Annotated in this window: 52 protein-coding genes and 1 pseudogene; 28 read left to right on the top strand and 25 right to left on the bottom strand. The window is 67.1% G+C overall.

Going from position 1 to position 50159, the window contains the following annotated elements; genetic code table 11:
• Positions 1–145: 145 nt before the first annotated feature.
• Positions 146–1351, bottom strand: coding sequence for a thiolase family protein (locus tag HPC46_RS25830; protein WP_179475044.1), 1206 nt, complete (start codon positions 1349–1351; stop codon positions 146–148).
• A 97-nt stretch (positions 1352–1448) separates the two neighbouring features.
• Here HPC46_RS25830 and HPC46_RS25825 point away from each other — a divergent pair, with 97 nt between their 5' ends.
• From HPC46_RS25825 to HPC46_RS25810, 4 genes are all read left to right on the top strand, one after another.
• Positions 1449–2315, top strand: a complete 867-nt coding sequence (locus HPC46_RS25825; protein WP_179475038.1) for an SDR family NAD(P)-dependent oxidoreductase — start codon at positions 1449–1451, stop codon at positions 2313–2315.
• Positions 2312–3379: an NAD(P)H-dependent amine dehydrogenase family protein gene (locus HPC46_RS25820; protein ID WP_179475037.1), complete on the top strand. Its 1068-nt coding sequence runs from the start codon at positions 2312–2314 to the stop codon at positions 3377–3379. Before HPC46_RS25825 ends, HPC46_RS25820 begins: the two co-directional genes overlap by 4 nt.
• Complete coding sequence (locus tag HPC46_RS25815) at positions 3376–4005, top strand: TetR/AcrR family transcriptional regulator (protein WP_325096772.1); 630 nt, start codon at positions 3376–3378, stop codon at positions 4003–4005. The genes HPC46_RS25820 and HPC46_RS25815 overlap by 4 nt, the downstream gene beginning before the upstream one ends.
• A 91-nt stretch (positions 4006–4096) precedes the next feature.
• Complete coding sequence (locus HPC46_RS25810; RefSeq protein ID WP_179475035.1) at positions 4097–5578, top strand: hypothetical protein; 1482 nt, start codon at positions 4097–4099, stop codon at positions 5576–5578.
• 10 nt (positions 5579–5588) lie between these two features.
• Here the strand turns inward: HPC46_RS25810 and HPC46_RS25805 are convergent, their stop codons facing one another.
• From HPC46_RS25805 to HPC46_RS25780, 6 genes are read right to left on the bottom strand one after another with little or no spacing between them, the layout of a single operon-like run.
• On the bottom strand, positions 5589–6215 hold the full coding sequence (locus HPC46_RS25805) for an SAM-dependent methyltransferase (protein ID WP_179475034.1): 627 nt from the start codon (positions 6213–6215) through the stop codon (positions 5589–5591).
• On the bottom strand, positions 6212–6979 hold the full coding sequence (locus tag HPC46_RS25800) for a PIG-L deacetylase family protein (protein WP_179475033.1): 768 nt from the start codon (positions 6977–6979) through the stop codon (positions 6212–6214). Before HPC46_RS25800 ends, HPC46_RS25805 begins: the two co-directional genes overlap by 4 nt.
• The gene (locus HPC46_RS25795) at positions 6976–7905 is read right to left on the bottom strand and encodes an acyl-CoA dehydrogenase family protein (protein WP_179475032.1); all 930 of its coding nucleotides are present in this window, start codon (positions 7903–7905) and stop codon (positions 6976–6978) included. Before HPC46_RS25795 ends, HPC46_RS25800 begins: the two co-directional genes overlap by 4 nt.
• Positions 7902–8615 carry a glycosyltransferase family 2 protein gene (locus HPC46_RS25790; RefSeq protein WP_325096771.1) on the bottom strand — a complete coding sequence of 238 codons (714 nt, stop codon included), beginning with the start codon at positions 8613–8615 and terminating at the stop codon, positions 7902–7904. Before HPC46_RS25790 ends, HPC46_RS25795 begins: the two co-directional genes overlap by 4 nt.
• A gap of 53 nt (positions 8616–8668) precedes the next feature.
• Positions 8669–9415 carry an SDR family NAD(P)-dependent oxidoreductase gene (locus HPC46_RS25785; RefSeq protein ID WP_179475031.1) on the bottom strand — a complete coding sequence of 249 codons (747 nt, stop codon included), beginning with the start codon at positions 9413–9415 and terminating at the stop codon, positions 8669–8671.
• Positions 9416–9441: 26 nt separating this feature from the next.
• Positions 9442–10164, bottom strand: a complete 723-nt coding sequence (locus tag HPC46_RS25780; protein ID WP_179475030.1) for an SDR family NAD(P)-dependent oxidoreductase — start codon at positions 10162–10164, stop codon at positions 9442–9444.
• A 161-nt stretch (positions 10165–10325) separates the two neighbouring features.
• On the opposite strand from HPC46_RS25780, the gene HPC46_RS25775 reads away from it, so the two are divergent.
• Positions 10326–11318 carry a sigma-70 family RNA polymerase sigma factor gene (locus HPC46_RS25775; protein ID WP_179475029.1) on the top strand — a complete coding sequence of 331 codons (993 nt, stop codon included), beginning with the start codon at positions 10326–10328 and terminating at the stop codon, positions 11316–11318.
• Positions 11319–11325: 7 nt separating this feature from the next.
• On the opposite strand, the gene HPC46_RS25770 is transcribed toward HPC46_RS25775, so the two are convergent.
• Entirely contained in the window at positions 11326–12036 is a 711-nt protein-coding gene (locus HPC46_RS25770) for a GAF and ANTAR domain-containing protein (protein WP_179475028.1), read from the bottom strand.
• 37 nt (positions 12037–12073) lie between these two features.
• Positions 12074–12571, bottom strand: coding sequence for a DUF1990 domain-containing protein (locus HPC46_RS25765; RefSeq protein ID WP_179475027.1), 498 nt, complete (start codon positions 12569–12571; stop codon positions 12074–12076).
• 125 nt (positions 12572–12696) lie between these two features.
• Here HPC46_RS25765 and HPC46_RS25760 point away from each other — a divergent pair, with 125 nt between their 5' ends.
• From HPC46_RS25760 to pdxT, 11 genes are all read left to right on the top strand, one after another.
• Entirely contained in the window at positions 12697–13332 is a 636-nt protein-coding gene (locus HPC46_RS25760) for a PaaI family thioesterase (RefSeq protein WP_179475042.1), read from the top strand.
• Positions 13329–13742 carry a TIGR02611 family protein gene (locus HPC46_RS25755; RefSeq protein ID WP_179475026.1) on the top strand — a complete coding sequence of 138 codons (414 nt, stop codon included), beginning with the start codon at positions 13329–13331 and terminating at the stop codon, positions 13740–13742. Before HPC46_RS25760 ends, HPC46_RS25755 begins: the two co-directional genes overlap by 4 nt.
• A gap of 62 nt (positions 13743–13804) precedes the next feature.
• Positions 13805–15865: a threonine--tRNA ligase gene (gene thrS / locus HPC46_RS25750; protein ID WP_179475025.1), complete on the top strand. Its 2061-nt coding sequence runs from the start codon at positions 13805–13807 to the stop codon at positions 15863–15865.
• A complete protein-coding gene (locus tag HPC46_RS25745; protein ID WP_179475024.1) occupies positions 15858–16409 on the top strand; it encodes an ATP adenylyltransferase in 552 nt (183 codons plus the stop codon). Before thrS ends, HPC46_RS25745 begins: the two co-directional genes overlap by 8 nt.
• Positions 16406–17086, top strand: coding sequence for a phosphatidylinositol phosphate synthase (gene pgsA, locus HPC46_RS25740; protein ID WP_179475023.1), 681 nt, complete (start codon positions 16406–16408; stop codon positions 17084–17086). Before HPC46_RS25745 ends, pgsA begins: the two co-directional genes overlap by 4 nt.
• On the top strand, positions 17083–18063 hold the full coding sequence (locus HPC46_RS25735; RefSeq protein WP_179475022.1) for a phosphatidylinositol mannoside acyltransferase: 981 nt from the start codon (positions 17083–17085) through the stop codon (positions 18061–18063). Before pgsA ends, HPC46_RS25735 begins: the two co-directional genes overlap by 4 nt.
• Positions 18063–19187 (top strand): glycosyltransferase family 4 protein, encoded by a 1125-nt coding sequence (locus tag HPC46_RS25730; RefSeq protein WP_179475021.1) that lies wholly within the window; start codon positions 18063–18065, stop codon positions 19185–19187. Before HPC46_RS25735 ends, HPC46_RS25730 begins: the two co-directional genes overlap by 1 nt.
• Entirely contained in the window at positions 19187–20224 is a 1038-nt protein-coding gene (locus HPC46_RS25725) for an NUDIX hydrolase (protein WP_179475020.1), read from the top strand. The genes HPC46_RS25730 and HPC46_RS25725 overlap by 1 nt, the downstream gene beginning before the upstream one ends.
• 82 nt (positions 20225–20306) lie before the next feature.
• Entirely contained in the window at positions 20307–21233 is a 927-nt protein-coding gene (pdxS, locus tag HPC46_RS25720; protein ID WP_179475019.1) for a pyridoxal 5'-phosphate synthase lyase subunit PdxS, read from the top strand.
• Positions 21234–21236: 3 nt separating this feature from the next.
• Positions 21237–22079, top strand: coding sequence for an acyl-CoA thioesterase II (tesB, locus tag HPC46_RS25715; protein WP_179475018.1), 843 nt, complete (start codon positions 21237–21239; stop codon positions 22077–22079).
• Positions 22076–22687 (top strand): pyridoxal 5'-phosphate synthase glutaminase subunit PdxT, encoded by a 612-nt coding sequence (gene pdxT / locus HPC46_RS25710; RefSeq protein WP_179475017.1) that lies wholly within the window; start codon positions 22076–22078, stop codon positions 22685–22687. Before tesB ends, pdxT begins: the two co-directional genes overlap by 4 nt.
• Before the next feature lie 226 nt (positions 22688–22913).
• Here pdxT and HPC46_RS25705 read toward each other — a convergent pair whose 3' ends face one another.
• The 3 genes from HPC46_RS25705 to HPC46_RS25695 form a co-directional block, all read right to left on the bottom strand.
• Positions 22914–23825: an NAD(P)-dependent oxidoreductase gene (locus tag HPC46_RS25705; RefSeq protein WP_179475016.1), complete on the bottom strand. Its 912-nt coding sequence runs from the start codon at positions 23823–23825 to the stop codon at positions 22914–22916.
• On the bottom strand, positions 23822–24202 hold the full coding sequence (locus tag HPC46_RS25700; protein WP_179475015.1) for a carboxymuconolactone decarboxylase family protein: 381 nt from the start codon (positions 24200–24202) through the stop codon (positions 23822–23824). The genes HPC46_RS25705 and HPC46_RS25700 overlap by 4 nt, the downstream gene beginning before the upstream one ends.
• Positions 24203–24287: 85 nt before the next feature.
• Positions 24288–26015 carry a CocE/NonD family hydrolase gene (locus HPC46_RS25695; protein ID WP_179475014.1) on the bottom strand — a complete coding sequence of 576 codons (1728 nt, stop codon included), beginning with the start codon at positions 26013–26015 and terminating at the stop codon, positions 24288–24290.
• A gap of 74 nt (positions 26016–26089) precedes the next feature.
• Between HPC46_RS25695 and HPC46_RS25690 the strand changes: the two genes are divergently transcribed.
• Together HPC46_RS25690 and HPC46_RS25685 are read left to right on the top strand one after the other, a co-directional pair.
• A complete protein-coding gene (locus HPC46_RS25690) occupies positions 26090–26677 on the top strand; it encodes a TetR/AcrR family transcriptional regulator (protein ID WP_179475041.1) in 588 nt (195 codons plus the stop codon).
• 152 nt (positions 26678–26829) lie between these two features.
• A complete protein-coding gene (locus HPC46_RS25685) occupies positions 26830–27585 on the top strand; it encodes a YebC/PmpR family DNA-binding transcriptional regulator (RefSeq protein WP_179475013.1) in 756 nt (251 codons plus the stop codon).
• A 2-nt stretch (positions 27586–27587) separates the two neighbouring features.
• Here the strand turns inward: HPC46_RS25685 and HPC46_RS25680 are convergent, their stop codons facing one another.
• Positions 27588–29576: a molybdopterin-containing oxidoreductase family protein gene (locus HPC46_RS25680; RefSeq protein WP_179475012.1), complete on the bottom strand. Its 1989-nt coding sequence runs from the start codon at positions 29574–29576 to the stop codon at positions 27588–27590.
• Positions 29577–29618: 42 nt separating this feature from the next.
• On the opposite strand from HPC46_RS25680, the gene HPC46_RS25675 reads away from it, so the two are divergent.
• Complete coding sequence (locus HPC46_RS25675) at positions 29619–29939, top strand: hypothetical protein (protein WP_179475011.1); 321 nt, start codon at positions 29619–29621, stop codon at positions 29937–29939.
• A 3-nt stretch (positions 29940–29942) separates the two neighbouring features.
• Here HPC46_RS25675 and HPC46_RS25670 read toward each other — a convergent pair whose 3' ends face one another.
• The 3 genes from HPC46_RS25670 to HPC46_RS25660 all read right to left on the bottom strand — a co-directional run bounded on the left by HPC46_RS25670 (position 29943) and on the right by HPC46_RS25660 (position 31327).
• Positions 29943–30200 carry a hypothetical protein gene (locus tag HPC46_RS25670; protein WP_179475010.1) on the bottom strand — a complete coding sequence of 86 codons (258 nt, stop codon included), beginning with the start codon at positions 30198–30200 and terminating at the stop codon, positions 29943–29945.
• 87 nt (positions 30201–30287) lie between these two features.
• On the bottom strand, positions 30288–30881 hold the full coding sequence (locus HPC46_RS35795; protein ID WP_179475009.1) for a TetR/AcrR family transcriptional regulator: 594 nt from the start codon (positions 30879–30881) through the stop codon (positions 30288–30290).
• Entirely contained in the window at positions 30878–31327 is a 450-nt protein-coding gene (locus tag HPC46_RS25660; protein ID WP_179475008.1) for a cupin domain-containing protein, read from the bottom strand. Before HPC46_RS25660 ends, HPC46_RS35795 begins: the two co-directional genes overlap by 4 nt.
• A 94-nt stretch (positions 31328–31421) precedes the next feature.
• On the opposite strand from HPC46_RS25660, the gene ruvC reads away from it, so the two are divergent.
• The 4 genes from ruvC to HPC46_RS25640 are packed head-to-tail and all read left to right on the top strand — an operon-like array spanning position 31422 to position 34025.
• Positions 31422–31979: a crossover junction endodeoxyribonuclease RuvC gene (gene ruvC / locus HPC46_RS25655; protein ID WP_179475007.1), complete on the top strand. Its 558-nt coding sequence runs from the start codon at positions 31422–31424 to the stop codon at positions 31977–31979.
• Entirely contained in the window at positions 31976–32566 is a 591-nt protein-coding gene (ruvA, locus tag HPC46_RS25650; RefSeq protein ID WP_179475006.1) for a Holliday junction branch migration protein RuvA, read from the top strand. Before ruvC ends, ruvA begins: the two co-directional genes overlap by 4 nt.
• Positions 32563–33630 carry a Holliday junction branch migration DNA helicase RuvB gene (gene ruvB / locus HPC46_RS25645; RefSeq protein ID WP_005146027.1) on the top strand — a complete coding sequence of 356 codons (1068 nt, stop codon included), beginning with the start codon at positions 32563–32565 and terminating at the stop codon, positions 33628–33630. Before ruvA ends, ruvB begins: the two co-directional genes overlap by 4 nt.
• 11 nt (positions 33631–33641) lie before the next feature.
• Entirely contained in the window at positions 33642–34025 is a 384-nt protein-coding gene (locus HPC46_RS25640) for a DUF1304 domain-containing protein (protein ID WP_179475005.1), read from the top strand.
• Here HPC46_RS25640 and HPC46_RS25635 read toward each other — a convergent pair.
• The 3 genes from HPC46_RS25635 to HPC46_RS25625 all read right to left on the bottom strand — a co-directional run bounded on the left by HPC46_RS25635 (position 34018) and on the right by HPC46_RS25625 (position 36661).
• Positions 34018–34878 carry a phytanoyl-CoA dioxygenase family protein gene (locus HPC46_RS25635; protein WP_179475004.1) on the bottom strand — a complete coding sequence of 287 codons (861 nt, stop codon included), beginning with the start codon at positions 34876–34878 and terminating at the stop codon, positions 34018–34020. The two genes, HPC46_RS25640 and HPC46_RS25635, sit on opposite strands and share 8 nt — an antisense overlap.
• Positions 34856–35482, bottom strand: a complete 627-nt coding sequence (locus HPC46_RS25630; RefSeq protein WP_325096770.1) for a TetR/AcrR family transcriptional regulator — start codon at positions 35480–35482, stop codon at positions 34856–34858. The genes HPC46_RS25635 and HPC46_RS25630 overlap by 23 nt, the downstream gene beginning before the upstream one ends.
• Before the next feature lie 69 nt (positions 35483–35551).
• A complete protein-coding gene (locus HPC46_RS25625; protein ID WP_179475003.1) occupies positions 35552–36661 on the bottom strand; it encodes a GGDEF domain-containing protein in 1110 nt (369 codons plus the stop codon).
• A 102-nt stretch (positions 36662–36763) separates the two neighbouring features.
• On the opposite strand from HPC46_RS25625, the gene HPC46_RS25620 reads away from it, so the two are divergent.
• Positions 36764–37681 (top strand): alpha/beta fold hydrolase, encoded by a 918-nt coding sequence (locus HPC46_RS25620; protein ID WP_179475039.1) that lies wholly within the window; start codon positions 36764–36766, stop codon positions 37679–37681.
• Here HPC46_RS25620 and car read toward each other — a convergent pair.
• Positions 37678–41175 carry a carboxylic acid reductase gene (gene car / locus HPC46_RS25615; RefSeq protein WP_179475002.1) on the bottom strand — a complete coding sequence of 1166 codons (3498 nt, stop codon included), beginning with the start codon at positions 41173–41175 and terminating at the stop codon, positions 37678–37680. The genes HPC46_RS25620 and car overlap by 4 nt on opposite strands.
• 212 nt (positions 41176–41387) lie before the next feature.
• Between car and HPC46_RS25610 the strand changes: the two genes are divergently transcribed.
• Positions 41388–42062, top strand: a complete 675-nt coding sequence (locus HPC46_RS25610) for a hypothetical protein (protein ID WP_179475001.1) — start codon at positions 41388–41390, stop codon at positions 42060–42062.
• 37 nt (positions 42063–42099) lie between these two features.
• Here the strand turns inward: HPC46_RS25610 and HPC46_RS25605 are convergent, their stop codons facing one another.
• Entirely contained in the window at positions 42100–43092 is a 993-nt protein-coding gene (locus HPC46_RS25605; RefSeq protein ID WP_179475000.1) for a hypothetical protein, read from the bottom strand.
• A complete protein-coding gene (locus HPC46_RS25600; protein ID WP_179474999.1) occupies positions 43085–44266 on the bottom strand; it encodes an NDMA-dependent alcohol dehydrogenase in 1182 nt (393 codons plus the stop codon). The genes HPC46_RS25605 and HPC46_RS25600 overlap by 8 nt, the downstream gene beginning before the upstream one ends.
• A gap of 99 nt (positions 44267–44365) precedes the next feature.
• Between HPC46_RS25600 and HPC46_RS25595 the strand changes: the two genes are divergently transcribed.
• Positions 44366–45097: a FadR/GntR family transcriptional regulator gene (locus HPC46_RS25595; RefSeq protein ID WP_179474998.1), complete on the top strand. Its 732-nt coding sequence runs from the start codon at positions 44366–44368 to the stop codon at positions 45095–45097.
• A gap of 82 nt (positions 45098–45179) precedes the next feature.
• Here HPC46_RS25595 and HPC46_RS25590 read toward each other — a convergent pair whose 3' ends face one another.
• The 3 genes from HPC46_RS25590 to HPC46_RS25580 form a co-directional block, all read right to left on the bottom strand.
• The gene (locus HPC46_RS25590) at positions 45180–46613 is read right to left on the bottom strand and encodes a gamma-aminobutyraldehyde dehydrogenase (RefSeq protein ID WP_179474997.1); all 1434 of its coding nucleotides are present in this window, start codon (positions 46611–46613) and stop codon (positions 45180–45182) included.
• Positions 46610–47953 carry a 4-aminobutyrate--2-oxoglutarate transaminase gene (gabT, locus tag HPC46_RS25585; protein WP_179474996.1) on the bottom strand — a complete coding sequence of 448 codons (1344 nt, stop codon included), beginning with the start codon at positions 47951–47953 and terminating at the stop codon, positions 46610–46612. Before gabT ends, HPC46_RS25590 begins: the two co-directional genes overlap by 4 nt.
• Positions 47954–48105: 152 nt before the next feature.
• Positions 48106–48786, bottom strand: a complete 681-nt coding sequence (locus HPC46_RS25580) for a nitroreductase family protein (protein ID WP_179474995.1) — start codon at positions 48784–48786, stop codon at positions 48106–48108.
• A gap of 131 nt (positions 48787–48917) precedes the next feature.
• Here HPC46_RS25580 and yajC point away from each other — a divergent pair, with 131 nt between their 5' ends.
• Both yajC and HPC46_RS25570 read left to right on the top strand, forming a co-directional pair.
• The gene (gene yajC / locus HPC46_RS25575; RefSeq protein ID WP_005146041.1) at positions 48918–49253 is read left to right on the top strand and encodes a preprotein translocase subunit YajC; all 336 of its coding nucleotides are present in this window, start codon (positions 48918–48920) and stop codon (positions 49251–49253) included.
• A gap of 106 nt (positions 49254–49359) precedes the next feature.
• Positions 49360–50052: pseudogene (locus HPC46_RS25570) on the top strand (protein translocase subunit SecD); the annotation flags it as partial.
• Positions 50053–50159: the final 107 nt, after the last annotated feature.

Genomic DNA, 50159 nt, shown 5'->3' with positions numbered 1-50159 from the left:
CAGCAAATCCCGAGCCGATCAGAGCTCACCGACCGAACAGGAGGCCACCCCCGCGGCACTGACCGCCTGAACCATCACATCGAAGAATCACACGACGACGTCGTACACCACGCCCCTGGACTTGACCTGGTGAAATCGCCCATGACTAGTCGCCTTCCAGAACGAGGGTGGTCTGTTCGCTCAAGATGCCGCCGTTGCCCGAGACGAACGCGCGATTGCAGTCGGCTATTTGGGTAGCCCCCGAACGGCCCATGATCTGGCGGGTGGCATCGCAGATGTGGTGCATCCCGCCCGCGGTCCCGGCCTGCCCGTAACCGAGTTGCCCGCCCGCGGTATTCATCGGGAAGTCGCCGCGGAAGGTCAGGTCGTGCTCGGTGACGAACTGCAGGCCCTTGCCCTTCTCGCAGAAGCCCGCGTCTTCGAGGCTGAGCAGCACGGTGATGGTGTAGCAGTCGTAAATCGACACCATGTCCATCTCGGCCGGGGTCAGCCCGGCCATCGAAAACGCCGACGCCGCAGCCTTGATCATCGGTGTCTGCAACAGCTCGTGGGCATAGGTGGGCGTCTTGTAGGGCACCCGCTCGCCGAATCCCTTGACCCACACCGGCCGATTGGTGCTGCGCCGGGCCAGCTCGCCGTTGGTCACCAGGACGGCCGCACCGCCCATCACCGGCATGACGATCTCCAGCATGTGCAGCGGCGCGGCGATCACGGGGCTGTTGATCACGTCGTCGACGGTGATCGGTGTGTCCTTGAAGATCGCTCCCGGTGTGTGATTCGCGTTGACCCGCTGGTCGACGCTGATCTTGGCCATGGCGCGCTCGTCGTACCCGTACGTGGCGCCGTACAGCGTCGCCACCTGGCCGTAGGGCCCGTTCTGCCCGAGATTGCCGTAGGGAATCTCGAATTCGGCCTGTGGGGAGCCATATCGATTGCTCGAGGCGCCGAAGTACATCAGCTCACTGACATCCAGCGGCTTCTGCGCGCTGACCGGCGTCATCGGCGTCGCGGGGATCACACATAGCACGGCGTTGCACAGCCCCAGTTCGATGGCCGCGGCGGCGCGCCACACCATCGCCACCGCGCTGGCCCCGCCGAGGTCGACCATTTCGGCGAAATTGGCTTTGATGCCCAGATATTCGATGACCGTCGAGGGCACGAAGATCTGCGACTCCTGCAGATGCGTGGTGCAGATGCCGTCCACATCGGCGGCTGAGAGGCCCGCGTCGGCCAGGGTGGCCGCGGCCAGCCGTGCCCACTGCTCGAGGGTGAACTCGAGCGGCCCCGTCGGTCGCTTGGTCGAGGGGAGTTCGGTGTAGCCGACGATCGCGGCCTCTCCGCGCAGACCCATTCCGCTGCCCTTCGTCGAATCATTGCCCAAGAACATTGAGCATGTAATCATATTGAGCGCTTAATGAAAATCTGGCCGTAGGGAGAGGTAGCTCACAGTGGCACTACCGCTGGACGGCAAGGTCGCCGTCGTCACCGGCACCAGCCGCGGCGTGGGACTCGGTATCGCACACGAACTGCTGCGTGCCGGGGCCACCGTCATCGGCTGCTCGCGAGGACCGTTGGACGCGATCCCGGGAGCGGCCGACAACCCGGAGTGGTTGGCCCGCTCGTCGCAACGGGTCTGCGATCAGGGCGACTACCGGGCCATCGACGCGTTCGTCGACGCCGTGGTGGCCGACTACGGCCGCATCGACATCCTGGTGAACAACGCCGGCGGCACGGTACCCGCACCGCACGTCGAGGACATCCCGGAGCTCGTGTCGCGGATCCAGGGCGCACCGGCGGCCGCCGACGACTACGAACGCACAGTGTTGTTCCACGCCTTCGCCATTCAGATGAATCTGATCAGCCCGATGTGGTTCGCCATCCGGGCGTACCGGCAGATGCGCGAACAGGACGGTACCGGCTCGATCGTCAACATCTCCAGTGGCGCAGGACATCCCGCCGGATCGCCGACGCTGGTGTCGTACGGCGCGGCCAAGTCCGGCCTGAACCATCTGACCCGGTCACTGGCCGAGGAATGGGGACCGAAGGTGCGGGTGAACTGCCTGGCGCTGGGGCCGACGATGACCGACAACTTCAAATCGTTCGTGTTGCCCAAAGACGACCCGACGGGGGAGCGGTACTTTCATGCCGTACCCATGCACCGCGCCGGGGAACCTGCCGAAGTCGGCCGGGCAGTGGTGTTCTTGTGCGGTGGGACAGCCGATTTCATCAACGGCACCACCATCGAGATCGACGGCGGCATGATGCCCGGCGTGCTGTACGAGGCGGGCCTCAAGACGATCACGGATCTGCTGTGAAGCGCGTCATCCAATTCGCCACGGGCAACGTCGGCAAGCACGCGCTGCCGATGATCATCGAGCGACCCGACCTACAGCTCGTCGGGCTCCACGCGCACGGCGCCGACAAGGTGGGCCGCGACGCCGCACAGGTGTGCGGGCGCTCCGAGCCCACCGGCGTGATCGCCACCAACGACATCGACGCGCTGGTGGCCCTCGGCGCCGACTGCGTCGTCTACACCTCGCAGGCCGAGATGCGCCCGAGGGAGGCGATCGAGGAGATCTGCCGATTCCTGCGGGCCGGCACCAACGTCGTCGGCACCTCGATGGTCTGGCTGGTCGCCCCGCACCACGCCGACGCGTGGATCCGGGAACCGCTGGCCGCCGCCTGCGCCGAGGGCGGCTCCTCGCTCTACATCAACGGCGTCGACCCCGGCTACTCCGGTGACAGCCTGGTGTACACCGCGCTGACGCTGGCCGGGCGGGCCACCGCGATCACCGTGTCAGAGATCTGCGATTACGGTAGCTACGACGACGCCGAATTCACCGGTGTCAGTTTCGGTTTCGGAACCGCGCCGGATCACACCCCGATCATGTTCGCGCCGGGCGTACTGTCCTCGCTGTGGGGCGGGCAGGTCCGCTCACTGGCCGAGGTACTCGGGGTGACCCTCGACGAGGTGCGCGAGCGGCACGAAAGCTGGGTCACCCCCGAGCCGATCGACTGCACGATGATGAGCGTGGCGCCCGGCCAGGTGGCCGCGGTTCGCTTCGCGGTCGAGGGTATCCGCGACGGCCGGCCGGTCATCACCATGGAACACGTCAACCGGCTGACCCCGGTCACCGCGCCGGACTGGCCCTATCCGCCGGACGGACGCCTCGGCGTGCACCGGGTGGTCGTGCACGGCAACCCCGGGGTGGAGATCAACACCCACCTGGGTTTGGACGGTGTCGACCACAACGACGGCGGCGTCATCTCCACCGCGGCGCGCGCCGTCAACGCCATCGACGCGGTGTGCGCCGCGCCACCGGGCCTGCTGTCGGTCAAGGACCTGCCTGCCGCGCACGCGGACGGGGTGATGTGGTGACACCCAAGATCGCCCCACGACGGCCTCCCGGCGGGAGCCAATTGCGCGCCGACCGCACCCGCGAGGCCGTGCTCGACGAAACCGTGCGCTGTGTGGTCGAGGAGGGGTTCGCCGCGGCCAGCGCCAAACACATCGCCGAACGGGCCGGGGTCACCTGGGGGGTGGTGCAGTACCACTTCGGCGATCGCGACGGCCTGCTGATGGCCGTGGTCGACCGCGGTTTCACCGAGATGCTCGAACTGCTACGCAACCTGCCACCGCCGTCGCCCGCGCAAACCCGGCGCAAACGGGTCGAATTGGTGGTCCGCGCCGCGTGGGAGGCGTTCTCCAGCCCGACCTCGCGCGCCTCGCTGGAGATCCTCATCGGGACCCGGGCCATGCGTGACAAACGCGCCACCCGACATCTCGTCGAATTACAAAGGGCTATCACCGATTTGAGCGGCGACATCGCCCAAGGCCTGGACAGCCCGCACGCCGCCGCCATCGGCGACCTGATCTGGGCCACCATGCGCGGTCTGGTGATCACCCAACTGGTCATGGCGGGCCCGCTGCGCAACACCCGCGAGCTGACGGCACTGGTCGACGTGATCTGCTCATACCTGGATCGACATGGGCAAACACAATGAGCACCAAGCAAAGTCACAGTTAGGTCATAGGCATGCGCCGAATCGGCGCGCCTGAGTGACATTCGCCGCGAGCCGTGGTGATCATGGCTGAATGACCGAACCACTGGGTATCTCCGTGGGCGCAACCAGCCTGGTTGCCACTCGCGCCGGAGCCGCGCCGGTCATCTGGCCCGCCGAATTGACGCTCGGTGACCAGGTGTGGACCGGTTTCGTCGAGCGCGTCGGTGATCCGATGCCGCTGGTCGGCGACGACGGCGTGACTTACCGCGCCGAGCAGCTGCTCGCGCTGGCACTGTCCGCACTGGCCGACGCCGAGGGAACCGGTCTTGCGGCGGTGGCAGGCATTGCCGTTCCGGCGCACTGGGGTCCCGGCCGGCGCGACGCACTGCGTGACGCCATGTGGGCGCTGCCCACGCTGGCCGGCGCCGCGGCACCCCCGCTGCTGGTCTCCGATGCGATCGCCGCGCTGCGGGCGCTACAGCATGATCCGGGGCTGCCGCGCCACGGCGTGATCGTGGTGTGCGCGATCGACGCCGACGACAGCTCGGTGACGCTGGCCGATGCCGGCGCCGACTACCGCCAGATCGGCGAGACCGTGCACCGTCCGGGGCTACCGGCTGACTTCGCGTCGTTCATCGACGACGCACTGAACCAGGCCAGGATCTCCCGGGACAATGTCAGTGCCGTCGCCGCGATCGGTGACGGCGAAGCGATAGCGGTTGTCGCGCAGCAAGTCTCCGAGCATCTGCAGCAGCCGATCAGCGTGTCGGCGCATCCGCAGCTCGACGCGGCGCTCGGTGCCGGCCTGGCTGCCGCACGGCAACTCGCGGCCGATGCCCCAACCGGATTGGCGCCGGCGCCGCTGATCGCCGACGTCGGGCCGCAGTCGGCGACGATGGCCGCAGCGCTGGCCTGGTCCAGCGAAGAGACCCCCGATGAGCCAGTCTCGCAAGGTCAGTCGTACGCCTATGGCGATTACGACTATCGCGGCTACGACGATTACCAGGCCGACGACGACGATCTCGCCATCGTCGGCGGCGACTCGCCGCAACGACGTGGGTCGGGCCTGACCCGCAGCGTGCCCTTGCTGCTCGGCGGTGCCGCGGCGGTGGCTGCCGTTGCCGTCGGTGGCTTCGCCTACACCCTCACCGGCGCCAGCACGCCGGAGACACCGAGTACACAGACGGTCAAACCGGTACCCGCCACCGTGGTCAACTCGGCGGAGCCCCCCGCGGCGCCGCCACCGGCGGCGCCGACCGAAACCGTCACGATGACCAACCCGCCGATCAGCACGGTCACCGAACAGGTGCAGGCTCCGCCCACCCAAACCACGGTCGTCACCGTGGAAACGACGACGACAACACCGCCCACCACCACGACCACGACCACCACGACCACCACGACGACGACCACAACGACGACGCCGCCGACGACCACGACGACCACCCCGCCGACGACGACCACCGACTGGGACACCACGACGACCAGCACCCGACGGCCGTTGATACCCGGGCTGCCCCCACCGCCGCGGATTCCCGGGTTGCCGCCGGCACCGAATCTCAACCTCGGCTGAGCGCCGGGGGTCATTCTCGGCAGGCGCCGGGCACTTCGGTGCGCGCCGCCACGGACTGCGCGGACCCGATGCGGAATGCATCGATGACGACGTCGTCGTCGCGATAGCCGCCGAGATGGTGCAGTCCGGCGGTGGCGCCGATGACCGCGTTGGCTTCATCACCCGTGAGCGGATAGTCCGCGACCGGATGCCGCCAATGCGCGGCGAGCACCGTGGTTTCCGAACGCAGGCGTGGTAGTTCCCGGTCGAGGATCGCTCGCAGCGTCGAGGCGTCGAAGTAGTAGGCGATCTCCGAGATCAGCACCAGGTCGAAATCAGCTGCCGGCCATGACATATCGAACGACCGGTGTAACAGGGTAACGGCATTGCGGCGGCCGCACCGCAGAAGCCGGGCATCCGCGTGCCCCAGCGCCGCCGCGGCGATGTCGGTGGCCGTCACGTGATTGCAGCGAGCGCTCAGCTGCTCGGTGAGCACACCGATCGAGCACCCCGGCTCAAAGGCGTGCCGGTAGCGTTCTTGCGGCAGCAGCGCCATGGTGATGGCGTACTTGCGCCGTTCGTACCATCGCGACCCGAGTTGCCATGGATCGGTCGACGTGGCGTAGAGGTCATCAAAGTACTTCTCGGGCAGACTCATCGGAACACCACCTCGCCGACCTGACGAAGCCGCGAGACGACAAACGACGGCAAGATCGCTTCCCGGTTGACACCGTCAGGGTGGAGCTGGCTGCGGAAGGCCCGGATGGCCCGCTGCTTGCGAGAAGCCGCACCGGGCTCCGACGCGACGCGCGCCGCACGCTCCCAGGGAACGTCGACGTCATCCGGGCGTGCCCAGTGCCACATCCAAATCGGATATTCCAGCAGCACCGCACCGGTGCGGCCGGTGGCGGTTGCTGCGGCGCGTCCGACGGCCTCATGGTCGGGGTGACCGTCCCCGCGCCAGGGGGCAGCGCACCAGATTCCCGCGACGCGGTCTGCCAGGATATCGGTCAACATGTCAGCCAGCCGGGATTCATGTGCGGCCAAACCGCCATCTGGAAGCCCGAGGAAAGCCGGCCGAGGAAGGCCTAATATTTCTGCTGCACAACGGGATTCAGCACGCCGCGCCTCTGTGAGGCGGTCCTGTTCGGGGCCCGAGAGGTCCGGCCATGCCATGCCCCCGTCGCTCGCGATGACTGTGTGTACGTCGATGCCGGTGGCAGCCAACTCGCTCGCCGCCGCGCCGAAGCCCAGCGTCTCGTCGTCGGGATGCGCTGCGACCACGACCATTCCAGGGCAGGGGCCAAGTCCGAGCGGCGGAAACGGGGGCTGCCACCGATGCCACTCTTCGACAGGCGTCCCGCCGCCTGCGATCGGTGCGGCGGCGAACCGGGCGCAGTTGCCGGGCGCGGCGTGGCTCATCGAGCCACCAGGGCGCCCAACGCCGCCAAGTCCTTCTCGGCGTGGCTTTGCCGGACGTACATGCTCAGATCGGCGACGCGGCCGGCGTGCGCCGCATCGAGAGCCAGCGGGCCGGGGCCCAGCGCCCGCGCGGTCCGGCCGATCGCCTCGTCGACAGCCACTTCGACCACGGCGCGCAACCGGCGAGCCGCGACCTCGCCGCAGCCGCTGGGCGGAGCGGTGTCCACCTGGGCTGCGGTGCTGACAAGCAATGCCTGCGCCGCGGCTAGCGCGGCGTCCAGAGCACCGAGATGCGCTGCGGCATAGGGATTGCCGGGCTCGGTCGCTTCGGCCACTGCGCGGTAGAGCGGTGCCGCCACGGCCCGGGCGGCGCCCAGCCAGCAGGCCGCGACGCCGGCCGCGCCGTGCCAAAAGCCAGGCCGGGTGAGGTAGTCGTCGGGGCCGCCGACGGGAATGGCCGGCGCGGCAGTGAATCGCACCGACCGGGTGTCCGAACCGGCCATACCGGCGTTGCGCCAATTACTCGGAAGCGGCTCAACACCTGGGCCGTGCAGGTCGACCGCGTACAGGCCGCGGCTGCCCGTCACGGTGCGCGCGGTCACCAACGCGTCCGCACACAGCCCGGCGCCCGAGCACCAGGCCTTGGTTCCACTGAGGGTGACGAGGTCACCGCGGTCATGGACCTCGACGGACGCGTCGGGGGACTCGGCCGCCCACACACCCCACAACCGACCCGGGACCACCGGCGGCCCACCGAGTTCGGCCAGAATGGCAACCGCATCGGTGTGCGCCTCCGCGAGCCGGCCCGCGACCACGTCGATCTCGCAGAGGCTGGCCAGCTTGTCCCAGCGCACCAGAGTCTGGCCAGAACCAGGTAGGGGCAGGTCCAGCTCACCGGCGTCCAGCCAGCGTTGGACGAGGGTCATGCCGTCTCGCGTTCCGGCCGGGCCAGCACGCCGCGCAGATGGGCGGCGAATCCCGTTGGGGCCCGCCCGATCTGGCGCGCCGACGTCACCACCGATAGGCGGGTGTCGCGACGGATACGGTAGCCGGCGACTTCAAACCGGCGGACCAGGTCGACGTCCTCGTCGCTCGTCAGTGCCTCGAATCCCCCCACGTCCCAATACGCATCGGCTGCGAAGCCCATGTTCGCGCCGTGAATGTGGTCGTGGCCGCGGTCGGAGTGGATCTTGGCGCGATACGCCCGGCGGTAACGGCGGACCGCCGCGGCGGGGATCTGCCGCCAGTTCGCGATCCGCACGACACCGAGCACCATGTCGGCCGCCGCCGTGAGTTGCCGCACCAACCAGTTCGGGTCGACGCGGCTGTCCGCGTCGGTGGTGGCATACCAGGTGTGCGGCCCGGCCAGGCCCTGGGTGCGCGCGTAGGAGAATCCGGCGGCCCGCGCCTCACCGACGCTGTGGGCGTCGATCTCCACGAACTGCACTGTGGGACCCCAGCGGTCCGCAAGTGCGCTGCTGCCGTCGTCACAGCTGTCCAGCACCACGACAACGGTCACCGGGACATCGGCCCGCGCAGCAGCAGCCGAGATGGCCGTGAGGCATTCCGGCAGCGCGGACTTCTCGTTGTGGGCGGGGACGACGATCACCGCGCGATCGAAAGCAGCAGCAGTCACGCCAGCGGATAGCCGGTACGCGAGGTTTTCACACTTCTGGTGCCTGCACCGGCTCAGGTCAGCGGGGTGAGGCCGGCCCCGGTCAGCACGTAGCCGGCAGCGGACCGGGCGGGGTCGGCCGTCACCACGTCGATCATCGCCTGGCCCGCGATCTCCGGGGTGATCACCGGTTCGAGCTGCTGAACGAACGCCTCCTCGGTCAGTCCGCCCTGGCGTGCGTAGGCCCGAATGCCCGCTTGTCCCACGTCACCTGCCGGTGTCATCCGCGGCAGCACAGTCGTGAACGTGATGCCCAGATCGGACCGGTCGGATTCCATCTGTGCGTATTGAGCGATGAATCGTTGAGTGGCTTTGGACCCGGCATAGCCTCCGCTGAGCGGGGATCCGTTCAGCGCCGCTCCGCTGCTGACGATGACGACCCTGCTTCCCCGCGGCAGCGGCGTGCGCAGAATTTCCCGTGCCCAGGTGAAGGCGATCTTCACGTCAGTGTCCCAGTTGACCGAGAACGTCTCCGAGGATTGGTCCACCAGCTCGCGCATCACGGGGGTGGCTCCCGCGACGATGATCACGGCATGCGGCTCATGTTCGACGAGTACGCGACGCGCCACGGCGGCGTCGGCGGCGTCGGCGGCGGCTCCGCGCACATTGGGATGTCTGTTCGTCAGCTCGGCCAGTGCTGCTCCGGTTCGGGCAAGCGCGACCACGTCGGCACCTGATTCGGCGAAGGCGGTGGCGATGCCACGCCCCAACCCGCGGCTGGCTCCCACCACCGCCACCTTGAGTTCTGGCAGTTGCGTCATGTTGATCCGTTCCGTCCGTGGTTTCTTCACTGCCCGACCGGCGAGCCGGCGAGGGCGGCGTACTGCTCTTCGAGTGCCTTGGCGGCTCCGACTCGCCACTGCTGCGCCAGTGACTGCGACATGGGGTCGGGAAAGATCTCGTCGCTCCCGATCTCGATTCCGTCGAGGATCGCGCCCGCCACGAATTCCGCTGTGGCCTTGGGGATGTCGAAGCCCCGCGTCATGTCCGTGTCCACGGGGCCGGTCAAAACCGCCTGCACGCGTACGCCTTTCGGGGCGAGCAGCGCCCGTAACGACTGGGTCAGATTGAAGGTTGCGGCTTTGGAGATGGAGTAGGCCGGGATGAGAGGCAGCGGCGCAAGTGCGTTCAGCGACGAGTTGTTCACGATGGTCCCGCGTGATGCGAGTAGCTTCGGCAGGAATGCGTCGACGACGTCGTAGGTTCCGAAGAAGTTCACGGCGAGGTGCCGTTCGATGACAGCTCGGTCGGACAAGTCGTCGTAGACGGCGACGCCGGCGTTGTTGATCAGAATGTCCAGTGAGGCGACTTCCTCGGCGGCCCGCTGAATCTGCTCCCGGTCGGTGACGTCCATCGTCACCGACCGGATCCGGTCGTCCTGGTCGGTGAACGGCCGGCGTGTGGCGGCGTAGACACATCTGGCGCCTCTGTGCAGGGCTTCATGTACCAGTGCCCGACCGATTCCGCGATTGGAACCGGTCACGAGCACCGTCTTGTCCGCAATGGGCATAGCTCCTCCTCGGTAGTGAACAAACCTGTCGAAGAGGTAGATGCGGGCTCCGCTCTGAAGTGGGCGGCGATTTCGCGATCACTTTTGCGACTCCCGAACGTCAATACACGTGGGCGCCGCGCTGGGCTGGCGACACGTGCGAGGTGAAGCGGTGACATGGCATGGCAGGAAATCTGATCGAACGGGCCCGGGCCGGCGACAGCGACGCGTTTCGGGTGCTGACCGAACCGCATCGTCGCGAACTCGAGGTGCACTGCTATCGGATGCTGGGCTCGTTGCAGGACGCGGAGGACATGGTTCAGAACACCTTGTTGGCGGCCTGGCGGGCATTGGACGGCTTCGAGGAGCGGGCTTCGGTTCGCACCTGGCTCTACCGGATTGCGACCAATCAGTGCCTGAGTGCGCTGCGCTCGGGCAAGCGACGAGAGGCTGCGGAGGTCGGCATCACCGGGACTGAGCTGCCCGAGCCGACACACTACGGCGAAATCATGTGGCTCGAGCCCATCCCGGACCACCTGCTGGAATCCGTGGATACGTCCGCCCTGGGGCCGGAAGCCGCATACGAGCAGCAGGAAGCCATTTCACTGGCGTTTGTGACCGCGCTGCAGTTACTTCCGGCGCGCCAGCGCGCGGTGCTCATCCTGCGAGATGTGCTCGGCTACCGCGCCGGCGAGGTGGCCGAGATATTGGGCGCCACAGCCGCCTCAGTGAACAGCGCGCTGAAACGGGCCCGTCAAGCTGTAGGCGGTCGGAGCCGGGACTCTGAACCGCCAGAACCGAATTCGTCATCAGAGCAGGCGCTGATCGCGGACTTCGTTCGCGCATATCAGGCCGGCGACGTCGAGGCCCTGGTTGATCTGTTGACCATGGACGTGCGGGTGTCCATGCCGCCGATCCCGCTGGAGTACCACGGGCTCGACGCCGTCGCCGGCTTTTACACGAACGTTTTCTCAACCCGCAGATACCTTCTCGTGCCGACCCGTGCCAATGGTCAGCCGGCTTTCGGGCTGTATCTCAGGACGGGCGTCGACGCGGTTCGTCACGCCGCCGGTCTGCTGGTCCTCGATCTGGCCGGTCAGCGGATCTGCGGGCTGACCCGATTCGACAACGATGTGATGCCGCGATTCGGACTGCCGCGAACGCTGAGTGACTGATTCGGTGTCAACGTGGATTCGCCTGTGCCGCATCGACGATCTTGGAGGCTACCTCGGCCAGCGGGACATTGGTGTCGTGCGACAGCTGGCGCAACATCTCGAAGGCCTGGTTGGCGTCCATCGAATAGCGTTCCATGATCATGCCCTTGGCCTGCCCGATGATGTCGCGACTGGCCAGCGCCTCCTGAAACTGTGCCTCCCGTCGGGTCGCGTCCCACACCAGCGCCGAATGGGCGGCGAACAATAGCCCGAGCTGCCGGGTTCGTTCGTCGAATGCATGTGGGTGCTCGGCGAATACATTCAGCGCGCCCATCGACTTGTCGGTCAGGAACAGCTGAAAGCTCATGATGCTGCGCACCGGTGTGCTCTCGAGCGCCGCGGCGCGAAATTTCGGCCAGCGCTGTTCGTGTTGCAGATCGTCGACATGAACGACCTGCTGAGGCCAGGCTGCCGCCAGGCACGGACCCTCGCGATGGCGACGCTGGATGTCGTCGATACGGAGCGCCCACTCGTTCGTTGCCGACGGCGTGTGGATGTCGAACTCGTTCGACGCCACAGTGACATTCGCGTAATCGGTGCCCGGTAACTCCGCGACGGCATGCTCCACGAGCTCGGCGATCACCTCGCTGTTGTCACCTCTGCGGGCATAGATCCGCCGGGCGATGTCGGCGATCCGTGCAGGTGCGTTCCCGGGGTCTAGGCCATCGTCGACCGGCATGCCCTTTGCGATACCCACCGCTGGACACGGCTCAACATCACACCACAGACAGATAGCGCTGGGTGATCACCCGCTGAACGAGCGAGGCGACCGGTGCGCCGATCTGGCTCCACCACGTCGCGGGCTTGGAAAAGGCCACCACCTCGGCATGCACGGATTCGTCGGCGGGCTCGAAGCGGACGCCGAACATCTCCTCACCGGAAACCGCGTGCCCCGGCAGGCTGCCGTAGGCAAAACCGCGCCGGTTGGTTTCGTCGACCACGTAGACCACCCGGCAGGGCGCCGAGAACGGCCCCAGCCGGCCCAGCACGTCCGTACCGACCTCGGCCACCTCGGTGGTCGCCGCGACCCGCAGTCCGGCGCCGCGCAGCATCCCGTAGCGCATCACCGAGCTCGCCGCCTGCTCGAACCGGTCCCGCCCGCTGCCGATCCGCGAGGACAGCCGCACATGGTGATATCCCGCGGGCAGATTCGCCGCCGTGGCACCCACCTCGGGGTAGGTCAACGGGGCACCGGCCAAGTCGCTGAGTTTCACCCGTCTCACCTTGCCATCTCGCTCATCGCTCGTGCCTCGCTCTGCATCGTCGTCGGCGGGGCATCCGTACTGTCGAAGGGCGTCGTCGACACCCGGCGGCATACGGTAACCAGGTGGCAGAGGACATGACGGCGATCGGTGAATCCGTGGCGGCGCTGCACCCCGGTGGGGGATTCAACCCGCCGGAGCCGACCAGCAAGGGCGGCCCCGATTACGGCCGGTTCATCGAAGCGGTCCGGGACCTGCAGGATCGGGCGCGTGCCGCCGACGCTCCTGACCAGGTGATCACCCAGGCCGCCGATCTCCTCGAACGGGCGTCGGCACTGCTGAAGCCCTACGACGCCGACGAATGGACGACACCCTCGGGCCGGCGCATGGACCTGCCGATGCGCGGCAGCATCGTCGGAGTTCCCAACGAGACAGAGGTCGCCGACGACGGGCGACTGCGCGGATGGGTCCGGTTCCGGCGCTATCACCTCGGCCGCAACGGTGCCGTGCACGGCGGATTCATCGCGCACCTCTTCGACGGGGTGCTGGGCAAGACGTCGTTCCTGGTGACCGGCGGACCTTTTCAACGCACCGCCTATCTGCACGTCAACTACCGCAAGATCGTGCCCATCGAGAAGGAACTCCAGGTCGACGCCGGCGTGCTGCGCACCGAAGGTCGCAAGATCTTCGTCGACGTCCGACTCTGCGACGGCGACGACCTGCTGGCCGACGGCGAGGGGCTGTTCGTCCTGTTGAAACCGGGGCAGCCATGAAGGACTGGTTGCGCGCATGGGCGCGCCGTCGCGACCGGCTCCGCGAGCGTCCGGTCGCCGATTTCGTCTATCGCATCGGCGTTGCGGTCGTCGGGCTCACCGTGCTGCTGGTCGGAATCGTCACGATTCCCTACCCAGGTCCCGGCTGGGCGATCGTGTTCGTCGGCCTGGCGATCCTGGCCACCGAGTTCTACTGGGCGCACCGCACCCTGTCGTTCACCCGCGACCGCTACGACAGTGCCATGTCGTGGTTCCGCAGGCAGGGCTGGTTCGTCCAAGCGCTCGGTGCGGTATTCACCGCAGCAGTGGTGGTGATCACGCTATGGCTGGTGGGTGCGGTGGGCTGGTCGGCGGGACTGCTGGGGTTGGACCATCCCGCTTTGGACAGCCCCATCGGCCTCGGTGCCTGACCAGCGCCCCGATAGCATGGTCGGCGATTAGCCGTCTCCCCAACAGCTGAAAGAGGCCAGCAATGAGCGCCCCCGCACACCCCGCACCCGCAGCCCCGATCCGGGTGCCTGCCGGGACCACCGCGGGCGCGGCAGTGCGCGAGGCCGGACTGCCCGGGCGCGGCGAGCCCGGCGCGATCGTCGTCGTGCGCGACGGCGAGGGCACGCTGCGCGACCTGAGCTGGATGCCCGACGCCGACGTCGAGGTCATCCCGGTGCCCGCCGACACCGACGAGGGCCGCAGCGTGATCCGGCACTCGGCCGCCCACGTGCTCGCCCAGGCGGTGCAGGAGCTCTTCCCGCAAGCCAAGCTGGGCATCGGTCCGCCGATCACCGACGGCTTCTACTACGACTTCGACGTGCCCGAGGCCTTCACGCCCGAGGACCTGGAGGCGTTGGAGAAGCGGATGCGCAAGATCGTCAAGGACGGTCAGCTGTTTTCGCGGCGGGTGTACGAGTCCAAAGAACAAGCGCGAGGCGAACTCGCCGGCGAGCCGTACAAGCTCGAACTGGTCTCGGGAGATCTGACCAAGTCCGACGATCCTGAAGTCATGGAAGTCGGCGGTGACGAGCTGACCGCCTACGACAATCTCAATCCTCGTACCCGTGAACGTATTTGGGGTGACCTGTGCCGTGGCCCGCACATCCCGACCACCAAGGACATCCCCGCGTTCAAGCTCACCCGGAGTTCGGCCGCGTACTGGCGCGGTGACCAGAGCAACGCCAGCCTGCAACGCATCTACGGCACCGCATGGGAATCGCAGGAGGCGCTGGACCGTCACCTCGAACTGATCGAGGAGGCGCAGCGCCGCGACCACCGCAGGCTCGGGGTCGAACTCGACCTGTTCAGTTTCCCGGACGAAATCGGGTCGGGCCTGGCCGTTTTCCATCCCAGGGGCGGCATCATCCGGCGTGAGCTGGAGGACTACTCGCGGCGCAAGCACGAGCAGGCCGGCTACGAATTCGTCAATACCCCGCACATCACCAAAGAACAGCTCTACATCACCTCGGGACACCTGGAGTGGTACGCCGACGGCATGTACCCGCCGATGCACATCGACGCCGAGTTCGACGAGGACGGCAAGCTGCGCAAGCCGGGGCAGGACTACTACCTCAAGCCGATGAACTGCCCGATGCACCACCTGATCTATCGGTCGCGCGGGCGGTCGTATCGGGAACTTCCGTTGCGGCTCTTCGAGTTTGGCAGCGTGTACCGGTACGAGAAGTCGGGCGTGGTCCACGGCCTGACCCGCGTGCGCGGCATGACCCAGGACGACGCCCACATCTACACCACCCGCGAGCAGATGCGCGACGAGCTGTCCTCGCTGCTGCGGTTCGTGCTCGAGCTGCTCGCCGACTACGGACTCGACGACTTCTATCTGGAGCTGTCCACCAAGAACCCGGAGAAGGCCGTCGGCTCCGACGAAATGTGGGACGAGGCCACTGAGACGCTGCGTGAGGTCGCCGAGGCGTCCGGTCTGCACCTGGTGCCCGATCCCGGTGGCGCGGCGTTCTACGGACCCAAGATCTCCGTCCAGGTCAAGGACGCGCTCGGCCGCAGCTGGCAGATGTCGACCATCCAACTCGACTTCAACATGCCCGACCGGTTCGAGCTCGAGTACACCGCCGCCGACGGCACCCGCCAGCGCCCGGTGTTGATCCACCGTGCGCTGTTCGGATCGATCGAACGGTTTTTCGGCGTGCTCACCGAGCACTACGCCGGTGCCTTCCCGGCGTGGCTGGCGCCGGTGCAGGTGGTGGGCATCCCCGTCGCCGAGGCGCACGAGGCATACCTGAAAGACGTTGCTGCCGAACTCAAATCGCGCGGTGTGCGGGTCGAGGTCGACACCAGCGACGACCGGATGGCCAAGAAGATCGTCAACCACACCAACTTGAAGGTGCCGTTCATGCTGCTTGCGGGCGACCGCGACGTGGACGCCGGAGCGGTGAGTTTCCGGTTCGGTGACCGCACCCAGATCAACGGAGTGCCGCGGCATCAGGCCGTCGCGACGATCGTGAAGTGGATTGCCGATCGCGAGAATTCGATCCCCACAGCCGAACTGGTCAAGGTCGACGGTGCCTGACGAACCGGAGGCGATCATCGACCGGGGCATCGGGGAGCCCGACCGGCTGCAGCGTCTGTGGACCCCGCACCGGATGAGCTACATCCTGGACGTGCCCGCCCAGAAGTCCTCCGGACCGTCCCGGCCGTTCACCGACATCCCCACTCTGCCCGACGAAGACGGCCTGGTGGTTGCCCGCGGCGAGCAGGTGTACGTGGTGCTCAACCTGTATCCGTACAACCCCGGGCATCTGATGGTGGTGCCCTACCGGCAGGTGTCGGAACTGGAGGATCTCAGCGACAGCGAGAGCGCGGAGCTGATGGCCTTCACGCAGAAGGCGATTCGCGTCATCAAGTCGGTGTCGAGCCCGGATGGCTTCAACGTCGGACTCAATCTCGGCAAGGCGGCCGGCGGCTCGCTGGCCGAGCATCTGCACATGCATGTGGTGCCGCGCTGGGCCGGCGACGCCAACTTCATCACGGTCGTCGGGGAAACCAAAACCATCCCGCAGCTGCTGCGCGACACCCGAACACTGTTGGCCGACGAGTGGGCCGGCCAACCGTGAGCGACTTCTACCTGTTGACCCGCGCCGCGTACACCAAGCTCAGCACGCCGGTGGCCAAGGGCGCACTCAAAGTCGGGCTGACCCCCGACATGGTGACGATCATCGGCACTGCCGGTTCGGTGCTTGCTGCGCTGATCATGTTCCCGATCGGTCAACTGTGGTGGGGCTCGGTCGCGGTGTTCATCTTCGTGCTCGCCGACATGCTCGACGGTGCGATGGCCCGCGAACGCGGCGGCGGTACCCGGTTCGGCGCCGTTCTGGACGCCACCTGTGACCGCATCAGCGACGGCGCGATCTTCTGCGGGCTGTTGTGGTGGGTGGTCTTCAGCATGCAGAGCTCGTCGCTCGCGGTGGCCACGATGATCTGCCTGGTCACCTCTCAGGTGATCTCCTATGTGAAGGCGCGCGCCGAGGCCAGCGGGCTCGAAGGCGGCGGCGGGCTCATCGAACGCCCCGAACGGCTGATCATCGTGCTGGTGGGAGCGGGAGTCTCCGATCTGCCGTTCTTCCCGATGCCGGTGGTACTGCACGTCGCCATGTGGCTGCTGGCGGTCACCAGCCTGGTCACCGTGGGCCAGCGGGTGCACTCGGTGCGCTGCAGTCCCGGTGCCATGGACAAGATCGCGCCCGCCGGCCCGCAACCCGCCGGCGACGAGCCCGGAGGCACCGAGCAGTGATCAGCACACCGGGGCAGCTGTGGAAGGCGGGCCGCGGCCGGCTCCCGGGCACCGAATACGTCAGCGATCTCGGCTACGCCGCCGGGTGGCGGATGGTTCGGGCTATGCCGGAGTTTGTGGCGCGTAATGCCTTCGACGCCGGCGCCTGGTACGCGGCGCAGGGTGGCGGCCCTGCCCAGCTGCGCAAGAACCTGGCTCGGGTGATCGGTACGACGCCCGCCGAGGTGCCGGATTCGCTGCTTCGTGCTTCGCTGGCCTCTTACGCGCGATATTGGCGGGAGGCATTCCGGTTGCCCACGATGGACCACACCAAGCTGGGTCCGCTGCTCGACAAGACCGCGTTCGGCCAGGAGCACCTGGAGGCCGCACTGGCCGCTGGCCGTGGCGCGGTCATGGCGCTGCCGCACAGCGGCAACTGGGACATGGCCGGGGTTTGGCTGGTCCAGAAGAACGGCACCTTCACCACGGTCGCCGAGCGCCTCAAGCCCGAGTCGCTGTACAAGCGATTTCTCGATTATCGCGAGAGCCTTGGTTTCGAGGTGCTGCCGCTGACCGGCGGAGCCGCGGAGCCGGCGACATCTGGCAGGAGTGAGCGGTCGGTCTATCAGGTCCTCGTCGAACGGCTGCGGGCCAACCGGGTGGTCTGCCTGATGGCCGAACGGGACCTGAGTCGCTCCGGGGTGCCCGTGGACCTGTTCGGTGAGGCCACCCGAATGCCGGCCGGTTCGGCCAAGCTTGCGTTGGAGACCGGAGCGGCGTTGTTGCCGGTGCATACCTGGTTCACCGATGACGGCTGGGTGGTCGACATCCATCCGGAGCTGGATTGCTCCAGCGGCGACGTCGGCATCATCACCCAGGCATTGGCCGATCGCTTCGGCGCCAATATCGCGGCGCATCCCCAGGATTGGCACATGCTGCAGCCGCAGTGGCTGTCCGATCTGTCCGATGAGCGGCGGGCTCGGCTCGGGGAACGCTGATGCGCATCGGCATGGTCTGCCCGTATTCGTTCGACGTGCCCGGCGGGGTGCAGTCGCACGTCCTGCAGCTTGCCGAGGTGATGCGCGCCCGCGGTCACGAGGTCAGCGTGCTGGCACCGTCGTCGCCGGATGTGGAGCTGCCCGACTACGTCGTCTCCGGCGGCAAGGCGGTCCCGATTCCCTACAACGGCTCGGTGGCGCGGCTGCGGTTCGGGCCGGCCACCCACCGGCAGGTCAAGAAGTGGCTCGCCCAGGGCGACTTCGACGTCCTGCACCTGCACGAGCCCAACGCGCCCAGCCTGTCGATGCTGGCCCTGCAGGCCGCGGAGGGTCCGATCGTGGCGACCTTCCACACCTCGACCACAAAGTCGTTGACGCTCAGTGTGTTTCAGGGCATCCTGCGGCCCTTCCACGAAAAGATCATCGGCCGCATCGCGGTGTCCGATCTGGCCCGCCGATGGCAGATGGAGGCGCTGGGCTCCGACGCGGTCGAGATCCCCAACGGTGTCGACGTCGCCGCCCTCAAGGCGGCACCGCTGCTGGACGGCTATCCACGGCCGGGCAAGACGGTGCTGTTCCTCGGCCGCTTCGACGAGCCGCGCAAGGGCATGGCGGTGCTCGTCGATGCGCTACCGAAGTTGGTGGAGCGGTTCGCCGACATCGAGATCCTGATCGTCGGGCGCGGTGACGAGGACGAGCTGCGGGAGAAGTGCGGCGAGCTCGCGGGCCACCTGAAATTCCTCGGTCAGGTCGACGACGCCGAGAAGGCGGCCGCACTGCGCAGCGCCGATGTCTACTGTGCCCCGCACACCGGCGGTGAGAGCTTCGGCATCGTGCTGGTCGAGGCGATGGCCGCGGGCACCCCGGTGGTGGCCAGCGACCTCGACGCGTTCCGACGGGTGCTGCTCGACGGCAAGGCAGGCCGGCTGGTTCCGGTCGACGACGCCGAGGCGCTCGCGCAGGGACTTGTCGAGGTGCTCGACGACGAAGCGCTGCGCGCGCGCTACGTGGCGGCAGCCAACACCGCGGTGCTGCGCTACGACTGGCCGGTGGTGGCCGATCAGATCATGCGGGTCTACGAGACGGTGGCCGGCGCGGGAGCCAAGGTCAGGGTCGCCGGCTGATGAATGCGCCGTTGTACTGGACACTGACAGCGCTGCTGATCCTCGTCCTGGTCGTCAGTGCGCTGCTGGCGCTGCAGACCGCCAACCGGCTGGACCGCCTGCACATCCGCTACGACCTGTCCTGGCAGGCGCTGGACGGCGCGCTGGCCCGCCGTTCTGTGGTCGCCCGCGCGGTCGCTGCAGACACCTACCGCGGACGTGGAGAAGGCAAGCGACTGGCTGCGCTGGCCGACGCGGCCGAACGCGCACCGCGCGCCGGTCGTGAAGCCGCCGAAAACGAGTTGTCGGCAGCCCTCGGGATGGTCGATCCCACGGCGATGCCGGTGTCGCTGGTCGCCGAGCTCGCCGACGCCGAGGCCCGGGTGCTGCTGGCCCGGCGGTTTCACAACGACGCCGTGCGCGACACCCTCGCGCTGCGGGAACGCCGTCCCGTCCGATGGTTGCGCCTGGCCGGCACCGCCCCGCTGCCGACCTACTTCGAGATCGCTGAGCGCGCCGACACCACGACGGCGGGGGGCGCCGAGCAGGTGGACCGCCGCACCTCGGCGCGGGTGGTGCTGCTCGACGACCAGGGTGCGGTACTGCTGTTCTGCGGGTCCGACCCTGCCGTGCCCGGCGGGGTGGCTCCACGCTGGTGGTTCACCGTCGGCGGGCAGGCGTTGCCGGGCGAGCGCCTGGTCGACGCCGCCGTCCGGGAGATCGCCGAGGAGACCGGATTGCAGGTGGATCCGGCCCAGATGATCGGGCCGGTGTGGCGGCGCGACTCCCTGATCGACTTCAACGGCACCGTCGTGTCCAGCCAGGAGTTCTACTTCGTGCACCGCACGGCCCGGTTCGAACCGACCGCGGCCGGGCGCACCCCGTTGGAGCTGCGGTACATTCACGGCCACCGCTGGTGTGACTCCGCAACGATCGATCAGCTGGCCGCGGGAGGACAGACGGTCTATCCGCTGCAGCTGGGCGAGCTGCTCGCGGAGGCCAATCTGTTGGCCGACGGAGGTGGCGGGGCCGACAGGGAGTTACACGCGATCCGCTGAGCAGTTGACCAGCTAAACAGCGCAGATATTCAGTTTGGACACGCCCTTTAGACTGGATCCGTATCAAACGAAGGGACTGACAGTGGAAACCGGAGCTACCGCAGCTGGATCCAACGGCTCGGCCGGCGCGCAGACGGGTACCGCTCGGGTCAAGCGCGGCATGGCAGAGATGCTCAAGGGCGGCGTCATCATGGACGTCGTCACCCCCGAGCAGGCACGCATTGCCGAGGGTGCCGGCGCCGTGGCCGTGATGGCGCTGGAGCGAGTCCCCGCCGACATCCGTGCCCAGGGTGGCGTGGCCCGGATGAGCGACCCCGACCTGATCGAGGGCATCATCTCGGCGGTCACCATCCCGGTGATGGCCAAGGCGCGCATCGGCCACTTCGTCGAGGCGCAGATCCTGCAGAGCCTCGGTGTGGACTACATCGACGAGTCCGAGGTACTGACCCCGGCCGACTACACCCATCACATCGACAAGTGGCGTTTCACGGTCCCGTTCGTCTGCGGGGCGACCAACCTGGGTGAGGCATTGCGCCGCATCACCGAGGGCGCGGCGATGATCCGCTCCAAGGGGGAGGCAGGCACCGGCGACGTCTCCAATGCGACCACCCACATGCGGTCCATCGGCGCGGAGATCCGCCGGCTGTCATCGCTGTCGGAGGACGAGCTGTTCGTGGCGGCCAAGGACATGCAGGCGCCCTACGACCTCGTCGTGGAGGTAGCGCGGGCGGGCAAACTGCCGGTCACCCTGTTCACCGCGGGCGGCATCGCCACCCCGGCTGACGCCGCGATGATGATGCAGCTCGGCGCCGAGGGCGTGTTCGTCGGCTCAGGCATCTTCAAGTCCGGCGACCCCGCGGTGCGCGCGGCCGCCATCGTCAAGGCCACCACCTTCTTCGACGACCCCGACGTGCTCGCACGGGTGTCGCGGGGACTGGGTGAGCCCATGGTCGGAATCAACGTCGAGGAGATCGCGGAGCCGCACCGACTGGCCCAGCGCGGCTGGTAATAGATGGCGATCGAAGAGATCCTCGATCTCGAACAACTCGAGGTCAACATCTACCGGGGGCGAGTGTTCAGCCCCGAATCAGGTTTCCTGCAACGCACTTTCGGCGGCCATGTGGCCGGCCAGTCTCTGGTGTCGGCGGTACGCACCGTGGACCCCGCGTTTCAGGTGCACTCGCTGCACGGCTACTTCCTGCGCCCCGGTGACGCCACCAAGCCCACGGTCTACCTCGTCGAGCGACTGCGCGACGGCGGCTCGTTCGTCACCCGGCGGGTCAACGCCATCCAGCACGGCGAAACCATCTTCTCGATGTCCGCGTCGTTCCAGAGCGACCAGAGCGGCATCGAACATCAGGACACGATGCCCGACGCATCACCGCCCGACAATCTGCCCGGGTTCATCTCCAAGGGCGGGGTGTTCGACGAGGCCGGGTTCTCCCAATTCGCCGAGTGGGATGTCCGCATCGTCCCGCGCGCGGAGGTGGCCCTGCTGCCCGGCAAGGCGTCCCAGCAGCAGGTCTGGTTCAAGCACAAGGACCCGCTGCCCGACGATCACGTGCTGCACATCTGCGCGCTGGCCTACATGAGTGATCTGACGCTGCTCGGCTCCGCACAGGTCAATCACCCTGAGGAACGCAAGCACCTCAATATCGCCTCGCTGGATCACGCGATGTGGTTCATGCGGCCGTTCCGCGCCGACGAGTGGTTGCTCTATGACCAGTCCTCGCCGTCGGCATGCGGCGGCCGGTCGCTGACCCAGGGCAAGATCTTCAACCAGTACGGGGAGATGGTCGCCGCCGTCATGCAGGAGGGGTTGACGCGCTACAAGCGCGGATACACCGGCCGGTGAGCGTGCGAGTCGGCGTGCTGGCCTTGCAGGGCGACACCCGTGAGCACCTGGCCGCCCTGCGTGAAGCGGGCGCCGACGCGGGCACGGTTCGTCGCCGCAGTGAGCTCGACACGGTCGACGCCCTGGTCATCCCCGGCGGTGAGTCCACCACGATGAGTCACCTGCTCCGCGAATTCGAGCTGCTGGAGCCGCTGCGGCAACGCCTGGCCGACGGTATGCCGGCCTACGGTTCGTGCGCGGGCATGATCCTGCTGGCCACCGAGATCCTCGACGCCGGCGCCCCCGGCCGTGCGGCGGTGCCACTGGCTGGTATCGATATGACGGTGCGGCGCAACGCTTTTGGACGACAGGTGGACTCCTTCGAGGGGGATATCGCGTTCGAAGGGCTGGACGGCCCCGCACATGCGGTCTTCATCCGGGCGCCATGGGTGGAGCGGGTCGGGCCGCAGGTTCGGGTGTTGGCCAGAGCTGGCGATCACATCGTCGCGGTGCGGCAGGGCCGGGTGCTGGCCACTGCGTTCCACCCTGAGATGACCGGCGATCGGCGGGTGCACAAGCTGTTCGTCGACATCGTCGCCGGCACCGCCAATTTGTCGCCCGACGTTTAGACGACGTCAATGTGGGCAGTCCCGCTGTGCCGAGGACATTGCCCATACTCGAATCTCGGCGCGCGGCGCGGCGGTAGGAGGTCGTGATGGTGTCACGCAATTGGTTGAGTCGTCGCGTCCATCAACTGCTGGAAACCCAGGCAGGGAAATCCACGCAGGGGCTGTGGCGCCCGGCCTGGCAGAGCTCGTCAGCCGTGGAGCGGCCGATCAGCTGGTGGCGCGCGCTTTAGCCCGCTGGCCGCCCGTCGACGACGACACCGGCAGCCGCCTCCAGAGGTTTGATCGCGGAGGTGAAATCCGACTCCGCTCCCTCTTCGCTCATGACCGTCTCCCAGAGTCGTCCCACGGCCGCTGCCACCTCGCTGGGAATGCCCAGTGCGGCCGCCTCTTCCAGATACAGCCTGACGTCCTTGACCATCAGGCCGGTGGCGAATCCGTAGTCGAAGCTGCGCGGCAGAATCGAATTCGGGAACTTGTCGCGGCTGGCGTTCGTGGCGCCCGAGCCTGCGTTGATCACGTCGATCATCACCGACGGGTCCAGGCCGGCCTTGACGCCCATCACGACCACCTCGCAGGTGGTGGCCAACGCCGTGGCGGCGAGCAGATTGTTGACCAGTTTCATCGTCTGGCCCGCACCGGATTTGGTGTCGACGAAGAACGGCGTGCCCAGCTGTGCGAGTACCGGTGCGATGAGATCGTAGACCTCCCGTGGTCCCGAAACCATCAGGGCCAAAGTGCCTTTCGTTGCTCCGCCGACACCGCCGCTGACCGGGCTGTCGAGCATCGCGATCCCGCGCTGCGCGAGTTGGGCCTGGATCTGTTGTGCGGCGGTGCTGCCGACGGTGGACAGGTCGACGAAACGTTTGACGCGCTGCCCTTTGATCACCCCGTCGGGGCCGGTGGCGACATCGCGGGAGGCCTGCACCGACGGCAGGCTCGCCAGTACGGTCTCGCTGCGGTCGGCGACGTCACGCGGTGACGAAGCCGCCTGCGCACCCAATTCCACAGCGGACGCCACGATCTCGGGGCGGGTGTCAAAGACGACCAGCGAGTGACCGGCGTCGATCAGCCGGACGGCCATGGGAAAGCCCATATTTCCCAGGCCGATGAACCCGATGGCTCCGAGTTCGCCGCTCATCGGGCCTCGAGTTCGGCGAAGACCTCCCGCGCAATGCGGAAGCCGTCGACTGCGGCCGGTGCGCCGGCATAGATCGCCACCTGCAGCAGTACTTCGCGGATCTCCTCGCGGGTGACGCCGTTGGTCAGCGCCCCGCGCACGTGCGTCTTGAGCTCGTGCGGGCGGTTGAGCACCGAGATCATCGCCAGGTTCAGCATGCTGCGGGTCTTGAGCGGCAACTCGTCGCGGCCCCAGACCGCGCCCCAGCAGTACTCGGTGAGCAGATCCTGCAGTGGCTTGCTGAACTCGTCGGCGCTGCGCTCGGCGTTGGCGACGTACTCCTCGCCGAGCACCGCTGCGCGAATCTGTCGTCCCTTGTCATATGTCGCCTGGTCCATGGTCGTCATGATCGCAGAACTGCGATTTCGGCGCGAAAACCGCCGCTGACGAGCGAACGAAAGCGCGCCGAAGTCGCTCGGTGTCTCAGCTCAGAACGGGCAACACCAGCCGTGACGACGACCGCACGGTGTTGATGCTGCTGGTTCCCACACTCGCATGCCGGAAGTTCATGATGGCGGGGGTGTCGGGGTCCTGGTCATCGCTGGTGATCGTGATCTGGATGCGATGGCCGGCCGCGAACTGACGGGCGTTGGGCACCAATGGAATCCGGTACTCGACGTCTTTGCCGATCGGCACCGCGACCGGATGGCGGCACGGCAGGACCGGCGCGCCGGGCCGGCTGGCCGCGTCGTCGACCTCGCGCAGACTGGCTCGTAGCCACCCGGCGGTGACCGCCTCGGTGCTGCCGTCAGGGGCGACATCGCTCAGGGTGACGATCCAGGCGGTGTCGGCCGCGGTGGCGCCGGCCAGCAGCCGCAGTTCGATGTCGCCGACGACGTCGAGCGCCTCGGGGAGCGGCTCGCTGGTCCAGGTCAGCGACGACGGGGGATCGATCTCGCTGGGCTTGGCCCGGCCCAGTCCGGCGCCGAGCACCATGAATTCCCGCGCCCCGGAGTCACCTTCTTCTTCCGCGAGTCCGCCGTCGGCGCGCAGGGCGAGTTCGCGATGGGTGCCCGCAGGCGGCCACGATTCGGCCGTTCGCCAGTCGTCGGCGCCGGGCAGGATGTAGCGGATCGCGGGCCCGTCGAGGATGCCGGTGTCGTGGCCCTTGAGCCAATGGTCGTACCAGGCAAGGGCTTCGATGTGCAGGCTCTCCCATGGCCAGGTCAAGCCGTATTGGCCGAGCATGCCCATCCGCACGGCGGGACTGTTGGTCAATCCGGCGAAAGCGGCAAAGGTCGACGGCAGATGCAGCGGCACATTTTCCCAGTCACAGCCCAAATAGACTGGAATGTCAACGTTTTCGAGCAGCGGCAGCAGATTGCGTTCGTCCCACCACTCGTCGCGGGTGGGATGGCGTACCGCGGCGTCGAGCCATAGGTCATCCCAGGGGTGTGGGTCGTGCGGCAGTTTCAGCAACCCGCGCATCATCGTCACGGCCGCTTCGCCGTTCATGGTGGCGAATTTATGGTGCAGCGGTTTGGTATTGAGCACCCAGCGGGCCACGCCCAATGGGCGGCTGCGCCAGAACGTGTCGCTGCGGGCGGCGGTCAGGCCCAGCATGGACAGGAACGGTGTCACGAACGACGCGCAGAACAACCCGTGGTGCACGGCGGCTTCGTACAGGTCGGCGGTCACGGCTACCGGGAAGATCGCCTTCAGGTGGGGTGGGCGTTCGACGGCGGCCTCCAGCTGGGTCATCGCGAAGTAGCTGATGCCGATCATCCCGACGTTGCCATCGCACCAGGGCTGGGCAGCCGCCCACTCGACCAGGTCGTACATGTCGCGACGTTCCTGCGCGTCGAAGAAATTGAAGGTGCCACCCGAGCCGCCGGTGCCGCGCAGGTTGGCGATGACGTGCCCGTAGCCGCGCGGCACCCAGAAGTCGGTCGCGCCGGCCTCGATGAATCCTGCCGGGGCGCCGAGGTCCTGGATCTGCCGTGGATACGGCGACGCGGCGATCAGCGCGGGGAATCGCGCCCCCTCAGCTGCCGGGCCGTCGGGCCGGTGGACGTCGGCGAGCAGGGAGATGCCGTCGCGCATGGGGACGGCGACGTTGATGTCGGTGGTCGTGCCGTACTGCGGCGTGCTGAGGTTGCGGTACTCCCGGCCCGTGGTTTGCGGGCCGTTCAGGGGACGTTCGGTCGTCATGAGTTTCACGGTACGTTGAGATTAGTCTCAACGCAACGAGAAACTTTTGTTAGGCTCATCCTGTGTCGAAGAACATGCCCCCGGGACCCCGTGACGAGAAGGGGGTGCTGGCGGCTCGGATCCTTGACGCCGCACGCGGCGAGTTCGCCGAGCACGGGTCGGCGGGCACCACTATCAGGGCGGTGGCTCGCGCCGCCGAGGTCGATCCGGCGCTGGTGTATCACTACTTCGGGTCCAAGGAGGGCCTGCTCGACGCGGCCACCAATCCTCCGCAGCGCTGGCTGGAGAACGTCGCGAAAACGTGGACGACACCAGTGCCGGAGCTGGGCAGCGCACTATTGCGGCTCATGCTCAGCGCCTGGGCGGACGACGAGATCGGCCCGATCCTGCGGGCCGTGCTGCAGACTGCCGCGCACGAGCCGAGCACCCGCGAGAAACTGCGTCGCGTCGTCGAGGGCCAGCTGATGGGGGTGTCGCAGCTCGGTGCCGACGAGGCCGATCGGCGCAAGCGCAGCGGCCTGATCTCCTCGCAGATCATGGGCCTGGCGATGATGCGCTACATCTGGCACATCGAACCCGTGGCGTCGCTGACCGACGACGAGATCGTCGCAGCTGTCGCGCCGAACCTGCAGCGCTACGTCGACGGCGACCTGCGGGTCTAGCGCCGAGCGTGCGGGCCGTCGTCGAATACGCGCTCGACTTTCCTCGAGAAGGCCCACGTTCGGCGTTGCCTGCCCTCGTCTACCGGGGAGAGGTGCACCGACCAGTAGACTCGTCGGGTTACGCCAGAACTTCAAGTACGGAGAAGAACCCGATGAGCGGCCATTCCAAGTGGGCTACCACCAAGCACAAGAAGGCCGTCATCGACGCCAAGCGCGGCAAGATGTTCGCCAAGCTCATCAAGAACATCGAAGTTGCGGCACGCGTCGGCGGCGGCGACCCGGCCGGTAACCCGACCCTGTACGACGCCATCCAGAAGGCCAAGAAGTCCTCGGTGCCCAACGACAACATCGAGCGGGCCCGCAAGCGCGGCGGCGGCGAGGAAGCCGGCGGCGCCGACTGGCAGAACATCACCTACGAGGGCTACGGACCCAACGGTGTCGCCGTGCTCATCGAGTGCCTGACCGACAACCGCAACCGCGCCGCCGGCGAGGTCCGGGTCGCGATGACCCGCAACGGCGGCAACATGGCCGACCCCGGCTCAGTGTCCTACCTGTTCTCCCGCAAGGGCGTGGTGACCTTGGAGAAAAACGACCTCTCCGAGGACGACGTCCTGATGGCCGTGCTGGATGCCGGGGCCGAAGAGGTCAACGATCTCGGCGACAGCTTCGAGGTGATCTCCGAACCGACCGATCTGGTCGCGGTGCGCACCGCGCTGGTGGACGCCGGTATCGACTACGACTCTGCCGAGGCAGGCTTCCAGGCGTCGGTGACGGTCCCGCTGGACGCCGACGGCGCCCGCAAGATCATGAAGCTCGTCGACGCGCTGGAGGACAGCGACGACGTGCAGGACGTGTACACCAACGCCGACATCTCCGACGAAGTCCTGGCGCAGCTCGAGGACGACTGACCTCAGGCCGGGTGCAGGCTGACCGGCACCCCTGAGTAGCGCGTCATCCCCGTCGGTGGGTCCAGATCGTCCTTGCTCGTCAACAGGTTCACGTTGGCCCCGACGTGCGCGTGCGGCACCGACACCACCCCGCGGCGCATCTCTGGGTCCAGTGTTGCGATGCCGGTGACTTCACCGTGTTCGGTACGTACCACCAGTTTCTGGTTGTCGACGATGCCGGCCGCCGCCGCGTCATCGGGGTTCACCAGTATCTCGGGTTGCTCACCGAGATACTGCAATTGTGCGTTGACCCTTCGCAATTGGCGGCGCGGCACCAGCACCGGTCCGGTCGGGTGGCGCAGGGCGTGCAACTGGTCGACCAAGATCCGCGGAGCCATCCGCCAGCCACCCAATCGCTCCACATGGCGGTGCACCCACGGCGCCGGCAACTCCCGGTCGGCCTCGGCCCATCCGGTGGCGACCAGGTCGGCGTATCGGGTGCGCCCCCCAGCGTTGAGGTTGGCCAGCAGCTCGTCGTCGCTCATCGTGGTGTCGGCGATCTGGTGCCCCAGGCGTGCCCCGATCTCGGCGAGCACCCACCACATCGAGCGGCGCTCACCAATCGGAGCGATCATCGCCGCAGTGTGCTGAGCGGAGATCCGCGTGCTCATGAAGTCCCACAGCGTGACGTCGGGCCGTTCGAGCTGTCCCTTGGTGGGCAGCACGTGGGTGGACAGTGCTGTCGTCTCGGTCGGCAGGATCTCGGTGGTGGCGAGCACCTCGAGCTTGGCCAGTGCAGGCCGCAGAGTGTCCGTGGCCGGAAAGCCGGTGAGGAGGCTGCCGCCGAGGTTGAGCAACGCCCGGATGTTGCCGGCCTCGATCTCGTCGGGCAGTGTGGCGCACGGGTATTCACGCATGAACGCCTTGCTGTCCGGGCGGCTCCGCGGCCCCGGCCGTGACTTACCCTCCGGGGGCGCGATCGGCAGCTCGAACTCTTCGAGCTGATAGCCATAACCCGGATGAAACCACTCACCCCCTGGCTCGTTCATCGAGCCGGTGAGGGTCAGCAATGCCCACGAAAGCCATTGCGTCACATTGGCACTGGCCGACATCGTGACACCGGTGCCGGTATCGATCGCAATGCGCCCGGCCTGCCGGACGGCGGCGAGAAGATCGCCGAGATCGCCCGCGTCGACATCGGCCAGGGCGGCGGCATGGTCTTGGGTGAAGGGGTCGACCGCGGCGGCCAGCACGTCGAGGTCCTGAACGGGGACACTCGCATCGCCACCGTCGCGCAGGATTTCGCGAACCAGGTAGCCCAGTACCGCGTAATCGGTGCCCGGCCGCGGTGCCAGGTGGCGGGTCGCCAGCCGTGCGGTCTCCGTGCGGCGCGGATCCACGACCCAGAGTTGCGCCCGGCCGGCGAGATCGCGGAACAGACCGCGCGGGTTCGGCATACACACTGTGTGACCGTGGGAGACAACGGGATTGCTGCCGATCAGGATGACTAGTCGAGCGTTTTCGTAGTCGGGGCGCCCGGTCAGCGCGGCAGAGCCGCCCATCAGTTCAGCGACCAGAACCTTCGCGGTGCCGTCGATGGTCAGGGGACTGAACTTCGCCGGCGTTCCGATCGCGCGGTGCAACGCCTCGGCGATGCGGTAACCCGCGGCGTCCATCCCGATACCGGTGCCGAAGTTGACGGCGACCGCGGCGGGTCCGTGCTCGGTGATGATGCCGCGTAGGCGGGTGCCGAGGTCGTCCAGGCATGCCTGCCAGCTGGTTTCGGTCAGCTCGCCACCGACACGCAGCATCGGCCGCTCGAGCCGATCCGGGTGGTGGTGGATCAGCGGCAGCGCGCGGCCCTTGGGGCAGGTATAGCCGCGCGAGAACGGATTCTCCCGGTCACCGTGGACGGCTACCACCTGGTCGCCCTCGATGTCGACACGAATGCCGCACACCGACGGGCACACCCGGCAAAAGCTTCGTACTGTGCGGGAATTGTCCGTACCCATGGACGGGAACCGTACGCTGCGGGCAACGAATCGGAGGTGACGATGTCTCAGCTGACGGTGACTGACCCAGACGGCATCAATTGGTCGATCCGCCGGTGGTGGTGGAAGACGATTCCCTGGGAATCGGGCTTCGCCACGCTGGACGCCCTGATCTTCCTGATCGTGCTGCCGTTCATGCAGATGTGGCCGTTCTGGTTGGCGTCCAAGTGGCTTGGTGCCGCGTGGACCATCGAGATCACCCGCGACGGAACCAAGGTCGGCAGCGAAAAGGTGAAGGGCTGGAAGCGCTCCGGCGCGCGGATCGAGGAACTCGCTCGGTCAGCGCGGGAAGGCACGCTGACCCGGTTCAACGCCGAGGCTTGAACCTCAGCGCATGCCGTGACCGCCCCCGTTGTGGAAGATCAGCCCACCGCCGAGCAGGAACGGATACAACGTCGGGTACGGGACGTCCTGCGGGGAGGCGGTGAGCTGGGCGTTGCCCGGCGTCTCGCACTGGCTGTTGCCGTCGCTGACGGCGGTGCAGACAAGGTGCGGGTCGCCCGCCGCGGCGGCCGCAGGGGCGGCGATGGCGATGCTGACCCCGGCGGCAAGGGCGCCGGCGAGCAGACCAAGGTTGGTCTTCATGATGAACTCCTTCAAAACTGAACGTACAGTTTCGAAATGTGCAGCGCTGGCAGGCGCCCGATTAGTCCCGCCCGGCGGTGAGTTCGCTCACCGCGACAGCCCGCGGATGGCCGCGTCGACGATGGCGTCGGCGGCGGTGTCGTCCAGCGCGCCGCGACTCGTCATCAACCGGTACAGCGCGGGCCCGATGATCAGGTCGATCGCGATGTCGCGGTCGACGTCGGCGCGCAGGTCGCCGCGGGCCACCCCGCGGTCCCAGACCGCCTCCAGCGCCGCGCGCCGTGACCGGATCAGCCCGTCGCGCAGGATGTCGGCCACGTCCGGGTCGAACTGGGCCTCACCGATCAACTGCGCGAACACCCGTCCGCTGGGGCCGCTGTAGAAGTGGCACAACCCACGCAACCACAGCGTGAAGTCTCCCCGGGCCGAACCGGTGTCGGGGTCGGGGGAGTCGGTCTGCATCTCCGAGAAGAACGCATCGACGGCGACGGCATATTTGTTCGGCCACCACTTGTAGATCGTCGCCTTGCTGGACCCGCTGCGAGCCGCGATCTGTTCGGTGGTCATCGTCCGTAACCCGATCTCGTGCAACAACTCCGAGGTTGCACGGAGCACCGCCGAGCGGGACTGCTCGCTGCGCGGCCGTCCTGGTTTGGGCGGTGCGGTGTCCTCGACGCTCACAGCGGGTAGAGCCGATCCAGATTGACCACGATCGCCTCCTGCGTGCTGCGCGCGATCACGACGACGGCGGGCTCGTCGGGGTCCGGATTCTCTTCCCGGTGCGGCAGATTGGGTGGTACGAAGATGTAGTCGCCCGGCTCGGTACTGATGCGCACCTCCTGCACGCCGTCGTGAAAGACGAACTCGGGGTGGCCGCTGCGCACGAAAATCGCTGTTTCCGAGTCGCCGTGGTGATGATTCTCCGACGTCACCCCGGGCCCGACATGCGTCTCGCCCATCCACAGCTTCTCGGAGCCGACGCTAGCGCCACTGATCGCGGCGAATCGATGCATGCCGCCGGTCTGGGAGGTTCCGCCGTCGAGTTGGTCAGCCTTGACGTGGTGCACCCGGTGGCGCACCGGCCGGCCGTCGGACAGGTCAGGATGGAATGCGTCGGAGCCGCCCATGAACTGACGATAGCCACCGCGTGTCCTGACCGATCCTGTCTGCGCGGCCCGCTACTGTGATCGAACAACTGTTCGTAGCGAAAAGAGGTGATCCGTGCGGGTGATGGGTGTCGACCCCGGCTTGACGCGCTGCGGTCTCTCGATGATCGAAAGCCGGGGCGGCCGCCAAGTCATCGCGCTGGACGTCGACGTGGTGCGCACCCCGGCCGATGAGCCCCTGCAACGCAGGCTGATGACGATCAGCGATACCGTCGACCACTGGATGGACACCCACCTGCCCGACGTGATCGCGATCGAACGCGTCTTCGCCAATCAGAACGCGAACACCGCCATGGGTACCGCCCAGGCCGCCGGGGTGATCGCGCTGGCTGCTGCCCGCCGCGACATCGACGTGCATTTCCACACCCCCAGCGAGGTCAAGGCCGCAGTCACCGGCAACGGCCGGGCGGACAAGGCGCAGGTCACCACGATGGTCACCCGGATCCTGCAGTTGCAGCAGAAGCCGACACCCGCCGACGCCGCCGACGCCCTGGCCCTGGCGATCTGCCACTGCTGGCGCGCCCCGATGATCGCCCGGATGGCGCAGGCGGAGGCGATGGCCGCCGAGCAGAAGCGGGCGTATCAGGCCCGGCTGAAGGCGGCCCGCGCGTGATCGCGTCGGTACGCGGCGACGTGCTCGACATCGCGCTCGACCACGTCGTCATCGAGGCCGCCGGCGTCGGCTACAAGATCATGACCACCCCATCGACGCTGGCGACGCTGCGCCGCGGCACCGAGGCCCGGCTGATCACCGCGATGATCGTGCGCGAGGACTCCCAGACGCTCTACGGCTTCGCCGATTCCGAGTCTCGCGACCTGTTCACCACCCTGCTCGGGGTGTCGGGTGTCGGCCCGAAGATCGCGCTGGCGACGCTGGCCGTGTACGACGCGAACGCGCTGCGCCAGGCGCTCGCCGACGGCGATGTCACGGCCTTGACGCGGGTGCCCGGTATCGGCAAGCGTGGCGCCGAGCGGATGGTGCTGGAACTGCGTGACAAGATCGGCTCGGTCTCCTCCGGCGCGGGTGCGGCCGCGGCAACCGGGCATGCCGTGCGCGCCCCCGTCGTGGAAGCCCTTGTCGGACTTGGCTTTGCGGCCAAACAAGCCGAAGAAGCCACCGACAAGGTACTCGCCGGTGACCCGGATGCCACCACGCAGAGCGCGCTGCGCGCGGCGCTGTCCATGCTGGGTAAGAAATGAGCAGGTTCGAGGGAGCCGACGAGGACGAGGAACTCGAGCGCGATGTCTCGCCCGCGCTGACCGTCGGCGAAGGCGACATCGATGCCAGCCTGCGGCCCCGCTCACTGCGTGAGTTCATCGGCCAGCCCCGGGTGCGCGAACAGTTGCAGCTGGTCCTCGAGGGCGCCAAGAACCGCGGCGGCACACCGGATCACATCCTGCTGTCCGGCCCGCCGGGGCTGGGCAAGACCTCGCTGGCGATGATCATCGCCGCCGAACTCGGTTCGTCGCTGCGCGTCACCTCCGGTCCGGCACTCGAGCGGGCCGGCGACCTGGCCGCCATGCTGTCCAACCTCGTCGAGCACGACGTGTTGTTCATCGACGAGATCCATCGCATCGCGCGGCCCGCTGAGGAGATGCTGTACCTGGCGATGGAGGATTTCCGCGTCGACGTCGTGGTCGGCAAAGGCCCTGGGGCGACGTCGATCCCGCTCGAGGTCGCACCCTTCACCCTGGTCGGTGCCACCACCCGGTCCGGTGCGCTGACCGGGCCGCTGCGCGACCGCTTCGGGTTCACCGCGCACATGGACTTCTACGAGCCGCCCGAGCTGGAGCGAGTGCTGGCCCGTTCGGCGGGAATCCTGGGCATCGAGCTGGGCGCCGAGGCCGGGTCCGAGATCGCCCGCCGCTCACGGGGGACGCCGCGTATCGCCAACCGGCTGTTGCGGCGCGTGCGCGACTACGCCGAAGTGCGCGCCGACGGCGTGATCACCCGCGATATCGCCAAGGCGGCGTTGGCGGTCTACGACGTCGACGAACTCGGCCTGGACCGGCTCGATCGCGCGGTGCTCACAGCGCTGACCAAGAGCTTCGGCGGCGGTCCGGTCGGCGTGTCCACGCTGGCCGTGGCGGTGGGGGAAGAAGCCACCACCGTCGAGGAGGTGTGCGAGCCGTTCCTGGTCCGGGCGGGCATGATCGCGCGGACTCCCCGCGGGCGCGTTGCGACGCCGCTAGCCTGGACCCACCTGGGTATGGTTCCACCGCCGCGGGCCAGCGGGCTCGGTCAATCCGGCCTTTTCGAGTGATGGGAGCCCCGATGGTCACCGCTGCACTGATTTTCGCCGGTCTGGCCGCGCTGCTGCACGTGTACATCTTCACGATGGAATCGTTGACCTGGACGACGCCGCGCACCCGTGCGGTGTTCGGCACCACCGCCGAGGAAGCTGAGACCACCAAACTGATGGCTCTCAACCAGGGCTTCTACAACCTGTTCCTGGCGATCGTCAGCGTCATTGGCATCGTCGCGATCATCCTGGGGCACAACGGAATCGGCGCAGCCCTGGTATTCGCCGGTGTCGGGTCCATGCTTGCGGCGGCTGTTGTGCTGCTGGCATCCGCGCCGGACAAGGCTCGCGCCGCGGTGACTCAGGGCGCGTTCCCGTTGGTGGCCGTCGTGCTGCTGGTGATCGCGATCATCTGAGGGTCTCCAGGATCCGTTTGGGATGCATGCCGTCGACCATGCCCATGAACGGCGGGTGGATGCTGTAGCCGATCATGCGGCGGAGGGGCTCTGAGACCGTCTTCACGATGGCCGGTGGGGTCGACAAGGTGAACGCTTCCTGAGGGCGCAGCCAGGGCTGGCAATACTGCGCGGTGATGGCCAGCCGACTTTCGTCGACCGTCCGGTTGGCGCCACCGCCGTGCCAGAGCGTGCCGGCGAAGAACACCACCGAACCCGCCGGCATCTCGACGCTGACCCTTGCGTCGGCGTCGGTCGGCTGCCGGTTGTCGTCCCAGCGCTGGCTGCCCGGGATGACCACCGTGGCACCGTTATCGGCGGTGAAGTCGGTGATCGCCCAGATGGTCGCCGCGCTCAACGGCGCACGCGGGCGCGGCACCGGATACATGCCGTCGTCGAAATGCAGGAGCTGCGCAGTCTCGCCGGGGCCGATCCTGATGGCCTGGAGCTGGGATAGAAGATAATTGGGCATCAGTAGCCGGTCGAGAAGCGCCAGCACTCGCGGGTGCTCGACGAGAGCATCGCATGCGCGTGTCTTGGCCAGCAGGCTGTATGCGCGTTGGGTGTGTATGCCCTCGAAGGTGTTCCGGCCTACCGGCCCGAGCAGGGGATCCACCGCGGTGGCGATATCCGCACATGCCTGCTTGGGGATGAGGCGTTCGACGACGACGTATCCGTCGCGATCGAACGCGGCCGCATCGGCCTCGTCGGCAATCCCGGCGCCGGCCGTCGATCGGTGCGTGGTGGCGAGGTCACGGTAGAGATCCTCGACCCGCTCTATCTGTACTGTCTCACGAGATACGTTGCGGGGCATGCACGTTCCCTTCACTACTTGAGTTGAGTCCGACGGCTCCGGCGACGAACGACCAGAGCTGCTCGATGACGTCGGAGGCCGGTGGGCGGGGATCACGGGTTAGGCACACGGCGACGACGGCGTTGGTGCCGCCGATGGTGGCCGCAGCCAGATACTCGGGGTCGCGGCCTGCCGGGATCTCGCCGTCGCGTTGCCCCTGTGCCATGTTGCGCGCGCCGATCTTGCTCATCTCCTGCAGCCAGCGCCCCCGTGCGGTGGCCAACTCGCCCTCGCCGAGTCCAGACAAGATCGCCGGCGCCGCTGCCTCGCGGTACAGGAAGTGCACCCAATCGGTGATGCGCTGGCGTTCCCGTTCCGCCCAGGTTGGAGCCTCGTAGGTGCGCAGTGCGATCGAGTCGGAGAATCGTTGGTAGAAGGCGTCGATGACGGCCACCAGCAGCCCGGTCCGGGTGCCGAAGTAGCGATACGGCAGGCCGACGCTGACTCCTGCGCGTCGCGCGACCGCGGCAACCTCGAAGCGCCCCGACTGGGCCAGTTCCACCGTCGCGGCGTCGATGATTCGCTCTCGCGCCTGAACGCCCCGTGCCGTCATCGCCACCGTCACGTGCTGAGCCTAAGTTGAGTTCAACTCAGTTTCAAGGCATCGCTGAGTTCGAGGTCTTCATGTCCCGGTCTAGGCTCGGGGGCTCGTCGCGGCGCGATAGCGGACCCGGTTGCCGCCCGCTCGCTTGGCCTCGTACATTGCCGCGTCCGCCGCTTCCCCCAATTGCCTGATCGTCGCGGCCGCAGCGGCCCACTCGATGTCGTCGACGGGCATCGCCGCCACTCCGACGCTGGCGGTCACGCCATACGGCATGGCGGCGACGGCCTCTCGGAGTCGCTCGGCCAGCATCGCCGGAGCATCCGACTCGGTCAGCTCGGCGACCAGGAACTCTTCGCCGCCCAACCGGGCGACGACCGAACTCATCGCACTGCAGCGTCGCAGGTTGTCGGCGACCGCGAGCAGGACGGTGTCGCCGAAGCTGTGGCCATGGCTGTCGTTGATCTGTTTGAACCTGTCCAGGTCGACCATCATCACGGCCAGCCATTGCGACTGGGATCTGTCCGCCGCGGCGATCAGCTGCAGTGCCGACTGGTCGTAGCCGCGCCGGTTGCGCAGCCCGGTCAACGGATCGGTGTTCGACATCCTCGCGTCCAGGGTCAGCAGGTGAAGGAGCAACTGACTTCCGAACGGGACCGCGAGCACCGCGACCACCACACCCAGCACATGCCCGACAGCCATTGCCGGGTCGCCGGCCGCGGCGATCCGAGCACCGGCGAGGACGGTGGTGACGATGGCATTGACCAGCGTCGCAGCCAGCAGCCGGCTGGAGTGGTGCAAGCCGACGAAACCGGCGATAGGGGCGAAGGTGGCGCACGCCAACAAGCCCGTCGCCGGCGTCCCGGCAATCAGGACGGCAATGGTCACACCAATGTTGGCGCCGACGGCGAACAGCGCGGACTGACGACGGCTCGGCCAGCCGAGCAGCCAGCTGGACGCCCCGCCGAAAGACAGGACCGCCATGACGATCGCGACGGTCCGGTGCATCTGACCTTGCGGACCCGATGGGCTGAACAGCATCACCAGGGGGATCACACCGAGGATGACGACGACGGCTGCGATCAGGAATCGGCTCAAGCGCTGTAGGTGTCGCGAGGCGAGATATTCCGACATCCAGTCGTATTGATCGGGCTGTTGCCACCACCGGCGGATCCACGCCGCCACGCCCACGTCTTTGTGCATTAGCTCCCGAAACCGCCCGCAGCCGGCCCCCAAGCGCTGCAAGTCTGACGGGCAATGATACTGCTCGGGCCCGGGGCCCGCCCGTTGTACGGTCGCGGTGTGATGCGATCGCTGGCGCTGCTGTCGCTGGTTGTCGCCGTGGCCGCGGGGTGCGCCCGAAGTACGGCAGATCCGGCAGGCGGGCCGTCGGGCCCGTTCGACATCGGCGACGGCCGGCAGCTGTACCTGGACTGCCAGGGCAGTGGTTCGCCGACGGTCTTCGTCATTCCCGGTAAGGGCAGCTACGCGCAGGCGTGGAACTACGTGGTGCCGCCCGATGATCCGATCCGGTCCTCGCCCTACGACATCATCAGCGAGGCACGGTTGCTGCCCAGTCCCAGTGCAGTGCAGCCAACCGTCGCGAAGACAACGCAGGTGTGTGCCTACGACCGGCCGAACACCCGGCCCGACGGTGACGACCAGTCCACTCCCATCCCGCAACCGCACACCGCGCAACAGGATGTCGACGACGTGGTCGCGCTGATCAATGCCGCGCACCTGCCGGGACCGTTCGTGTTTGTCGCGCACTCATACGGCGGTCTCGTTCTCGACCTGCTGGCGCGGACGCATCCGGACCTGGTGGCAGGCATCGTGATGGTTGACGGGGTATCGGAGTTTCTGCCGGACCTCGGCACACCGATGCAGAACGCCGCATGGGAACGCGACAGCGCACAGCCGCCGGAGCCCGGGGGAGAGGGCGTACTCGTCGCGGACGCGATCGCCGCGATCAAGGGTGCGCCACCGCTGCCGCGGGTCCCCGCGATCGTGCTGAGCGCCGACAAGTTCGCCCCGCCCGAAGCGCTGACACCGCAGAACTACACGCTGGCCCAGATCCACGACGCCAACGATCGACTGGCCGCGGCGCTGGACACGACGAACATCATCGCGACCGGCAGCGGCCACAACATGATGCTGTATCAGCCGACCTTCGTCGCTGACAACATCATTGGTGTCGTCGACGAAGTCCGGCGGACCGGCTAGAGCAGACCCAGCAGCTGCAGATCGGTCACGTACTTGACGATGACCTCCGGCGAGACATGCGGAATGTCTTTGTCGGGACCGATTTTCGCGTCCTGAACCGCGCTGCGGAACCGATCGGTGGGCGCGATCGACCCCCGGACCGGCTGTTCCGGATGTTGATAGTTGTGCAGCAGCGGCAGCAGTGAATACTGACGCTGGCGGTCGGGAAGTGCCCGCATCGAGGTTTCGAACCGCTGCAGCCACGAGGCGTACTCGCCGATCCGCCGGACCGGGTAGCCGGCCTCGATGAGCCAGTCGACGAACTCGTCGAGCCCGACGCCGTCGTCGTACGGGTTCATCACGTGATAGGTCTCGAAATCCTTGCCGGAATCCCGAGCGACGTTGGCCCCCAGCGTGGAAATCGCCTCGGCGATGAACTCCACTGGGAGGCCGTCGTAGTGGGCACGCGGGCGGTTGCCGTCGGCGTCGAGTCGGTAGAACGACGCAGGGGCGATACCGGTGGCCACCAGGCTCAGCATCATCCGGGTGAACATATCGGGCAGGTTGAGCTGCCCGGCGTAGGTGGTGTCGGCCAGGATCATGTCGCAGCGGAACACCGAGACCGGCAGGCCGCACAGGTCATTGGCCTCGCGCAGCAGCACTTCACCGGCCCACTTGCTGTTGCTGTAGCCGTTGGCGTACGAGTCGTCGACCGCCCGGGTCGGGCTGATCGCGCGGATATCCCCGTCCTCGGTGAACGTGCCAGGGGCCAGCCCCGCACCGACACCGATCGTCGACACGTACACGAACGGTTTGATCTTGCTGGTCAGTGCGATACGGATCAGTTCGGCGGTGCCAACAGCGTTGGGCCCGAACAGTTCCCGATACGGCAGCACGTGGTTGACCAGCGCGGCGGGGTCGACGATCAGGTCGACGGTGTCGGCCAGTCGCTGCCACGTCTGGGCGTCCAGCCCGAGGTTTTCCTCACCTTTGTCGCCGGCGATGACCTCGAGATGTTCGGCGGCCAGTTCGCGATAATGCTTCAGCAGCTTGGGATCTCCGCTGTCGAAGGTGGCGTCCAGCCGAACCCTCGCCTCATCATTGCTGCGGGCGCGAACCAGGCAGATCACCGTTCCGCCGACGAGGCTCATCCGCTCCAGCCATTCCAGCGCGAGGTAGCGGCCGAGGAATCCGGTTGCGCCGGTGAGCAGTACGGTGCGGATCTCCCCGCTCGGGCCGGGGAGCCGCGGTGCGGCGGCCAATGTCGCGGCATCGATGAACCGGTCCAACGTCAGGTCGCCGGCGTGTGCCTCGGTGGCGCCGGCACCGTGGACGGAAGCGAACGTCGGCCGCTTGCCGCCCTCATTGCGCTGCGCATCGATGTAGTCGGCGATGGCCTGCAGGTCGTTGGCCGGGCTGACGATGACGCCCACCGGTACCTCGATCTCGAAGATCTCGTTGAGCAGATTGGCGAATGTCAAGGCCGACAGCGAGTCTCCGCCAAGATCGGTGAAGTGGGCGTCGGGCTGCAGGTCCGCGGCAGCGGCACCGAGCAGCGCGCCTGCGGCGCGGGTGATGGTCGCCAGCACCGGGGCCTTGGCGCCGCTGTGCCTCAGCGCGCGCAGCTCGTCGGCCTGGCCGTCGGCCAGATCGGTGTAGAGCTGTTCCAGCGCGGGACCGTAGCGTTCCTTCAGCCGGGGCCACGCCAGCTTGCGGATGCCGGTCAGCAGGCCGTTCTCGACCGTGAAAGGCGTTGTCTCGATGAGGAAATCGCGGGGTATCTCATAGGACTGCAATCCGGTGGTTCGGGCCACCTCCTGCAGCGATTCGCCGATCAGGGTCTTGAGTTCCGCCGCGTCGTGGGCGGCGGCCGCATCTGCGGTGGGCACCACCACGGCCAGCAGGTAGGGCCGGGCGCTGTTGCCGTACAGGTAGATCTGGTGCACCAGTGGGCTGCCCAAGAACGCGGCCTCCAGCTTCGACACCGTGACGAACTCGCCCTGCGAGAGCTTGAGGACGTTGTTGCGCCGGTCGACATACTGCAGCCGGTCAGGGGCGGGCTCGGCGACGATGTCACCGGTCCGGTAGAACCCGTCCTCGTCGAACATGGCCGCGGTCACTTCCGGACGTTTGTAGTAGCCGGGGAACAGCTGCGTCGTCTTGACCAGCAGTTCGCCGCGCGGATGGGGTAGGTCGGTGCCGAAGTAGCCCAGTTCGGGAACGTCGACGAGCTTGTAGTCGGTGACCGGTGGACGGCGCACGACGCCGTCGACGAACACCGCACCCGCTTCGGTGGACCCGTATCCCTCGATGAGGTGCATGTCCAGGAATGTCTCGACCCACGACCTGAGTTCCGGCGCGATCGGCGCCGAGCCGGTCATGACGGAGACGAACCGGCCACCCAGCAGGCTGTCACGCTTCTCGGTCAGCACCTGCGCTTCGTCGCCCCGCCGGTCGACTTCGCTCTGGACCTCCTGGTGGATCATGTCCCACACCCGCGGCACCAGGTTCAGCTGGGTCGGGCGGGTTAGTGCCAGGTCGTCCAGGAAGGTCGAGAGGTCAGGTCGGGCAGCGAAATACACTGTGCCGCCGCTGCTCAGCGTGCCGTAGAGGGCGCCGCGGCCCATTACGTGGCTCATCGGCATGAAGCTCAAGACGATCGTGGGGTAGGCGCCCTGCTTGTCGTCCCAGTGCGCGGCGGCAGCCAACCACATGTCGGCGACCTTGGCGGCCGGGTACATCGCACCCTTAGGTGCGCCGGTACTGCCGGAGGTGTAGATCAGCAGGGCCAGCGGGTCGGCGTCGGTCGTGGCGGCCGGATCAAGGGAACGGTTTGCACCGTAAGCGATCTCGTCGGACAGTGTGGCGACGGTGACGGCGGTGCCGGCCAGCCGCTCCGTGCTGGCGGCGAGTGCTTCGCGCTGATCATCGACCTCCGGCCGGAAGTCGAAGACCACCAGACGTTTTGGTGTGGGTCCGGCAAGCGCGAGCTCCACGGCCCCGTCGAGGTTGTCGATGCTCGACGCGATCAGCACCGGTTCGGTTTCGTCGATGATCGGTTGCAATTGGGTCACCAAGGCGCTGGTTTGCAGCGGCACGGAGACCGCGCCGAGTTGGATCAGCGCGAGGTCGATGATGGTGTAGTCGACGCTGGTGAAGCCGAGGATCGCCACCCGATCGCCAGGCCTGACGCCGTTGTCGGACCACGCGGCCGCAACGGCCCGCACCCGGTTCCAGACGTCGCGGTAGGTGATGGTTTCGAAACTGGGCTCCAGCTCGGCGGTACTGCGATGCGTCCGGGGATCCTCGATGAACCGCACTACGCGCTGACCCAGCGCAGGGCGATCGGCATAACCGTCGAAGACGGTCTTGACCACCTCGGCCAGGCCCAGGCCGGGTCGGCTCGCGGCCGCGGTGACGCCCGGGTCGGGGGTGGCCGCGGCGAACTGGGCATCGGTGGCGTAGAGATCGGCGACGCGCTGCTCAAACCGGGCTTCACGAGTATCAATCGACATGGCAAGACTCCATTGAAAGCGAGAAAAAGAATGGCGGGCGCGACGCTGCGCCCATCAGAAATACGTTAGCAAGGCTAACGGTATTCCCCGCCGGAGCTCGAAATCGGCTGTGAACTTCCTCTCGATCGCCTTGGCGCGGCCCCGTTAGAGTCTCGCGCGACACGGGTACCCGAGCCCCATCACGGGGACATCCCCTGGTTCAAGGAGGCGTCATGAAAGACGTGGACACACGTATCGATCCTGCTTCTGGCCGGATGGCCATCGCCCGCAGCCGCGGTGCGGCCAGCGGTCTCCTGCTGATAGTGCTGGGCGCGTGGGGCGCGCTCATCCCGTTCGTCGGCCCGTACTTCAACTTCGCCTACGATCCAAGTGTCGCGTGGACGTGGACAAGTGCTCGTGGCTGGCTGGAGGTACTTCCCGGCGCGGTGACCGTGCTCGGCGGGCTGTTGCTGGTGCTGTCACGCAACCGGGCTACCGCGATCTTCGGTGGCTGGCTCGCTGTCGTTGCCGGCGCCTGGTTCGTGGTAGGCAGGGCGTTCGCCAGCCCACTGCAACTCGGCGACTTCGGCTCACCGGCGTCGAACACCATGACCGGCCAGCTCGCGATCGAGTTGGGATTCTTCAGCGGACTCGGTGCCCTGATCATCTTCTTCGGGGCGATGGCCCTGGGCCGGGTCTCGGTACGCAGCCTGCGTGACGTTCGCTACGCCCAGCGACCTACCGTTGCCGAATCCGTTGCCGCGCAGCCGGTTGCGGTTGCGACCGACGGGCCGGTGGGCACCGAGTCGTCGCGCCACCGCGCACCGGATGAGTACGACGACCAGCAACGCCATCGGAGCTGGCGGGACATGTTCGGCGGATCGCGACGTACGCCCGTCACGCACTGACTCCGAACTCGGTGGCCGGACTCGGGGGAGGGTCCGGTCACCGTCCGCGTGCGAGGCGGTATTGCTGCATCACCATGTCCAGGATCTCAGGACCGAGCATGGCACCCGCATACTCCACCCAGCACCAGCTGCGCGCGGGTTCTCTACCGTCGGAACTACCTGTGAGGCAACCGAAATAGTGTACGTAGCTGCCGGCGGTGTCGAAGGTGAACGTGTAGGAGTCGGCACCGATCGTGACGTCCAGCGTGGTGAGCTTTCCCTCGCCATTGAATGTGGGTGTCGCGACGATGTCGTCGTGTGCGGTCGTGATGCCGCCCTTGGTTTGGTATCCGGGACCAAAGGCCAAGCCGTCGCGGCCCTGCCAGAATGAGCCACCGCCCCATTCGCCGTCGGGGTATTCGTGTAGCCAGGACACCCACATGCCCTGAAGCTGCCGGGCGATCGGCAGTTCCGGGTACACCATGCCCGGCGGGCCGTAGGCGTAGTCCTGATGCAGGTAGCCCGATACCTCGACGCCGTCGACCACTCCGGTGGCGGAAAGCAATTCGTGGCGGTAGTAGGCCTGGTCGATGATCCCGTCCTGCTCGGGAACTCTGACGGTGAAGATATCGGTGACGCCTGTGCCATGGATCTCCCACCGACCGCTGGCATCGTGCCAGTGAAATCCCTTTGCGTCACGCTCGATACGGCCACTCGGGTAGCTCAACACCACGCTGTCGGGGCTCTCGGTGTATTGCATGGGTTCGAACCAGTCGATCGCCGAGTACTCGGCGAACAGGTGCGGTTGGTCGGGGTCGAACGAGTGCGTCAGCTTCTTGAAGCCGGTGATCGGCGACACGACGTGGGTCATTCCGATCAGGAAGTCGTCGGCGCCGCGCAGTCCCCAATAGGTCTGTCCGGCAGCGTCGTTGACGACGGCGCTGACCCACATCCCGGCCAGGCCGACACCGGGGCCGGGTGTCCAGGTTCGCCGGTAGTGTTCTAGTGTCGACGGCTGTGTCGCCACCGTGAAGTCGACGCGATCAGGCATTGACATCTCCTTGGCCGAAGTCGATGACCCCGCGGATATTGCTTCCCGCACGCAGATGCGTGATGGCGTCGTTGATGTCCTCGAGGCGATAGCGACGGGTGACGAGTTCGTCGAGCTTGAGGGCGCCCGCCTCGTACATGGACAGCAGCATCGGCATGCTGGCGCGCGCGTTCATCTCGCCGTAGAGGGCGCCCTTGAGGGTCTTACACGAGTTGACGAGGTCGGACAGGATCAGCGGGACCGTCATCTGTGAGAGCGGAGTCATCGCCGTGACCACGCAGGTGCCGCCCTTGCGGGTCAGCATCAAAGCCAATGGGATCAAATCGGTTTGGAGCACGCCGACGGTCAGGATGACCGCATCGGCCATGACACCCCACGTGAGGTCCTTCACCAGCGTCAGCGCCTCGCCGGCGTCGCTGACGGTGTGGGTGGCTCCGAACGATGGGGCGACATCACGTTTGAAGCCGACCGGGTCGACGGCGACGACGTGTTTCGCACCGGCGGCACGCGCTCCCTGCACGGCGTTCATGCCGACCCCGCCGGTGCCGATCACCACGATCGTGTCACCGGGCTTGGTGCCCGCGCAGGTGCTACCCGAGCCGAATCCGGTTGTCACACCGCAGGACACGAGCGAGGCCGCATCCAGTGGTATCCAGTCGTGCACTTTGATGAAGGAGCGCTCGGATGCGACGACGTACTCGGAGAAGGTGCCGACCTGCATCAAGGCCATCAGGTCCTGGTCACCCAGATGACGACGGGGAGTGTCGTCGGTGATCATGTTCTTGCTGAACACCTGTCCTCCGACGTCGCACAGATAGGTGGCGCCGGTGGCGCACCAGCGGCAGCTCCCGCACGACGGGATGAACGACACGGCGACGTGGTCGCCCGGCTTCAACGTCGTCACCCCAGGCCCGACTTCTTCGACGATTCCCGCGCCCTCATGACCGCCGAGCAGCGGAAACCATTCGGGCATCGGCATTCCGGCGGCTTCGATAAGGGCAACCAGGTTGTCGTCGGGAACGCTGTCGCCGGTGGCGAAGTGATCATCGGAGTGGCAGATGCCGGCAACGCTCATCTTGACCAGGACCTCGCCGGCGCGGGGCGGATCGAGCTCGATGGTTTCGATCTGCCAGTCCTGGCCCACGCCGTGAAGCACTGCCGCTTGGGATTTCATCGATGGGCACTCCCTCGGAAGGATCGGGACGGCGACTTCGCACATTTAATCCTCTAGAGGTATCTTTGTAAAGATCCGCGTTGACCGAAGGGACCTCACATGCCAGCGGGCAAGCCGAAGCAGGTTGCCGACGAACTGCGCGGCCTGATCATTTCCGGTGACCTCGACGAAGGGGACCTGCTGGGCACCGAAGCCGAGTTGATCGAACGGTTCGATGTGTCCCGGCCGTCGCTGCGAGAGTCGTTGCGGATTCTGGAGGCGGAGGGCCTCATCTCGGTGGTGCGCGGCGCCCAGGGTGGTGTCGTCGTGCACCGGCCCGATCAGCGCATGACCGCCCGCGCCGCGGCCCTGGTGCTGCAATCCCGCAGTGTCTCGCTGGCCGACGTGTTCGAGGCCAGCGCGGTGATCGAGCCCGCCGCAACGCGGATGGTCGCCGCATCACGCGGACACCAGCGCGCTGCCGAGCAGCTGCACGAGCTCGTTCTCGAGATGAAGCGCGTGGTCGACGATCCGGTTGCGTGCACCACCGTCATGGTGCGCTTTCACAGCGATATCGTTGCGCTGGCCGGCAATCAGACGCTGATCCTGATCTGCGAGATGATCAACGAAGTCATCGTCCGCGCGGTCGCCGACGCGCTCACCCGAAGTCGGGACGAACCCATCGCCTCGCGCCGCCGCACGATCCGCTCGTTCGAGCAACTCGTCGACCTGATCGCCGCGGGCGATGCCGAAGGCGCACAAGAACATTGCGCCGCTCACATGGCACGCCTGCGCCAGACGCTATTGGGCGACTTCGCGAGTTCGGTCGTCGACCGCGCGCATCATCAGTAACGCCTCGCCGAGGTCGACGTTTTGCGACGTTTTACTCGTATTTCCCCTGCGAATTGTCGGATTGGGCGAAAAGTGGTGAAGCTCAGCCCGTGTAGGCCATCACGTGCTTGATGCGGGTGTAGTCCTCAAGTGAGTACATCGACAGATCCTTGCCATGACCCGAGGACTTGTACCCGCCGTGGGGCATCTCGGCGACCAGAGGGATGTGGGTGTTGATCCACACACAGCCGAAGTCCAGCGCGTTGGACACCCGGATCGCCCGCGAGACGTCCTTGGTCCACACCGATGACGCCAGACCGTACTCGGTGCCGTTGGCCCAGCGGATGGCCTCGTCCTCGTCGGCGAACGACTGCACGGTGATCACCGGCCCGAAGATCTCCTCTTGCACTTGCCGGTCGCCTTGGCGTAGCCCGCCGATCACCGTCGGTTCGACGTAGAATCCTTTGTCGCCCTGTCGGTTTCCACCGGCGGCAACGGTCGCGTGCGACGGCACATCGGCCAGGAAGCCGAGCACCCGATCGAGTTGGTTGGGATTGTTGACCGGTGGCACCCAGGCGTCCTCGTCGTCGGCGGCCCGGCCGAACGTGGTGGCCGCGCCTCTGGCCTGTTCGGCCAGCGCTGTGGTCAGCTCCTCGGCGACGCCGGCATGGGCCAGCACCCGGGTGGCAGCGGTGCAGTCCTGGCCGGCGTTGAAGTAGCCGGCGGTCGCGATTCCCTCTGCGGCGGTGGCGATGTCGGCGTCGTCGAAGACGATCACCGGCGCCTTGCCGCCCAACTCGAGGTGGGTGCGCTTGAGGTGGCCGCCTGCGCTGACCGCGACTGCGCGGCCGGCGGCGACGGACCCGGTGATCGACACCATCTGCGGGGTCGGATGCGCGACGACGGCCGCGCCGGTCACCCGGTCACCGCACACGACGTTGAGCACGCCGGGCCCGAAGTGCTTGGCGGCGATCTCGGCCAGCATCACGGTGGTCACCGGGGTGGTGTCACTGGGCTTGAGTACGACGGTGTTTCCCGCGGCGATGGCCGGACAGAACTTCCAGATCGCCATCATCATCGGGTAGTTCCACGGGGCGACCTGGCCGATCACCCCGACCGGTTCGCGGCGGATCCACGAAGTGTGGTCGGCCATGTATTCGCCGGCCGACTTGCCCTCCAAAATCCTTGCCGCACCTGCGAAGAACCGGATCTGGTCGAGCATCGGAGGAATCTCTTCAGCCGCCGTGACGTGGTTGGGCTTGCCCGTGTTGCGGCCTTCGGCGGCCACCAGTTCCGCGGCGGCCTTCTCGACATCGTCGGCGAAATCCAGCAGCGCCTTCTGCCGATGCGACGGGGTGGTGCGCTTCCAGTCGGCGAATGCCGCACTGGCGGCTGCGTAGGCGTTGTCGATGTCCTGTTCGTTGGATATCGGTGCGGTGCCGTACTTTTCGCCGGTCGACGGGTCGACGATCGGCATCGTGCCGCCACTGACCGAGTCGACGAGCTCGCCGTCGATGAAGTTCTTGACGGTGGTCATCGCAGTTCGGCCAGGATGTCGGCCAACACCCCGAGGCCCTCGGCAAGCAGCTCGTCGCTGATCGTCAGCGGCGGCAGGAATCGCAGCACGTTGCCGAAGGTGCCGCAGGTCAACACCAGCACCCCCTGGGCGTGCGCCTTGGCGGCCAGGTTCTTGGTGAGTTCCGGATCCGGTTCTCCGGTACCGGATTTCACCAGCTCGACGGCGATCATCGCGCCACGGCCGCGGACATCGCCGATGCGGTCGTCGTCGGCCTGGATCCGGCCGAGCTTGTCCTTCATCAGCGCCTCGATCTGTTTGGCGCGGGCCACCAGTCCGTCGAGCTCGATGGTTTCGATGGTGGCGAGCGCGGCCGCACAGGCCACCGGGTTGCCGCCGTAGGTCCCACCCAGACCACTGACATGCGGGGCGTCCATAACCTCGGCGCGCCCGGTCACCGCCGCCAGCGGCAGGCCGTCGGCGATGCCCTTGGCGGTCACGATCAGGTCGGGCTCGATGCCCTCGTCGTCACAGGCGAACATCGCGCCGGTGCGGGCGAAGCCGGTCTGCACCTCGTCGGCGATGAACACGACGTTGTTGTCCGAACACCAGGCGCGCAACGCGGGCAGGAAACCGGGTGCGGGAACGATGAACCCGCCCTCGCCCTGAATCGGCTCGATGATGACGGCGGCCAGGTTGGCCGCGCCGATCTGCTTGTCGATGACGGTCAGCGCCCGCTCGGCGGCCAACTCACCGTCGGTGGCCCATTCCTTGTCGATCAGGCCGTCGCGGTAGGGGTAGGACAGCGGCGCGCGGTAGACCTCCGGCGCGAACGGGCCGAAGCCGCTCTTGTAGGGCATCGACTTGGCGGTCAGGGCCATCGTCAGGTTGGTGCGCCCGTGGTAGGCGTGGTCGAAGGCCACCACCGCGGTCTTGCGGGTGTAGGCGCGGGCGATCTTGATCGCGTTCTCCACCGCCTCGGCTCCGGAGTTGAACAGCGCCGAGCGCTTCTCATACGAGCCGGGGGTGAGCCGGTTGAGGTGCTCGGCGACGGCGATGTACTCCTCATAGGGCGTCACCATGAAGCAGGTGTGGGTGAAGTCGGCGACCTGTGCGCGGACCGCCTCGACCACCCGCGGCGAGGAGTTGCCGATCGTCGTCACCGCGATCCCGGAACCGAGATCGATCAGCCTGTTGCCGTCGACGTCCTCGATGATCCCGCCGCCGGCGCGCGCGGCATAGATCGGCATCGTCACGCCGACCCCGTGCGACACCGCGGCGACGCGGCGTTTCGCCAGCTCAAGGGACCCGGGGCCGGGGATGTCGGTGACGAGTTTGCGGCTCTGCTCGACGGTGGTCACTTCTGATCTCCTAGACGAAGGCGGCTGGCACAAGCGGGCTATCCGAGCCTAGTAGGGCGGCGCCGCTGCGCAACTGAAAACCCGGTCAGAGACCGCAATGGATAGTGGATTACGTCGTCAGAAGAGACAAAATCGACGTAATCGGTTGGTGTCTAACCGGCGTCGGGGCCGAACGGCGCACCGTCGAGGCGGTCGACAGTGGTGAACGATTCCACGGGCTGACGGGTCAGCCGGCGGGGCTGGCGAACGGGGTGACCCAATGCGATCACCGATGCCAGCACCAGGGATCCCTGCGCACCCAGCAACTGCTTCACCTCCTCCTCGGCCCGGATGAGCATGGTCGTCAGTACGCCGCCGAGCCCTTCGGCCCGCGCCGCCAACAGGATGCTCCAGGCGAACGGATAGATGGACGCACCGCCGGCCAGCGAGTAGCGGTCCAGGTCACGATCGACGGCGGCCAGCTGAGACAGGTCGGCGAACAGGGCCAGCAGCACGGGGACCTTGTGGAGCTGCGCGGCCATCCCGCCGATAGGGGCGTCGTTCCCCGCGGCCAGCGCGGCCGCCTCAGCCTCGCGGTCGTTGACCGGCGACCACGGCCGCAATCCGGCGGCCGTCAGCATCAGATAGTCGGCCCAGGGCTTCAGATAGAGGTCGCGAAGGTGGGTCCGCACCTCCGGGTCCTTGACCACGACCACCCGCCAGGCCTGCGCATTGGCACCGCTCGGAGCGAAGCGCGCAGTGTCCAGAATCCGGGCCAGGGCGGCGTCGTCGACAGGTTCATCGGTGAAATCGCGCACCGAACCCGTGCTGCGCAGCGTGTCGATCAGATCCATCCGACCATCTTCCATTGACGGTGCCGGTCGGAGCCGAGGCGGGACAATGGCAGACTGGGCAGCTATGAAGCGCGTGACCTGACGGTCGCGGAACGCTGACCCAGCACCCGATACGAAAGAATCGTGCCGCCATGGACCTGCTCGTCTTCCTGCCCCTGATCATCATCATGGGCGCATTCATGTATTTCGCCTCCCGTCGTCAGCGCAAGGCCATGCAGGCCACTATCGACCTGCACGAGTCGCTGACCGTCGGTGACCGGGTGACCACCACGTCCGGTCTGTACGCCACCATCACCGGGATCACCGATGACTCCGTGGACCTGGAGATCGCGCCCGGCGTGGTGACCACCTGGATGAAGCTCGCCATCCGCGAGCGGGTCGAGGACGAGGCGCCCGAGGCCGACGACGTGCCGTCGGCGGCCACCGAGATCACCGACACCGACGCGGATCGCCTCACCAAGGACTGATCGCCAGGCACACCACGTACCCTCTAGCGGGAGCTCAGAGGACCCGCTGGGCGCACACGACACCACGCCCCAGCGGGACGCGCACAAACCTAGGAGAGACAACAACGTGGCATCGTCTTCGGCGCCGGTGCATCCCTACCGATGGCTGGCGCTGTTCCTGGTCCTGCTCATCGGGGTTTACGCGCTCGTTTTCCTCACCGGCGACAAACAGGCCAAGGCCAAGCTGGGTATCGACCTGCAGGGCGGTACCCGGGTCACGCTCACCGCGCGCACCCCGGACGGATCCAAGCCGACCGCTGACGCGCTCAACCAGGCGCAGCAGATCATCAATGACCGGGTGAACGGTCTCGGCGTGGCCGGCTCGGAGGTCGTGATCGACGGTGACAACCTCGTCATCACCGTGCCCGGTAACGACGGCAACGAGGCTCGCAACCTCGGGCAGACCGCCCGGTTGTTCATCCGCCCGGTGATCGGCCAGCCGATCCCGATCGAAGCCATCAAACAGCAGATGCAGGCGGCGGGCGTGCCCGGCGCCGGTGGGCCCGGTGGGCCAACTCCCGCACCGGCACCACCGCCGGCGCCCGGGCCCGATGGGGCAGCGGCCCCGGCACCGGCACCAGCGCCCGCCAACCCGGCGGCGCCCGCACCGCAGCCGCGTCCGTACCCGGCCGAGCCGGCGCCCTCACCGTCGCCGACCCCGGGCGAGCCGGCACCGGCGCCCGCTCCGGCCCCCGGACAGCCGGCACCGCCGACCGCGGCCCCGGCACCCGGCGCGCCCGCACCCCCCCCCCCGTCTCCTATCCACATCTCCTATCCCACTACACAAGAGACATTTTCGTCTTCCATCCTCTGCCTTACTACTTAAAACTCCGCTTCGTCTCCGTACTATCTCTCTTCTACTCCGTT

It is taken from the genome of Mycolicibacterium vinylchloridicum (genome assembly GCF_013404075.1).
In the GTDB taxonomy this organism is placed as follows: domain Bacteria; phylum Actinomycetota; class Actinomycetes; order Mycobacteriales; family Mycobacteriaceae; genus Mycobacterium; species Mycobacterium vinylchloridicum.
Note: the sequence above shows the minus strand (reverse complement) of the source record. Positions and strands in the feature narration are given on the sequence as shown.

Bases quoted from the DNA above. Each gene is read 5' to 3' on its own strand.
- HPC46_RS25830 (WP_179475044.1), bottom strand. From the start codon at position 1,351: ATGGGTCTGCGCGGAGAGGCCGCGATCGTCGGCTACACCGAACTCCCC.
- HPC46_RS25810 (WP_179475035.1), top strand. From the start codon at position 4,097: ATGACCGAACCACTGGGTATCTCCGTGGGCGCAACCAGCCTGGTTGCC.
- HPC46_RS25805 (WP_179475034.1), bottom strand. From the start codon at position 6,215: ATGAGTCTGCCCGAGAAGTACTTTGATGACCTCTACGCCACGTCGACC.
- HPC46_RS25800 (WP_179475033.1), bottom strand. From the start codon at position 6,979: ATGAGCCACGCCGCGCCCGGCAACTGCGCCCGGTTCGCCGCCGCACCG.
- HPC46_RS25795 (WP_179475032.1), bottom strand. From the start codon at position 7,905: ATGACCCTCGTCCAACGCTGGCTGGACGCCGGTGAGCTGGACCTGCCC.
- HPC46_RS25785 (WP_179475031.1), bottom strand. From the start codon at position 9,415: ATGACGCAACTGCCAGAACTCAAGGTGGCGGTGGTGGGAGCCAGCCGC.
- HPC46_RS25780 (WP_179475030.1), bottom strand. From the start codon at position 10,164: ATGCCCATTGCGGACAAGACGGTGCTCGTGACCGGTTCCAATCGCGGA.
- HPC46_RS25775 (WP_179475029.1), top strand. From the start codon at position 10,326: ATGGCAGGAAATCTGATCGAACGGGCCCGGGCCGGCGACAGCGACGCG.
- HPC46_RS25770 (WP_179475028.1), bottom strand. From the start codon at position 12,036: ATGCCGGTCGACGATGGCCTAGACCCCGGGAACGCACCTGCACGGATC.
- HPC46_RS25760 (WP_179475042.1), top strand. From the start codon at position 12,697: ATGACGGCGATCGGTGAATCCGTGGCGGCGCTGCACCCCGGTGGGGGA.
- HPC46_RS25755 (WP_179475026.1), top strand. From the start codon at position 13,329: ATGAAGGACTGGTTGCGCGCATGGGCGCGCCGTCGCGACCGGCTCCGC.
- thrS (WP_179475025.1), top strand. From the start codon at position 13,805: ATGAGCGCCCCCGCACACCCCGCACCCGCAGCCCCGATCCGGGTGCCT.
- HPC46_RS25730 (WP_179475021.1), top strand. From the start codon at position 18,063: ATGCGCATCGGCATGGTCTGCCCGTATTCGTTCGACGTGCCCGGCGGG.
- HPC46_RS25725 (WP_179475020.1), top strand. From the start codon at position 19,187: ATGAATGCGCCGTTGTACTGGACACTGACAGCGCTGCTGATCCTCGTC.
- tesB (WP_179475018.1), top strand. From the start codon at position 21,237: ATGGCGATCGAAGAGATCCTCGATCTCGAACAACTCGAGGTCAACATC.
- HPC46_RS25705 (WP_179475016.1), bottom strand. From the start codon at position 23,825: ATGAGCGGCGAACTCGGAGCCATCGGGTTCATCGGCCTGGGAAATATG.
- HPC46_RS25700 (WP_179475015.1), bottom strand. From the start codon at position 24,202: ATGGACCAGGCGACATATGACAAGGGACGACAGATTCGCGCAGCGGTG.
- HPC46_RS25695 (WP_179475014.1), bottom strand. From the start codon at position 26,015: ATGACGACCGAACGTCCCCTGAACGGCCCGCAAACCACGGGCCGGGAG.
- HPC46_RS25690 (WP_179475041.1), top strand. From the start codon at position 26,090: ATGCCCCCGGGACCCCGTGACGAGAAGGGGGTGCTGGCGGCTCGGATC.
- HPC46_RS25685 (WP_179475013.1), top strand. From the start codon at position 26,830: ATGAGCGGCCATTCCAAGTGGGCTACCACCAAGCACAAGAAGGCCGTC.
- HPC46_RS25680 (WP_179475012.1), bottom strand. From the start codon at position 29,576: ATGGGTACGGACAATTCCCGCACAGTACGAAGCTTTTGCCGGGTGTGC.
- HPC46_RS25675 (WP_179475011.1), top strand. From the start codon at position 29,619: ATGTCTCAGCTGACGGTGACTGACCCAGACGGCATCAATTGGTCGATC.
- HPC46_RS25670 (WP_179475010.1), bottom strand. From the start codon at position 30,200: ATGAAGACCAACCTTGGTCTGCTCGCCGGCGCCCTTGCCGCCGGGGTC.
- HPC46_RS25660 (WP_179475008.1), bottom strand. From the start codon at position 31,327: ATGGGCGGCTCCGACGCATTCCATCCTGACCTGTCCGACGGCCGGCCG.
- ruvB (WP_005146027.1), top strand. From the start codon at position 32,563: ATGAGCAGGTTCGAGGGAGCCGACGAGGACGAGGAACTCGAGCGCGAT.
- HPC46_RS25640 (WP_179475005.1), top strand. From the start codon at position 33,642: ATGGTCACCGCTGCACTGATTTTCGCCGGTCTGGCCGCGCTGCTGCAC.
- HPC46_RS25635 (WP_179475004.1), bottom strand. From the start codon at position 34,878: ATGCCCCGCAACGTATCTCGTGAGACAGTACAGATAGAGCGGGTCGAG.
- HPC46_RS25625 (WP_179475003.1), bottom strand. From the start codon at position 36,661: ATGCACAAAGACGTGGGCGTGGCGGCGTGGATCCGCCGGTGGTGGCAA.
- HPC46_RS25620 (WP_179475039.1), top strand. From the start codon at position 36,764: ATGCGATCGCTGGCGCTGCTGTCGCTGGTTGTCGCCGTGGCCGCGGGG.
- car (WP_179475002.1), bottom strand. From the start codon at position 41,175: ATGTCGATTGATACTCGTGAAGCCCGGTTTGAGCAGCGCGTCGCCGAT.
- HPC46_RS25610 (WP_179475001.1), top strand. From the start codon at position 41,388: ATGAAAGACGTGGACACACGTATCGATCCTGCTTCTGGCCGGATGGCC.
- HPC46_RS25605 (WP_179475000.1), bottom strand. From the start codon at position 43,092: ATGCCTGATCGCGTCGACTTCACGGTGGCGACACAGCCGTCGACACTA.
- HPC46_RS25600 (WP_179474999.1), bottom strand. From the start codon at position 44,266: ATGAAATCCCAAGCGGCAGTGCTTCACGGCGTGGGCCAGGACTGGCAG.
- HPC46_RS25595 (WP_179474998.1), top strand. From the start codon at position 44,366: ATGCCAGCGGGCAAGCCGAAGCAGGTTGCCGACGAACTGCGCGGCCTG.
- HPC46_RS25590 (WP_179474997.1), bottom strand. From the start codon at position 46,613: ATGACCACCGTCAAGAACTTCATCGACGGCGAGCTCGTCGACTCGGTC.
- HPC46_RS25580 (WP_179474995.1), bottom strand. From the start codon at position 48,786: ATGGATCTGATCGACACGCTGCGCAGCACGGGTTCGGTGCGCGATTTC.
- yajC (WP_005146041.1), top strand. From the start codon at position 48,918: ATGGACCTGCTCGTCTTCCTGCCCCTGATCATCATCATGGGCGCATTC.